47 protein-coding genes (1 of these 47 running past the window's edge) are annotated in these 57671 nt (G+C 61.4%); 17 read left to right on the top strand and 30 right to left on the bottom strand.

Going from position 1 to position 57671, the window contains the following annotated elements; all coding sequences use genetic code 11:
• Nucleotides 1-389: 389 nt before the first annotated feature.
• From ACO6VD_RS08695 to ACO6VD_RS08710, 4 genes are all read right to left on the bottom strand, one after another.
• Complete coding sequence (locus ACO6VD_RS08695) at nt 390-1136, bottom strand: DNA-binding domain-containing protein (protein ID WP_422418317.1); 747 nt, start codon at nt 1134-1136, stop codon at nt 390-392.
• Nucleotides 1129-1977 (bottom strand): DUF692 domain-containing protein, encoded by an 849-nt coding sequence (locus ACO6VD_RS08700; protein WP_422418319.1) that lies wholly within the window; start codon nt 1975-1977, stop codon nt 1129-1131. The genes ACO6VD_RS08695 and ACO6VD_RS08700 overlap by 8 nt, the downstream gene beginning before the upstream one ends.
• Nucleotides 1978-2042: 65 nt before the next feature.
• The gene (locus ACO6VD_RS08705; RefSeq protein WP_422418321.1) at nt 2043-2507 is read right to left on the bottom strand and encodes a hypothetical protein; all 465 of its coding nucleotides are present in this window, start codon (nt 2505-2507) and stop codon (nt 2043-2045) included.
• A gap of 274 nt (nt 2508-2781) precedes the next feature.
• The gene (locus ACO6VD_RS08710) at nt 2782-3213 is read right to left on the bottom strand and encodes an arsenate reductase ArsC (RefSeq protein ID WP_422418323.1); all 432 of its coding nucleotides are present in this window, start codon (nt 3211-3213) and stop codon (nt 2782-2784) included.
• 292 nt (nt 3214-3505) lie between these two features.
• Here ACO6VD_RS08710 and ACO6VD_RS08715 point away from each other — a divergent pair, with 292 nt between their 5' ends.
• Nucleotides 3506-5005 (top strand): transglycosylase SLT domain-containing protein, encoded by a 1500-nt coding sequence (locus tag ACO6VD_RS08715; protein WP_422418325.1) that lies wholly within the window; start codon nt 3506-3508, stop codon nt 5003-5005.
• Between the two features lie 9 nt (nt 5006-5014).
• On the opposite strand, the gene ACO6VD_RS08720 is transcribed toward ACO6VD_RS08715, so the two are convergent.
• The 3 genes from ACO6VD_RS08720 to ACO6VD_RS08730 are packed head-to-tail and all read right to left on the bottom strand — an operon-like array spanning nt 5015 to nt 7780.
• Nucleotides 5015-6103: an alpha/beta fold hydrolase gene (locus ACO6VD_RS08720; protein ID WP_422418327.1), complete on the bottom strand. Its 1089-nt coding sequence runs from the start codon at nt 6101-6103 to the stop codon at nt 5015-5017.
• A gap of 3 nt (nt 6104-6106) precedes the next feature.
• On the bottom strand, nt 6107-6517 hold the full coding sequence (locus ACO6VD_RS08725; RefSeq protein ID WP_422418329.1) for a hypothetical protein: 411 nt from the start codon (nt 6515-6517) through the stop codon (nt 6107-6109).
• A 21-nt stretch (nt 6518-6538) separates the two neighbouring features.
• Nucleotides 6539-7780, bottom strand: a complete 1242-nt coding sequence (locus ACO6VD_RS08730; protein WP_422418330.1) for an alpha/beta hydrolase — start codon at nt 7778-7780, stop codon at nt 6539-6541.
• Between the two features lie 295 nt (nt 7781-8075).
• Here ACO6VD_RS08730 and ACO6VD_RS08735 point away from each other — a divergent pair, with 295 nt between their 5' ends.
• From ACO6VD_RS08735 to ACO6VD_RS08750, 4 genes are all read left to right on the top strand, one after another.
• On the top strand, nt 8076-10943 hold the full coding sequence (locus ACO6VD_RS08735) for an HD domain-containing phosphohydrolase (protein ID WP_422418332.1): 2868 nt from the start codon (nt 8076-8078) through the stop codon (nt 10941-10943).
• 210 nt (nt 10944-11153) lie between these two features.
• Nucleotides 11154-12632, top strand: a complete 1479-nt coding sequence (locus ACO6VD_RS08740) for a benzaldehyde dehydrogenase (protein WP_422418334.1) — start codon at nt 11154-11156, stop codon at nt 12630-12632.
• 18 nt (nt 12633-12650) lie between these two features.
• Complete coding sequence (locus ACO6VD_RS08745; protein WP_422418335.1) at nt 12651-13775, top strand: NAD(P)-dependent alcohol dehydrogenase; 1125 nt, start codon at nt 12651-12653, stop codon at nt 13773-13775.
• A gap of 212 nt (nt 13776-13987) precedes the next feature.
• Nucleotides 13988-15817, top strand: coding sequence for a sigma-54-dependent Fis family transcriptional regulator (locus ACO6VD_RS08750; protein WP_422418337.1), 1830 nt, complete (start codon nt 13988-13990; stop codon nt 15815-15817).
• A 13-nt stretch (nt 15818-15830) separates the two neighbouring features.
• Here the strand turns inward: ACO6VD_RS08750 and lipA are convergent, their stop codons facing one another.
• The 11 genes from lipA to speB all read right to left on the bottom strand — a co-directional run bounded on the left by lipA (nt 15831) and on the right by speB (nt 31096).
• A complete protein-coding gene (lipA, locus tag ACO6VD_RS08755; protein ID WP_422418338.1) occupies nt 15831-16829 on the bottom strand; it encodes a lipoyl synthase in 999 nt (332 codons plus the stop codon).
• Between the two features lie 88 nt (nt 16830-16917).
• Nucleotides 16918-18171 carry a serine hydroxymethyltransferase gene (gene glyA, locus ACO6VD_RS08760; RefSeq protein WP_422418340.1) on the bottom strand — a complete coding sequence of 418 codons (1254 nt, stop codon included), beginning with the start codon at nt 18169-18171 and terminating at the stop codon, nt 16918-16920.
• Nucleotides 18172-18229: 58 nt separating this feature from the next.
• A complete protein-coding gene (gcvP, locus tag ACO6VD_RS08765; protein WP_422418341.1) occupies nt 18230-21100 on the bottom strand; it encodes an aminomethyl-transferring glycine dehydrogenase in 2871 nt (956 codons plus the stop codon).
• A gap of 14 nt (nt 21101-21114) precedes the next feature.
• Nucleotides 21115-21492, bottom strand: a complete 378-nt coding sequence (gene gcvH, locus ACO6VD_RS08770; protein WP_422418343.1) for a glycine cleavage system protein GcvH — start codon at nt 21490-21492, stop codon at nt 21115-21117.
• Between the two features lie 254 nt (nt 21493-21746).
• Nucleotides 21747-23279 (bottom strand): sigma 54-interacting transcriptional regulator, encoded by a 1533-nt coding sequence (locus ACO6VD_RS08775; protein ID WP_422418345.1) that lies wholly within the window; start codon nt 23277-23279, stop codon nt 21747-21749.
• 85 nt (nt 23280-23364) lie between these two features.
• Complete coding sequence (gene cycA, locus ACO6VD_RS08780; RefSeq protein WP_422418346.1) at nt 23365-24783, bottom strand: D-serine/D-alanine/glycine transporter; 1419 nt, start codon at nt 24781-24783, stop codon at nt 23365-23367.
• A gap of 385 nt (nt 24784-25168) precedes the next feature.
• Nucleotides 25169-26854 carry a choline dehydrogenase gene (betA, locus tag ACO6VD_RS08785; protein ID WP_422418347.1) on the bottom strand — a complete coding sequence of 562 codons (1686 nt, stop codon included), beginning with the start codon at nt 26852-26854 and terminating at the stop codon, nt 25169-25171.
• A gap of 4 nt (nt 26855-26858) precedes the next feature.
• A complete protein-coding gene (locus tag ACO6VD_RS08790; RefSeq protein ID WP_422418348.1) occupies nt 26859-28328 on the bottom strand; it encodes a cytosine permease in 1470 nt (489 codons plus the stop codon).
• Nucleotides 28325-28504 (bottom strand): hypothetical protein, encoded by a 180-nt coding sequence (locus ACO6VD_RS08795; protein WP_422418349.1) that lies wholly within the window; start codon nt 28502-28504, stop codon nt 28325-28327. Before ACO6VD_RS08795 ends, ACO6VD_RS08790 begins: the two co-directional genes overlap by 4 nt.
• Nucleotides 28505-28600: 96 nt before the next feature.
• On the bottom strand, nt 28601-30109 hold the full coding sequence (locus ACO6VD_RS08800) for an aldehyde dehydrogenase family protein (protein ID WP_422418350.1): 1509 nt from the start codon (nt 30107-30109) through the stop codon (nt 28601-28603).
• A 15-nt stretch (nt 30110-30124) separates the two neighbouring features.
• Entirely contained in the window at nt 30125-31096 is a 972-nt protein-coding gene (gene speB, locus ACO6VD_RS08805) for an agmatinase (RefSeq protein WP_422418351.1), read from the bottom strand.
• Nucleotides 31097-31396: 300 nt separating this feature from the next.
• On the opposite strand from speB, the gene ACO6VD_RS08810 reads away from it, so the two are divergent.
• Nucleotides 31397-32308, top strand: a complete 912-nt coding sequence (locus tag ACO6VD_RS08810; RefSeq protein ID WP_422418352.1) for a LysR family transcriptional regulator — start codon at nt 31397-31399, stop codon at nt 32306-32308.
• 36 nt (nt 32309-32344) lie between these two features.
• Here the strand turns inward: ACO6VD_RS08810 and ACO6VD_RS08815 are convergent, their stop codons facing one another.
• The 5 genes from ACO6VD_RS08815 to ACO6VD_RS08835 form a co-directional block, all read right to left on the bottom strand.
• The gene (locus ACO6VD_RS08815; RefSeq protein WP_422418353.1) at nt 32345-32995 is read right to left on the bottom strand and encodes a response regulator; all 651 of its coding nucleotides are present in this window, start codon (nt 32993-32995) and stop codon (nt 32345-32347) included.
• A complete protein-coding gene (locus tag ACO6VD_RS08820; RefSeq protein ID WP_422418355.1) occupies nt 32992-36153 on the bottom strand; it encodes a response regulator in 3162 nt (1053 codons plus the stop codon). The genes ACO6VD_RS08815 and ACO6VD_RS08820 overlap by 4 nt, the downstream gene beginning before the upstream one ends.
• Before the next feature lie 74 nt (nt 36154-36227).
• Nucleotides 36228-37463: an EAL domain-containing response regulator gene (locus ACO6VD_RS08825; protein ID WP_422418357.1), complete on the bottom strand. Its 1236-nt coding sequence runs from the start codon at nt 37461-37463 to the stop codon at nt 36228-36230.
• A 235-nt stretch (nt 37464-37698) separates the two neighbouring features.
• Nucleotides 37699-38139, bottom strand: a complete 441-nt coding sequence (locus ACO6VD_RS08830; RefSeq protein WP_422418359.1) for a hypothetical protein — start codon at nt 38137-38139, stop codon at nt 37699-37701.
• A gap of 148 nt (nt 38140-38287) precedes the next feature.
• A complete protein-coding gene (locus ACO6VD_RS08835; RefSeq protein WP_422418361.1) occupies nt 38288-39859 on the bottom strand; it encodes a class I adenylate-forming enzyme family protein in 1572 nt (523 codons plus the stop codon).
• Nucleotides 39860-40039: 180 nt separating this feature from the next.
• Here ACO6VD_RS08835 and ACO6VD_RS08840 point away from each other — a divergent pair, with 180 nt between their 5' ends.
• The 5 genes from ACO6VD_RS08840 (at nt 40040) to ACO6VD_RS08860 (ending at nt 44722) form a co-directional block, all read left to right on the top strand.
• Nucleotides 40040-40684 (top strand): helix-turn-helix transcriptional regulator, encoded by a 645-nt coding sequence (locus ACO6VD_RS08840; RefSeq protein ID WP_422418363.1) that lies wholly within the window; start codon nt 40040-40042, stop codon nt 40682-40684.
• 160 nt (nt 40685-40844) lie between these two features.
• Nucleotides 40845-41972 carry a succinylglutamate desuccinylase/aspartoacylase family protein gene (locus ACO6VD_RS08845; protein WP_422418365.1) on the top strand — a complete coding sequence of 376 codons (1128 nt, stop codon included), beginning with the start codon at nt 40845-40847 and terminating at the stop codon, nt 41970-41972.
• Between the two features lie 15 nt (nt 41973-41987).
• Nucleotides 41988-42965 carry a threonine/serine dehydratase gene (locus tag ACO6VD_RS08850; protein WP_422418366.1) on the top strand — a complete coding sequence of 326 codons (978 nt, stop codon included), beginning with the start codon at nt 41988-41990 and terminating at the stop codon, nt 42963-42965.
• Complete coding sequence (locus ACO6VD_RS08855; protein WP_422418368.1) at nt 42962-43909, top strand: ornithine cyclodeaminase family protein; 948 nt, start codon at nt 42962-42964, stop codon at nt 43907-43909. The genes ACO6VD_RS08850 and ACO6VD_RS08855 overlap by 4 nt, the downstream gene beginning before the upstream one ends.
• 36 nt (nt 43910-43945) lie before the next feature.
• Complete coding sequence (locus ACO6VD_RS08860; protein WP_422418370.1) at nt 43946-44722, top strand: ABC transporter substrate-binding protein; 777 nt, start codon at nt 43946-43948, stop codon at nt 44720-44722.
• A 45-nt stretch (nt 44723-44767) separates the two neighbouring features.
• Here ACO6VD_RS08860 and ACO6VD_RS08865 read toward each other — a convergent pair whose 3' ends face one another.
• From ACO6VD_RS08865 to ACO6VD_RS08885, 5 genes are read right to left on the bottom strand one after another with little or no spacing between them, the layout of a single operon-like run.
• Nucleotides 44768-45352 (bottom strand): DUF2889 domain-containing protein, encoded by a 585-nt coding sequence (locus ACO6VD_RS08865; protein WP_422418372.1) that lies wholly within the window; start codon nt 45350-45352, stop codon nt 44768-44770.
• A gap of 49 nt (nt 45353-45401) precedes the next feature.
• The gene (locus ACO6VD_RS08870) at nt 45402-46229 is read right to left on the bottom strand and encodes an SDR family NAD(P)-dependent oxidoreductase (RefSeq protein ID WP_422418373.1); all 828 of its coding nucleotides are present in this window, start codon (nt 46227-46229) and stop codon (nt 45402-45404) included.
• Between the two features lie 26 nt (nt 46230-46255).
• The gene (locus ACO6VD_RS08875; RefSeq protein WP_422418374.1) at nt 46256-46675 is read right to left on the bottom strand and encodes a MaoC family dehydratase; all 420 of its coding nucleotides are present in this window, start codon (nt 46673-46675) and stop codon (nt 46256-46258) included.
• Between the two features lie 10 nt (nt 46676-46685).
• Nucleotides 46686-47126 (bottom strand): MaoC family dehydratase N-terminal domain-containing protein, encoded by a 441-nt coding sequence (locus ACO6VD_RS08880; RefSeq protein ID WP_422418376.1) that lies wholly within the window; start codon nt 47124-47126, stop codon nt 46686-46688.
• A 56-nt stretch (nt 47127-47182) separates the two neighbouring features.
• Nucleotides 47183-48370, bottom strand: a complete 1188-nt coding sequence (locus ACO6VD_RS08885) for a lipid-transfer protein (RefSeq protein ID WP_422418377.1) — start codon at nt 48368-48370, stop codon at nt 47183-47185.
• A 279-nt stretch (nt 48371-48649) separates the two neighbouring features.
• Between ACO6VD_RS08885 and ACO6VD_RS08890 the strand changes: the two genes are divergently transcribed.
• The 3 genes from ACO6VD_RS08890 (at nt 48650) to ACO6VD_RS08900 (ending at nt 52590) form a co-directional block, all read left to right on the top strand.
• Entirely contained in the window at nt 48650-50557 is a 1908-nt protein-coding gene (locus tag ACO6VD_RS08890) for a DUF1302 domain-containing protein (RefSeq protein ID WP_422418379.1), read from the top strand.
• Between the two features lie 25 nt (nt 50558-50582).
• Nucleotides 50583-51953: a DUF1329 domain-containing protein gene (locus tag ACO6VD_RS08895; protein ID WP_422418381.1), complete on the top strand. Its 1371-nt coding sequence runs from the start codon at nt 50583-50585 to the stop codon at nt 51951-51953.
• A gap of 181 nt (nt 51954-52134) precedes the next feature.
• Complete coding sequence (locus tag ACO6VD_RS08900; protein WP_422418382.1) at nt 52135-52590, top strand: methyltransferase family protein; 456 nt, start codon at nt 52135-52137, stop codon at nt 52588-52590.
• A 148-nt stretch (nt 52591-52738) separates the two neighbouring features.
• Here the strand turns inward: ACO6VD_RS08900 and ACO6VD_RS08905 are convergent, their stop codons facing one another.
• Nucleotides 52739-53755, bottom strand: coding sequence for an AraC family transcriptional regulator ligand-binding domain-containing protein (locus ACO6VD_RS08905; RefSeq protein ID WP_422418384.1), 1017 nt, complete (start codon nt 53753-53755; stop codon nt 52739-52741).
• A 185-nt stretch (nt 53756-53940) separates the two neighbouring features.
• Here ACO6VD_RS08905 and ACO6VD_RS08910 point away from each other — a divergent pair, with 185 nt between their 5' ends.
• Both ACO6VD_RS08910 and ACO6VD_RS08915 read left to right on the top strand, forming a co-directional pair.
• Nucleotides 53941-54957, top strand: a complete 1017-nt coding sequence (locus tag ACO6VD_RS08910) for a hypothetical protein (RefSeq protein ID WP_422418386.1) — start codon at nt 53941-53943, stop codon at nt 54955-54957.
• Nucleotides 54958-55405: 448 nt separating this feature from the next.
• Nucleotides 55406-55747: a DUF6124 family protein gene (locus ACO6VD_RS08915; protein ID WP_422418388.1), complete on the top strand. Its 342-nt coding sequence runs from the start codon at nt 55406-55408 to the stop codon at nt 55745-55747.
• Between the two features lie 238 nt (nt 55748-55985).
• On the opposite strand, the gene ACO6VD_RS08920 is transcribed toward ACO6VD_RS08915, so the two are convergent.
• Entirely contained in the window at nt 55986-56678 is a 693-nt protein-coding gene (locus tag ACO6VD_RS08920) for a winged helix-turn-helix transcriptional regulator (protein ID WP_422418390.1), read from the bottom strand.
• A gap of 103 nt (nt 56679-56781) precedes the next feature.
• Here ACO6VD_RS08920 and ACO6VD_RS08925 point away from each other — a divergent pair, with 103 nt between their 5' ends.
• Nucleotides 56782-57671: the 5' portion of a carbon-nitrogen hydrolase family protein gene (locus tag ACO6VD_RS08925; protein WP_422418392.1), read on the top strand. 52 nt of this gene lie beyond the right edge of the window; only the first 890 of its 942 coding nucleotides appear in the window; the start codon lies at nt 56782-56784; its stop codon lies beyond the right edge, outside the window.

Genomic DNA, 57671 nt, shown 5'->3' on the forward strand with positions numbered 1-57671 from the left:
AAGCCCGCTCCCACCGGGTTAGCTGGTCTCCCGGTGGGAGCGGGCTTGCCCCGCGATATCGACCTGCCAGTTACATCGCATCGCGGGAAGATCCCGCTTCAACGTGTTGATCTTCATCCACGCCAGTACAGGCGCCGCGAACTGCGACTTCAGGAGGCTGAGCGGAGGTGCCTGTAGGGGCCGGTGCGCAGCACCTGCGGCGTAGCCGAAGAACGCGAGCCGTAGACTTGGCGCAGCAAGTCGTAGGCCGCGTGGCCCTGGAGGGTGCCGGAGCGAAGGGACAGTTCCATGCCTACTTTTTCCAAGAAAAAAGTAGGCCGCCGTAAGGGCGGAAGGGGCCAGCAGCATCGCCACCGCAAATGGATAAGCTCACCGCCACAACCCAAAGCTCAGTTACGCGTACCCCGCACCACCCCCTGCTCGCGCAGGTTCTCCAGCAGGGCCAGGCCTTGCGCCAGGATCGCTGCACTATCGACGCCAATCGCTTCTGCCAAGGCGTGCAGGTGCTCGCGGCCCGTGCAGTCACGCGCTTGCAACGACGCGAGCAGCGCGTGGGCCAGCGGCGCCAGACGCGAGAAATGCACCTGCAGGTCGTTACCGCGTCGTGCCAGCAATAAGGTCGGCTGTTCTGGAGCCTGCTGCGGCAGGTAGTCCGGGCCGATCTCGCTGACCGGCCACTGGTAGGCTAATGGCCAGGCCTGTGGCGACAGCACGGGTACGCCATCGAGCAAATCGCCCCCCGCGTTGTGCACGGGCTCGCCGCTGTCGCTCAGCAGCAGCGCGGCTTCCACCCATTCATAATGCGCCAGCTCCAGCACCCAGGGCGGCAGGTCCAGAGCTTCGCCCGCGCCTTCTTCGAGAAAGCTCAGGAACTCCCCGCTTACCTCTGTGAACAGGGGCGTCTGGCAGCGGTAGTCGGCGTAGAAGGATTCGATCAGGGCCTGCCATTGCTTCGCCCCGAGGCTGGCGCGAATCACCGGAAAGCTGCCCGACAGCAGCGACTCGACATTGCCGAAGAACAACTGCCGGTACACAGCCAGGCGCCGCGCCTCGATTCCGGGTGGCGGCGCGTTGTGCTGCGGGTCGCGCACATAGCGCGCCATGCTCATCAATTGCTCATGCAGTCGCTCATGCACGGCGCACCTCCGGCCAGGCCGTGGCACGCTGTTGGCGCTGGCGAATCTGCCCGACCTCAGCCAGCAATTCAGCCAGCGGCGGGAAATTGAAGTCGCGCTCGAGCAAGGTCGGCAGCGCACCAAAGCGCTGGTAGGCCTGCTCCAGCAGGTTCCAGACGGCGGTCTTGACCGTCGCCCCGTGGGTATCGATCTTCAGGTCCGGCGCCTCATCGTAATGGCCGGCCACGTGCATATAGACCACCCGCTCGACCGGCAGCGCCGCCAGGTACGCGCTGGCGTCGTAACGGTGGTTGATCGCGTTGACGAACAGGTTGTTGACGTCCAGCAGCAGGTCGCAGTCGGCCTCCTCCAATACCGCGCGGAGGAAATCGATCTCTTCCAGTGCCTGATACGGCGCGGCGTAGTAGGAAATGTTCTCCACCGCGATACGCCGCTCCAGTGCGTCCTGGGTCTGGCGAATGCGCGCAGCGACATGGCGTACGGCTTCGTCGGTAAAGGGCAGCGGCAGCAGGTCGTACAGCTGGCCATCATCCGAGCAATAGCTCAGGTGCTCGCTGAAAAACGCCACATTGTGCTGATCGAGAAAGGCGCGGGTGCGCCGCAGCAGCTCATGATCCAGCGGCGCCGGACCGCCAAGCGACAGCGACAGGCCATGGCACGCCAGCGGGAAGCGCTCGGCGAGGCGCGCCAGGTCATTGCCATGGCGGCCACCGACATTGATCCAGTTGTCCGGTGTACATTCGAGGAAATCCACGGCTGTGGTCTCCATCGCCAGCAGTTCAGGCAGCAACGCACGACGCAGGCCGAGGCCTGCGCCCTGGGGGAAATAGGCGGTGGTCATGGGTATTCTCCAGAAGGGTCACCCTCCTGCGGCGAGCGCCAGGAGGGTGCGACACGGGGTGCGAATCAGTTCTTGGCCTGGCTCAGCTTGGTGAACAGCTCGGTAGGCACTGGCTTGCCGTTGGCGAGGAACTGGTTGCTGCGGAATTTGTAGACCTCGCCTTCAGACAGAAAACCGTCTTTGTTGGTGTCCATCGCGGCGAATTCCGCGCCGCCCTGCGGGGCCACCGTCAGCAGTTCCTTGAGCGAGACCCGACCGTCGTCGTCGCTGTCAGTGCGGGCAAAGGAAGCATCACCACACTTGCCCTCACCGCACTTGCCTTCGGCGGCCTTGGTGTTGCTGGCTTGTTCGGCACCACACTTGCCTTCACCACACTTGCCTTCAGCGGCCTTGTCGGCAGCGGCCAACTGGTAGCCCTGAGGCAGCGCCTCCACGGCGAAAGCGGCGGACGAGACCAGGTTCAGGCCGCCCACCAGGGCGACAGCGATCAGGCCAATACGGGTTTTGCTAGAGATCTGGCTACGGGACATGGTGTTTCTCCGGATACTGAGTGCGGCCTAGCCGCGAAGGTCATGCCACAAGGGCGTTGTAACCCTGGTTCGAGGCGCCGGGGCTATCCTCGTTTGGGTGTGGCCATTTCGCCACGGCCATGTATCCGTGACGTATCCGGGGAGCGGTGCATTTGTAAGCGAATCGCTGCAGGTGGTGCGCAGATACAATGGGATACATCAAACCGTCAGCGCCGTTTGACTCGTTACGGCGCGGCTTGCTGTCCAGCTTGGTCGACAATGCGCAGAGATGTACTCACTGAGCATCAGGCCCATGGGGACGATTTTTAACCATCAGGAACAACTTGATGCGATCACTGACCTCCTGCAACAGGTGCCTGAAACCTTCCTCGCCCTCCTGCTTGACCGGGTCCGTGAAGCTCCAGGCAATGGTCTTGCTGGAATGGGGCAACTGCGCCAGCTCATCCGAGCCCTTGTCACACAGGTCGATGAGGTAGTCGAAGGGCATGCCGGCGAATTCCTCGAGGGGTTTGCTTCTGAGGCCCTCGGTAGAAATACCGGCATGTTCGAGCACCGCCAGTGTTCGCGGGTCGATAGCGGCTGGCCGCACCCCGGCGCTGAAGGCTTCGAAGTGCTCGGGGTCGGTATGGCGCAGCAACGCTTCGGCAATCTGAGAGCGGGCATCGTTGCCAATGCAAACGAATAGAACACGCAGACGATCAGTCATGGGCTTTTACCTCAGGCTGGCAGGAGTCGTCAGGGAATCCCCTCCAGCTTAGACGTCGCTCCTCCCGCGGAATTTCCGTAAGAAAAATTTAATCCTGTTGATGAATCTGCATCACTTACCTCCAGGGCATCTATCGGTATCCGGATGAGGAGCGCATAAACCTTGAAACCAGTGCTGCCAGGCAACGGGCACTGCAGGAGCAGAACAGTGCAATCAACTAGACTGTCTGCTTGAGCGGTACTCCAAACGATGTGAAGCACACCTTGCTCTCCCTGACCTGCCGGTGAGTGACATGAACACGCTGCGCTCGACACTTGCCCGTTTCTTGCTGTTTCTTTTCATTTATCAGATTACCCCCGCGATTGCCGCCACGATGCCGGACCTGCCTGCGGTCGAGCTCACCCCGGCAGAAGAGGCCGAAGTCCAGCGCCTGGTGCTGCCGGTGCCGGAAAACTGGATCGGTGATTTTGAAGGGATGCGCGAACGTCGCCTGGTTCGTATCCTGGTGCCTTACAGCAAGACGTTCTTCGAACTGGATCGCGGTCGCCAGCGCGGGCTGAGCTATGAACTGGGCAAAGGCCTCGAAGCCTGGTTGAACAAGACCCAGCCCTATGCGAAAAAATCGATGCAGTGGCGGGTGATGTTCATCCCGACCGCCCGTGACCAGTTGATGCCAAATTTGATCAAAGGCGTGGGCGACATTGCCGTCGGCGGTCTGACGGTCACTGAGGCACGCCTGAGAAGCGTCGACTTCTCAGATCCTTTTGCAGTGAACATTCCGGAAATCCTGGTGACAGGTCCCGGCAGCAAGGTTTTTACCCAGCTTGAAGAGCTTTCGGGTCTGGAGATCACCGTGCGCACCTCCAGCAGCTATTACGAACACTTGCAGGCGTTGAATGCCTCATTCAAGGAAAAAGGCCTGGCCCCTATCGACCTGAAAGCGGCCGATGAAAACCTGGAGTCCGAAGACCTGCTGCAAATGGTCAATGCCGGGTTGCTCCAGGCCACCGTGGTGGATCGCTACATTGCCCGGATCTGGGCGCCGCTGTACACCGACATGAAGATTCACGACCAGGTTTTCCTGCATGAAAACTCAGAGTTTGCCTGGGCAATCCGCCAGGGAAGCCCGGAACTGAAACAGCAACTGGCCGCCTTCGTGAAAACCCACAAGGTCGGCACCGCATTTGGCAACAGCCTGCGCACCAAGTACGTCACCAACAGCAGCAAGCGTGTGCTCAATGCCACCTCCGAAGCCGAAATGAAAAAGTTTCAGGAGTTGCTCACCCTCTTCTCGCGCCACGCCAACACCTACGGCTTTGATCACCTGATGCTCATGGCCCAGGGTTTTCAGGAGTCGCAGCTCGACCAGCAGGCCCGCAGCCCCAGAGGCGCCGTGGGGGTGATGCAACTACTGCCCACCACCGCCAAGGATCCTAACGTCGGCATTCTCAACATCGACAAGAGCGCCGATCGCAACATCGAGGCCGGGAGCAAGTACATGCGTTTGCTCGCGGACAAGTACCTGAATGATCCGCAGTTGACGCAGATGAACCGTACCCTGATGACCTTTGCCGCTTACAACGCCGGCCCCGGCAACCTGCGCAAGTTTCGTGCATTGGCGCAAAAGTCCGGGCTGGACCAGAACATCTGGTTCGGCAATGTCGAACAGGCGGCCGCGCAGGTGGTGGGCCGGGAAACCGTGGATTATGTCGGCAACATCTACAAGTACTACGTGGCGTACAAACTGGTTGAAGAAAAGTCCGGCAAAGGTGCCCCCAAGCCGGCTCAATAACCACGCGCTTTACAGCGAACGCTGCCCCAGCCACTCATCCAGCGCCGGCCACATGCGCTTCTTCGCGGCCGGCCCGGCCACCAGGCTGACATGGCCACCGGGCAGGACGATCTCCTGCTTGTCCAGCGAGCCGACGGACGCCACCAGCGGCTGGGCGCAGCCTGGCGGCACCAGGGTGTCGTGCTCGGCGATGATATGCAGCAAGGGCACCTTGATCTTCGCCAGCTCCACCGCTTGGCCGGCTATGCGCAAGCTGCCCTGATGCAGGCCGTTGTTCCACATCAGTTGCTTGATGATCTGCCGGTAGTATTCGCCGGCCAGCGGCAAGGTATCGCGGCCCCAGCGCATCATCATCCGGTGCTGGCGCACGTAGGCGTCGTTCCACAGGTTGTCCCACAGCCGCAGTTGCCCGGCGATGCGGCCTGCCGGACGCTGCAGGTCTATCGCGTTCATGATCAACTCGCCGGGGATGATGCCCAGGCTGTCCACCAGCCAATCAACCTCGAAAAAGCGTTGGTTGGCGATTCCGCGCGACCAGCTCATCTGCGACCAGTCCACCGGGGTGGTAAAGCACACCAGGTTCTTCAGCGGCCCCTCGGCATGCAGTGCGGCATAAATAGTGGAGAGCACGCCGCCCATGCAGTAACCGGCCAGGGTGACTTCTTCGACGCCGGTGTCGGCCTGCACCCGGGCAATGCAGTCGGGAATGAAGTCGAGCACGTAGTCCTCGATCCGCAACTGCCGCTCGGCCCGGGTCGGCGCATTCCAGTCCATGACGTAGATGTCGTAACCACGGCCGAGGAGAAACTCGATCAGGCTCTGGCGCTCGGCAAGGTCAAAGATATAGGCCTTGTTGGTGGTCGCCATGACCAACAGCAACGGCACCCGGTACACGTCTTTACAGGTCGCCTGATAACGATACAGGCTCAGCGTGCCGCGTCGGTGCAGCAAGGTCCTGGGTGTCGTGCCAACCGCAGGTCCCGGCGAACCGAGGTACTCCAGCCCCTTGAGGCGGCGCTTGATCATCCGTTGGACTTCAGTGCATAGCCGATCGGTGAGGCCGTGGGTCTGCCCCCGGCCTGGGTGAGTTGAAGCCATCATTCACTCCTCTCTGGACGCAGGCTTGGTGGCCGGTTTAAGGGTTCCTTTCGCGGATTTCGACACAACTTTTGCACTGCTGGGCGGTGGCGACGGGCGACGGGTACGTGTCGGTCGAGGTATCAGAGCAGGCTTGACGGGGGTGGGAAGCAATTGATCCAGCTTGTCTTCGATGCGCTGCACGGCGCTGGCCAGGGCATCGACTTCAGCTCGGCTGGGTAGCTCAAGGCGGCGCAAGACACCTGCCAAAGAACGCTCGAACACATGCTGCATGCCCAGGGAAACTTTGGAAAACTGGTTGGCCGCCTGAGCGAACTCGGGTGCCTCCATCTTGCGCGACGCCAGCGCGTTGACTTCGCCTTCTATCAACGAGATGGTGTCACGCCACATCTGGAACGGATCAAGTATTCCCACGGCAGTACTCCTTGGTCAGCGTCAGGTTTTTGGGTAGGTCTGGTAGGCGACTCGTTGGTCAAGCCGAGCGACAAGGCGGCGGCGCATCAGGGTCACGGGCAGGCACAAGGGTTGGAGCAACACGCGGGTGGTGCCAGCGGCCAGCGGCGACAGCTGGCGCAATAGCGTGCCGGTCCAGCGCTCGGTTGCGACCCAGGTCATCAGCCCCGCGGTTGTCAGCTCGCCCGTCATTGCGCAAAGGTTCGATGACCGATCGGGCTCGGCGTCGCTGATCTCCACCGTGCGGTTGCGGATGGATTCGCCGCCAAAAGCTGCAACCAGAGCATCGCCGATACGCTGCAGGGCATCGCGGCCAGCACCGATAACGGCGTCGAAATTGAGAAAGCCGTGGAACTGCCCGGCATAGTGCAGCAGCTCTACCGGCACCTCGGCTGCACGCAAGCGTTCGGCGTAGTCCAGGCCGTCGTCACGGATAGGGTCGAAACCTGCGCTGATGACCACCGCAGGAGGCAGGCCACGCAAATCCTCGCGGCGGCGCGGCGACAGCCACGGGTCCTCAGGGTCGAGGGTGGCAAACGAGCCAGCGACGGTGTGTTTGATCTGTGCCAGCAGCGTGTCGGTGATCATGAAGCCTTCGGCGTTTTCGACGAAGGAAGGAAACTCCTGCACCAGATCGGTCGCAGGATAGGCCAGTACCTGTAAGCACAGCGCCGTTCCACCCTGGCGCTGTGCGGCCTGGGCTACCGCCGCACACAGGTTGCCTCCGGCCGAATCGCCGCCAATGGCCAGGCGCGTGGTGTCGACCCCCAGCGTTGCCCCCTGCTCGGCCACCCAGCGCAGCGCGGCCAGGCAATCTTCGCGCCCGGCCGCCAGGTCATGCTCCGGCGCCAGTCGGTAGCGCACTGCAATGCTGATGCAGTCGGCGTGAAAGGTCGCGCTGCGGCAGATCGATTCAGCGGTATCCAGGCCACCGACGACAAATCCGCCACCATGGAACCAGAGGAAGGCTGGCAGCGCTTGATCGGCATGCTCCGGGGTAAAAATGCGCAGTTCGATTGGCCCGCCCGGGCCGTTGATGACCACCTCGGTTACCGTCGCCACCGGCGGCTGTTGGCTCAGGGCCAGGGCCGTCAGACGCCAGACTTCACGCAGCTCGCGCAGCGAGTACTGTTCGACCGGGCGCAGGCGGGTGGCCAGGTTCAGTATGCGTAGAAACGCGCGGGCATCGCGGTCAGGGCGCCCCGCTCGGCGTAGTAACGGCATGCCGGTCAGGTGAGTTCGGCCTTGTTTGGCGCTTTTACCACGTTTCGTTGGGGGTGGTCCTTTTGCCGCGGTCATTCTCTGTCCCTCGAATGTGTGCTGCCAACAGCCTACCGACAACCACCGGCTCACTCCCCCACTCACGTAGATGGGGTGGCCCCCACCCCACCCCAGCGCTTCACGACCGTGCGCCCGGACAGGAGCTGGACTAGCATTAGCGAACGCACGCCCCGCAGTGCTGGCGAGTGCGTAAACGAGCAGCCGTTATCATCACGCGTGCCACGCAAGGACCTCCGCCATGAACTGCCCCGGTCGCGGGTTTTCCCTGCAGCTGCTCATCGCCTTGGCGATCATGCTCAGTACCCTGGTACTGGGTGGAGTGCTGGCATACCAGGGTTATCGCGGTATCGAGCAGTCGCTGGTGGCCGCCACTGCGGACTCCGCGCATCAGCTCAGCCGTACCATCAACGAACGCGCCCAGCGCCTGATCGATCCGGTACTCAGTTCAATCCGCCTGCTGGCCTATGACCCCATCTCCCAGGCCGCTACCCTGGCACAGCGCCTCGATCGTTTACCCTTGCTGGTCGCCACCCTGAACGCCAACCCGATGCTCAGTGCGGTGTATGTCGGGTATCGGAATGGTGAGTTTTTGCTGGTGCGGGTCCTGCGCAATGACAGGGTAAAGCAGCAACTGCAAGCGCCGCCGGGCTCGGCGTACCTGGTGCAGAGCATCAGTCTCACCGCCAGCGGTCAGCCTTTCGGCGAGTGGCGCTTTTATGACCCGCAGTTAGTCCTGCTCAAAAACCTGGAAAAAGCCGATTACCGCTTCGATCCGCGCACCCGGCCGTGGTTCGCAGCCGGCATGGGCTCGGCGAAAACGGAACTGACCAACCCCTATGTGTTCTTCACCACCCACGAGATCGGCTTGACCGCCTCACAGCGCAGCATCGACAACGCCGCCGTGCTGGGCATGGACGCATCGGTCAATGATCTGGGCGGCGAAGTGGAAGACCTGCGCATGACACCCGGCACCGAGATGGCAGTGGTCGATAGTTCAGGCAGCGTGATCATCTATCAGGACCTGCAGCGGGTTGTGGTCACAGAGGGTGAAGCACTGCGATTGTCGCGCCTGGATGAGCTGGGCGTGGACAGCCTCAACTGGCTGTCCGCCAGCAACCACCAGGGCCAGGAGCCGGTGCGCTATCAGGCAGGCGGCCAGGACTGGTATGGCATGCGTGTGCCCCTGTCGACCTTTGCCGAACACGACCTGCACGTGCTGATCGCCGTCCCTGCCAGCGAGCTACTAATGGGCGCGCGGCGGGTGCTGGTGGAACAGGCCGTGTGGGCCAGCGTGTTGATTACCCTGTTTTTGCTGGTGGGCTGGCCTCTGGCCCGGCGCATCGGTCGTCCCTTGCAGGCGCTGACCCATCAGGTACGCGCACTGGCCAACTTCGACTTCAGCCAGACGGTGGGGGTCGAATCGCGGATCACCGAGGTGCGCGAGCTCAGCAAAGTGCTGGGCGGCATGTCACGCACCATCAACAATTTCCAGGCCATCACCCTCACCCTCAACCGTGAAACCCACCTGGACAACCTGCTCGATGGCGTGCTCAGGCAGATGGTCGACGCCACTGCGGTCAGCAGCGCAGCTGTCTATCTGCAGGCGGATGAGAGCGATGCCTTGCGCCTGGCGGCGCACTGTCGCAATGACCAGTATCCCGCCGAGCTGAACCTCGCGGCTGACCGTGGTGCCGACCTGGATGCCGCCGTGGCGCAGGCGCTAGAGAGCCCGGCGCAGTACCTGGCAGTTGCCTTGAATGACCGTAGCGAGCAACGCCTGGGCATTCTGGTGTTGCAGCTGGGGCCTGAACAGCAGCAGGCGGGTGGAGTCCAGCAACCGTTCCGCCGCTTTGTCCAGGAATTGTCGGGGGCAGCGGCCGTGGCTATCGAGACACGCCAGCTGATCGAATCCCAGCAACGCCTGCTGGACGCCATCATCAAGCTCCTGGCCGACGCCACGGATGCCAAGAGTCCGTACACCGGCGGCCACTGTCAGCGGGTTCCGCAACTGGCCGAAATGCTCATCGACAAGGTCATCGCCGCGCAAAGCGGTCCTTATGCGCAGTACAGCATGAGCGAGATGGAACGCTATGAGTTCAGGATCGCTGCCTGGCTGCACGACTGCGGCAAGGTCACCAGCCCCGAACACGTGGTCGACAAGGCGACCAAGCTGGAGACCCTGTACAACCGCATCCATGAGGTCCGCACCCGCTTCGAGGTACTCTGGCGCGATGCCGAGCTGGACTACTGGCAAGGCGTGGCCGCAGGCGACGACCCGCAGGCGCTGCAACTCATCCTCAAGCACCGTCTGGCGCAGTATGAGGATGAATTCGCCTTCGTCGCTAATGCCAACATCGGTGGCGAGTTCATGCGCGATGAGGATGTCGAACGCCTCAAGCAGATCGGTGAGCGCCGCTGGCTACGGCATTTCGACAACCGCCTGGGCCTGTCCCGCGACGAGGCCGAGCGCCTGGCACAGGTGCCGGTGCCGACCTTGCCGGCCGAAGAGCGGCTGCTCGCCGACCGTGTCGATCACCTGGTGCCCTGGGGCGAGCGCAAGCCGCCGGTGGACAAGCACGATCCGCGTAACCGCTGGGGTTTCGACATGCGCTTGCCGGCCCAGGCCTACAACTTCGGCGAGCTGTACAACCTCGGCATCCGCCGCGGCACCCTGACCGAGGAAGAGCGCTTCAAGATCAACGAGCACATCGTGCAGACCATCATCATGCTCAACACCTTGCCGCTACCGCGCAACCTCAAACGGGTGCCGAGCATTGCCGGCAACCACCACGAGAAAATGGACGGCACCGGTTACCCGCGCCGGTTGAGTAAAGACGACATGAGCATTGCCGACCGGGTGATCGCCATCGCCGATATCTTTGAGGCTCTGAGCGCAGCGGATCGCCCTTACAAACCGGCGAAAACGCTGTCCGAATCGCTGCAGATCCTCAGTTTCATGGCCCGTGACCAGCATATCGATGCCGAGCTGTTCCGCGTGTTTCTCGTGAGTGGCGTGTATCGCGAGTACGGCGAGCAGTTCCTCCAGCGCGAACAACTTGATGAGGTGGATATCCAGTCCTATCTGGCGGTACTGGAAAAAGCTTAACGCGCTGCCTCGATGTCACCCTTGTCCAGATACTGATCACTGCCCTCCCAGCTGCTGTCCAGAAACTGGACAGCGCCTCCCTTTATAACACCGCAAATTCCGCTGTCCCCGCCTCGCCAGAAGCTGGCACGACCTCTGCAATAGCCTTCACATTGCAGCCGATGAAGGCTAGCCCCGATTCAGAAGATCAAAAAACGAGGGATATACCCGATGAATAGCACATCCTTGCCTGCCGATTTTTTACCCGCACACCTGTGGACCAACCTGCTGTTCACCGGCACCTGGGAGGCAGGCGCGGTCGCCGTCAGCCCGGTAGTGGAACCGGCCACCGACAACCTGCTGGGCCACATCGGCAACGCCGATGCCGCACAAGTGGCGGCATCGGCCAATGCCGCCAGCGCTGCGCAGAGCGCCTGGTACCAGCAGCCCTACGACGAACGCTCAGCCGTGTTGCGTAACGCCGCGCAGGTTGCCGAACAACACTTCGACGCCATCGTCGACTGGCTGGTGCGCGAAAGCGGCTCGACCCGCGCCAAAGCCGCCTTCGAAACCACCCTCAGTATCAAGGTCCTGCACGAAAGCGCCGGCCTGCCCTCGCGCAGCCAGGGCGAGGTGTTGCCTTCGACTTCAGGCCGCCTGAGCCTTGCACGCCGCCGTCCACTGGGTGTGGTGGGCGTGATCTCGCCCTTCAACTTCCCGCTGTACCTGGCCATCCGCGCGGTCGCGCCGGCGCTGGCCACCGGTAACGCCGTGGTACTCAAGCCCGACCCGCGCACGGCAGTGTGTGGCGGCTTCGTGATCGCCCGCCTGTTCGAACTGGCCGGCCTTCCTGCCGGTCTGCTGCATGTTCTACCGGGGGGCGCCGAGGCCGGTGCGGCGCTGACCAGTGATCCTCACGTGGCGATGATCCAGTTCACCGGTTCAACCGGCGCCGGACGCAAGGTCGGCGAAGCGGCGGGACGTCACCTGAAAAAGGTCTCACTGGAACTGGGCGGCAAGAATTCGCTGATTGTCCTCGATGATGCTGATCTCGACCTGGCGCTGGCCAATGCCACCTGGGGGGTGTATCTGCACCAGGGCCAGATCTGCATGTCCACCGGCCGCCTGCTGGTGCAACGCGGCATCTACGAGCGCTTTCTAGAGAGGCTGGTAGCGAAGGCCAAGAGCCTGACTGTCGGCGACCCGGCCACAACCAATGTAGACCTGGGCCCGCTGATCAACGCTCAGCAGCGAGACCATGCCCACCGCGTGGTGCAAGCGGCGCAGCAAGCCGGCGCCAGGCTGGACGCTGGCGGCGGCTATGACGGCTTGTTCTTCGCGCCGACGGTGCTCAGTGGCGTTACCCGCGACAACCCGGCCTTCAACGAAGAAATCTTTGCCCCGGTGGCTGTGGTCGTGCCGTTCGACACCGACGAAGAGGCTATCGCACTGGCCAACGACACCGAGTACGGCTTGTCTGCGGCCGTGCTCTCTCGGGATGTCGGCCGTGCCCTCAAGCTCGGCGAGCGCCTGCGTGTCGGCCTGCTGCACATCAATGACCAGACCGTTAACGACGAGGTCATCAACCCGTTCGGTGGCGTCGGTGCCTCCGGTAATGGCGCCAGCATCGGCGGCCCGGCCAACTGGGAAGAGTTCACGCAATGGCAGTGGCTGACCGTCAAAAGCGATGCGCCGGCCTACCCGCTGTAAACTCTGGAGAAAATAGTAATGACTACAACTGCCTACCGTCCGATTACAGCTGCCGTTACCCGAGGCAAAGGTGCTCCCTTTGTCCTCGAAGCCGCACAGATCCGCAGCCCCCGAGGCGATGAAGTGCTGGTGCGAATTGTCGCCACCGGCATGTGCCACACCGACATGATCGTGCGCGATCAGTTTTACCCCGTGCCGTTGCCGGCGGTACTGGGGCATGAAGGCGCAGGCGTGGTCGAAGCCGTCGGCCCGCTGGTCAAAGGCCTGGTAGTCGGTGACCACGTGGTGATGAGCTACGGCCATTGCGGTCATTGCCTGTCCTGTGGAAGTGGCCACACGGCCTACTGCCAGGACTTTTTCGGGCGTAACTTCAGCGGAGCCGACCCACAAGGTGAAAGTGCCCTGCAGGACCAGGACGGCGCGCGCCTGCACGATCACTTCTTTGCCCAGTCGTCCTTTGCCACACTGGCCATAAGCCGCGAGAACAACGCGGTGAAAGTCAGCCGTGATGCTCCGCTGGAGCTGCTGGGGCCGCTAGGCTGCGGCATCCAGACGGGTGCCGGTGCGGTGATCAATTCACTCAAGGTTACCCCGGGCAGCAGCTTTGCCGCCTTCGGTGGCGGCGCGGTAGGCCTGAGTGCTGTGCTCGCCGCGCGCGTGGCGGGGGCTACAACGATCATTGCCGTCGATGTCGTGCCTTCGCGCCTGGCCCTGGCGCTGGAGCTAGGCGCCACCCATGTGGTCAACAGTCTGGAAGCCGATCCCGTGGCCGTCATCCGCGACATCACTGGCGGTGGCGTCAACTTCGCCCTGGAGTCCACCGGTCGCCCGGCGGTATTGCGTCAGGCCGTCGACGCCCTGGGCAGCCGCGGCAGCCTGGGGGTGGTCGGGGCACCGGCGCTGGGTACCAGCGCCGAGTTCGACGTCAACGACCTGCTCCTGGGCGGCAAGACCATCCGCGGTATCGTTGAAGGTGACAGCGTGCCGCAGAAGTTCATTCCCGAGCTGGTGTCGCACTACCTGCAAGGGCGCTTCCCCTTCGACAAGCTGGTGAAGTTCTACAGCTTCGAGGACATCAACCAGGCCGCCGAGGACAGCGAAAAAGGCATCACCCTCAAACCGGTCATTCGCATCGGCAACTGAGTGACAGCCCCGGAGCGCACTGCGCTCCGGCGTTCCGCCCAATAGCAACCAGCAGGAATCCCTTCGTGCCTACTATCTTCCCGACACCTCTTGGGCGTGCTGGCGTGTTGTTTTGACCTTGACCTCGCTTGGACGAAGGTATAAATCAAAGCGTGCCGTGGTCAGCCTTCAACTGCCGACGGCGCGACTCCGGCCCATGCAAAGGTGCCTCGATGGATGCCCATACACTGCACAACCAGCAATACCTGAGCATTGCCCGCCAGCAATTTGCCGAAGGGGTTGCCCTGCCCTCCAACCTCCTGCCAAGCAGCATCGCCCTCTCCTGGGCGCGCTCACGCGAGGCCGGCCTGTTGCCTTGGCAACCCTGGCGGGCAGACGCGGATGATGGCCTGCTGCCGCTGGATGAAGCGGACCAGCAGCTAGCGCACTGCGTGCAACCGGAAATCGACCGGCTCTGGCAGCAGATCGGTGGCGCGTCATGGGCGGTGTTCTGCATCAACCCGCAGGGCGTCATTGTCCACGCCCGCCAGGCGCGCACGCTGGCCGGCCCGTTGCTGCCGTTGCAAGTCGGCCGGCGTATCCAGGAAGCCGACATCGGTACCACCGCGCCCAGTTGCACCCTGGCTGAAGAGGTGCCGATGGTACTGATCGGCAACCAGCACTACCTCAGTGACTTCGAGCATTTCTTTTGCGTAAGCGTGCCTATCCGCGGCCTGCAAGGCGAAGTGATTGGCGCCCTGGACATCACCGGCATCGGCGACCGTCAGGCCGGAGCGGTACTGGAACAGTTGAGCCATGCAGCGATGGCCGTGGAAAATCGCCTGTTCGCCACGCTCGGCAATTGCCAGATCCTGTCGCTGCAGCACGACCCACGGCTGTTGGGCACCCCTTTGCAAGGTCTGCTGGCCGTTGACGCGGCGGGACGCATCCAGAACGCCAATCGTGCCGCCCAGCGGTTGTTGGGACTGGAACAGTTCCGCCCGGTCGGCAAGCGCCTGGACCATCTGTTTGAAGCAAATGGCGCTGTCGACCTGCATCGAGTGCCGCAACAGTTGACCCTCAACGACGGTTCGCGCTTGTACGCGCAGGTGATCGAGCAAGGTCGAGAGTCAACCGCGCAGCACCTCTTCTCCCCGCCCCTGCAAGTGTCGCCACTGGGCGCAGACGTTCAGCTCAATCGTCAGCTGGACAGCGCCCACAAAGCATTCGCTGCAGGCATCCCGATTCTGCTGCAGGGTGAAACCGGAACGGGCAAAGAAGTTTTCGCCCGTGCCTTGCATGACCACTGGAACGCCCAGGCCCCGTTCGTTGCGATCAACTGTTCAGCCATTCCGGAAAGCCTGATCGAAGCCGAGCTGTTCGGCTATGTGGAGGGCACCTTCACCGGCGCGCGCAAAGGCGGCGCCAGCGGCCAGCTGGAAGCGGCCCATGGCGGCACGCTGCTGCTCGATGAAATCGGCGATATGCCGGCGGCCCTGCAAACCCGGCTGCTACGGGTGCTGCAGGAACGTGAAATCACCCGGCTGGGCAGCACCACAAGGCGCAAGCTGGATGTACGGGTGATCAGTGCGACCCACTGCGACCTGCAGCAACGCATGCTGGAAAAAGTCTTTCGCGAAGACCTCTATTACCGCCTCAATGGTCTGCAAGTCCGCTTACCGACACTGCGTGAGCGTCAGGACCTGACAACCTTGATCGACCGCCTGCGTCAGCGCTACAACGCGCCGCCCCTGGAACACAAGGCATTACAGGCGCTGCACCGGCAAGCCTGGCCGGGCAATATCCGCCAACTGGAGCAGACCCTGCGCCTGGCCGCAGCGCTGGCCAGTGGCGAGCCGATTATTCTCCTTGAGCATCTGCCCGCGGATATCCAGGCTGAAGGTGAGCTGGAAAGCGGCAGCGCATTACAGGACAGCGTGCTGCGAACCGTCGAACTGACGTTGCAAGCCAACGCCGGCAACATCTCCGCCACCGCCAGCCAGTTGGGTATTTCCAGGACCACGCTGTACAAAAAGCTGCGGCAGCTTGGCAAGCCGGTGTAAACCAGCCCTGTGCTCAGCCGTTGAGTGAAGGGCCGGCTCCGCGCACCGCGTCCACCTGTTTGTCGGCATGGTAAGAAGAACGCACCAGAGGCCCGGAAGCTACATTCTTGAAGCCCATCTGCAACGCTTGTTCGGCAAACCAGGCAAAGCTGTCCGGGTGCACGAAACGTTGCACCGGCAGATGGCTGCGCGAAGGTTGCAGGTACTGCCCCAAGGTCAACATATCGACCTGATGCGCGCGCATCTGCTGCATCACCTCGATCACTTCCGCATCGGTTTCGCCCAGCCCGAGCATCAATCCGGACTTGGTTGGCACCCCCGGCACGCGCTGTTTGAAGCGTTCCAGCAGATCCAGCGACCAGTCGAAATCCGACCCCGGGCGCGCAGCCTTGTACAAACGCGGCACGGTTTCCAGGTTGTGGTTGAACACATCCGGCGGTTCCTGCTCGGTAATCGCCAGCGCTACCTCCATACGCCCACGATAGTCCGGCACCAGGGTTTCGAGCTGAACCCCCGGCGACAACCGGCGGATCTCACGCAGGCAATCGACAAAATGCTGGGCACCGCCATCGCGCAGGTCGTCACGATCGACCGAGGTGATCACCACGTACTTCAACCGCAGGTCAGCAATCGCAATCGCCAGGTTCTTCGGTTCATCGGCATCCAGCGGGCGTGGCCGACCGTGACCGACATCGCAGAACGGACAACGCCGGGTGCAGATATCGCCCATGATCATGAAAGTCGCCGTACCCCCGGAGAAACACTCGCCCAGGTTCGGGCACGAGGCTTCCTCGCAGACACTGTGCAGGTTGTGCTTGCGCAGCAGTGCCTTGACCTGCGCCACTTCCGGCGAGGTGGGGATGTCGACGCGGATCCAGTCTGGCTTGCGTGGCACCTCTTCGGTGGGCAGGATTTTCACCGGGATACGCGCGACCTTCTCGGCGCCGCGCAGCTTCACGCCGGTTTGCAGCGGTTCGCGCAATGGCGTTTTTTGCAGCAGTTCGGTGGACATGAATGGCTCCTGAAATTCGATGATGCTCGCGTCAGTGCGCCGCTGGCGTTGACCTCGGTCAGCGCCAGGGCCTAAGCGAATCCAGGGATCAGGCCGGATACACCGGGAACAGGGCACACAACTCCGCTACCTGTCTGGCCACCTGGGCTTCAACATCGGCATCGCCGATATGGTCGAGGATGTCGCAGATCCAGGTCGCCAGCGCGCGGCACTCCGGCACCTGAAAACCGCGGGTGGTGACCGCAGGGGTACCGATGCGCAAGCCGGAAGTCACGAATGGCGACTGCGGATCGTTGGGCACGGCATTTTTGTTCACCGTGATATGCGCACGGCCCAATGCCGCATCGGCGTCCTTGCCGGTGATGCCCTGGCGAATCAGGCTGACCAGGAACAGGTGGTTGTCGGTGCCACCGGAGACCACGTCGTAACCACGCTGCTTGAAGACTTCCGCCATGGCCTGGGCGTTCTTGATGACCTGGAACTGGTACTCCTTGAAGCCAGGTTCCAGGGCTTCCTTGAAACACACGGCCTTGGCGGCGATCACGTGCATCAACGGCCCGCCCTGCCCACCCGGGAACACTGCCGAATTGAGTTTTTTCTCCAGCTCCGGATCGGCCTTGGCCAGAATCAGACCACCGCGTGGGCCGCGCAGAGTCTTGTGGGTCGTGGTGGTAACGACATCGGCGTAGGGCAACGGGTCGGGGTACAAGCCCGCCGCGACCAGGCCGGCGACATGGGCCATGTCGACAAACAGATACGCCCCGACCTTGTCGGCAATAGCACGAAAGCGCGGGAAATCCAGGGTTTTCGAGTAGGCGGAGAAGCCCGCAACAATCATTTTCGGCTTGTGCTCGACGGCCAGGCGTTCGACTTCGTCGTAGTCGATCAGGCCGTTGGCGTCGATGCCGTACTGCACCGCGTTATACAACTTACCGGACGAACTGACCTTGGCGCCGTGGGTCAAGTGACCGCCGTGGGCCAGGCTCATGCCCAGAATCGTCTCGCCGGCCTGCAGCAAGGCCAGGTAGACTGCGGCATTGGCCTGTGAGCCAGAATGCGGCTGAACGTTGGCATAACCTGCGCCAAACAATTGTTTGGCGCGGTCGATCGCCAACTGTTCTACCACATCCACGTACTCACACCCGCCGTAGTAGCGCTTGCCCGGGTAACCTTCAGCGTACTTGTTGGTCAGTTCGCTGCCCTGGGCCTGCATCACCTGCGGGCTGGTGTAGTTTTCCGAAGCGATCAGCTCGATATGATCTTCCTGGCGTTGCGCCTCGCGGCGGATGGCGGCGGACAGCGCAGGGTCGAAATCGGAGAGGGTCAGGCTTTTATGGAACATGGTGGCTTTCCTTGTTATTAGTGTTCAAGCAAATGAAAACAGCTCCCACTCACAGCAATCAGGCGTCTTGATAAATCGACAGCGGTGGGCAGGCGCAGGCCAGGTTGCGGTCGCCATAGACATTGTCTACACGGCCCACCGGTGGCCAGTACTTGCCCTCGCGCAACGCGTCCAGCGGGTAAACTGCCAGCTCACGGCTATAGCGATGAGGCCATTCGCCGACCAGCTCGCGCGCGGTATGCGGCGCGTTCTTCAGCGGGTTGTCGAGCTTGTCCAGGCTGCCGTTCTCCACCGCTCGGATTTCCTCGCGAATGCAGATCATCGCGTCGCAGAAGCGGTCCAGCTCCTCCTTGGACTCACTCTCGGTCGGCTCGACCATCAAGGTGCCGGCCACCGGGAAGGACATGGTCGGCGCGTGAAAGCCGAAGTCGATCAGGCGCTTGGCCACGTCTTCGACGCTGATGCCGCTGCTGTCCTTGAGCGGGCGCAGATCGAGAATGCACTCGTGGGCGACCAGGCCGTTGTCACCGCTATAGAGCACCGGGTAGTGCTCCTCCAGACGCCGGGCGATGTAGTTGGCACTCAGAATGGCCAGCTGCGAGGCACGCTTGAGCCCTTCCCCGCCCATCATGCGCATGTACATCCAGGTAATCGGCAGGATGCTGGCGCTGCCATACGGTGCGGCACACACCGCGCCTTGCTTGCGCGCCAAGTGCCCGTGACCTGGCAGGAACGGCGCCAGGTGGGCCTTGACGCCGATCGGGCCGACGCCCGGACCGCCTCCACCGTGCGGGATGCAGAAGGTCTTGTGCAGGTTCAGGTGTGACACATCACCACCGAACTTGCCCGGCGCACAGAGGCCGACCATGGCATTCATGTTGGCGCCGTCCAGGTACACCTGGCCGCCATGGGCATGGATGATGTCGCAAATACGCGTAATGCCGTCCTCGAACACACCATGGGTCGAGGGATAGGTGATCATCAGCGCGGCCAGGTTGTCCCGGTGTTGCTCGGCCTTGCTGTTCAGGTCCGCGACATCGACGTTGCCACGCTCGTCACACTTGACCACCACCACGCGCATACCGGCCATCTGTGCCGTGGCCGGGTTGGTGCCATGGGCCGAAGACGGGATCAGGCACACATCACGCTGCGCCTCGCCGCGGCTGGCATGGTAAGCACGAATCGCCAGCAGGCCCGCGTATTCACCCTGGGAGCCGGCATTGGGCTGCAGTGACATGGCGTCATAGCCGGTGGCCGCACAGAGCATGGCTTCCAGCTCGTCGGTCAGTTGCCGGTAGCCCAGCGATTGCTCGGCCGGGGCGAAGGGATGCAAGGCGCCAAACTCCGGCCAGGTGATCGGTATCATTTCACTGGCGGCGTTGAGCTTCATGGTGCACGAGCCCAGCGCGATCATGCAGCGGTCCAGGGCCAGGTCCTTGTCGGCCAGGCGGCGCAGGTAGCGCATCAGCTCGGTTTCACAGTGATAGCGATTGAACACTTCATGCTGCAGGAACGCGGTGCTGCGCAACAACGGCGACGGCAGGCAATCGCCGGTGCTGGCGGCCAGGGTGGCGAAGTCCGGGATTGATTGGTCTGGCGCTGCAAAGACCTGCCACAGGGCCTCGACACTGGCCTGTTCACAGGTCTCATCCAGCGACAGGCCGACACGCACGTCATCAATCACACGCAGGTTGAGGCGTGCGTCATTGGCCTTGGCCAGCACCTCGGCCACTGGCTGTGCGGTCACGACAGTGACGGTATCGAAGAAGTGCTCCTGTTCGACCTGGTGCCCGAGTTGCCGCAGCCCCTGCACCAGAATCGCGGTCAGGCGATGCACACGGCGGGCGATCTGCGCCAGCCCGTCAGGACCGTGGTAGACCGCATACATGCTGGCGATATTGGCCAGCAGCACCTGCGCGGTGCAGATGTTGCTGGTGGCCTTTTCGCGGCGAATGTGTTGCTCACGGGTCTGCATGGCCAGGCGCAGGGCCGGCTTGCCGAAGCGATCGATGGACAACCCGACCAGACGCCCGGGCATGTCACGCTTGAATGCATCGCGGGTCGCAAAAAAGGCGGCATGGGGGCCGCCAAACCCCAGGGGTACGCCAAAGCGTTGGGCGCTCCCCAGTACTACGTCCGCCCCCCATTCACCCGGCGGTATCAACAGGGTCAAGGCCAGAAGGTCAGTCGCAACCGCTACCAAGCCACCGGCATCGTGGACGCGCTGCACCAGGGCGCGATGGTCGGCGATGTCGCCGGTGCTGGCCGGATATTGCAGAAGCAGGCCGAAATAGCCGTCTACGCCCTCCTCCATCAGCCGGGACTCGTCGCCAATAACCACCTCGATTCCCAAGGGTTCGGCACGGGTACGCAGGACATCGAGGGTTTGCGGATGGCACTGGCGGGAGACGAAGAACGCCGCTGCCTTGTTGCTTGCCAGACGCTTGCAGAAGGTCATGGCCTCGGCGCCAGCAGTGGCTTCATCGAGCAACGAGGCGTTGGCGATCTGCATACCGGTCAAGTCGCTGATCAGGGTCTGGAAATTCAACAGCGCTTCCAGGCGCCCCTGGGAAATCTCCGGCTGGTACGGCGTGTATGCCGTGTACCAGGCCGGGTTTTCCAGGAGATTACGCAGGATCGGCGTGGGTGTATGACAAGGGAAATAGCCTTGGCCGATATGGTTGCAAAACAGCTGATTCTTCGCCGCAATGGCTCTGATTGCGGCCAGCGCCTCGGCCTCGCCCTGCCCCTTGGACAGTTCGAGCACGCTGGTACCTTTGATGCTGTCGGGGATGACGCTGTCGATCAGGGCCTCGAGGGAGTCGTGGCCGGTCAGCGCCAGCATGCGCTCGATATCGTCCGCGCGCGGGCCAATGTGACGGGCGATGAACTCATTGTCGGTGTCCAACGGGATCTGTGCTCTGCTCATGTCGGCACCTGCGCTCAGGCGTGGTCGGCCAGGAAGCGGTCGTAACCGTCCTGGTCCATCAGGGTGTCGAGATCCACCGCGTTGCTCGCCTGAATACGGAAGAACCAACCGTCCTGCATGGGCGATGCATTGACCAGCTCGGGGTCATCCGCCAAGGCCTGGTTGACCGCCACCACTTCCCCCGTCAGCGGCATGCTGATGTTGCTGGCCGCTTTCACCGACTCCAACACCGCGACTTCATCACCTTCCCCGTAGCGGCCCAGCTCGGGCAATTGCACGAACACCACATCACCAAGGGCTTGCTGGGCGAAGGTGCTGATGCCGACGGTCAGTTCGCCATTCGCTTCCAGACGCAGCCATTCATGTTCAGGCGTAAAACGCAAAATGCTCATGGATCTTCCTCTTGTTATCAGGGTCCCGGTGCAGGACTGACAAGTACTAGAGCAAGGCCAATGCCAACTACTTAATATTTTTATTAATTAAATACTTACGCGATCATTCAAAAACATTAGTGAACTCTGCAGCGGAACGAAATCGCTCCGAACTGCGCGCCAGGGAACGCCCCTACAGGGTGCCGACCAATGAAACCTGGCCTTGGCCCGACTGGAGCAAAATCACTCCAGTGGAGCGCAATCGAACCACCAGCCTACGAGGAGCGATTGGCGATGCCGTATTTGCGCAAGCGCTGGCCGATCGCGGTGTGAGAAGTTTGCAGGCGCGCCGCCAGTTGCCGGGTGGAGGGATAGGTGGCGTAGAATTTCTCCAGCAGGGATTTTTCGAAGCCCTGCACTGCCGCTTCCAGGCTGATGACTTCCGCTGCCCCGGCCTGCTGGCTGCCCAGCGCCGTGCCGGCCAGCTCAAGGTCATCGCAATCGATTACTTCCCCTTCGCTGATGGCCGCCGCGCGGAAAATCACGTTCTGCAATTGGCGCACGTTGCCGGCCCAACGATTGCCCAGCAGCAACGGCTGGGTCGCCAGCGCCAGCCGGCACGGCGAGCGCTGGATCTGCGCGCAGGCCTGGCGCAGGAAATGCTCGGCAAGCAGGAGAATGTCCTGCCCGCGCTCGCGCAGCGGCGGCACCATCAGGTTGAGCACGTTGAGGCGGTAATAGAGGTCCTCGCGAAAGCTGCCTTCGAGCACCATGTTTTCCAGGTTGCGGTGCGTGGCACAGACCACCCGCACATTCACCCGTACCTCAGCACCACCGCCGACGCGACGAAAACTGCCGTCACTGAGAAAGCGCAGGAGCTTGGCCTGCAGGTACGGCGACATCTCGCCCACTTCATCGAGAAACACCGTGCCACCATCCGCCAGCTCCAGCAGGCCCGGCTTGCCGCCGCGCTGGGCGCCGGTGAAAGCACCGGCGGCGTATCCGAACAGCTCGCTCTCGGCCAGGCTCTCTGGCAGTGCGGCGCAGTTCAGCGCCAGGAAAGACGCATCGCGGCGTACGCTCAGGGCATGGCAGGCACGGGCCACCAACTCTTTGCCGGTGCCGGTTTCGCCCTGAATCAGAATCGGCGCATCGAGACTGGCGACTTTGTGCAGGCGCACCTTGAGATCCTTGAGCGCCGCCGACTCGCCCAACAACGTCTGCAAGCCTTCGGCATGGTCATGCAGCAGAGACGCCAGGCGCTCGCCAATGCGGCTCGGCGGATAGAGCGTGAGCAGGCCGCCCACCAGGGCGTCGGCCCCGCCGCTGATGGGCGTGGCTTCCAGCAACAAGGCCTGGCCCTGGAAACTCACCTCGCACATGGGCAGGCGAAAGCCCTTGTCGATCAGGGTCTGCGCCAGGTCCGGCTGGGCGAACAGTCGGGACAGCGGTTCACCTGCCGGTTCGCGACCAACCAGACTGACCAGCGTAGGGTTGGCCAGCAGCACATGGCCGCCAGGGTCCACCGCCAGTACCGGATCACTCATTGCTGCGAGCAGCGCCTCCAACTGCAGGTGCCGACGCTGGCCGGGCAGAAAATCCACAAGCTCCACCGCCTGCACACCGATCACCCGCAACAGTGCATCGTGAAGCTCTTCGAGCACGGCTTGTGACAGCGCCGGTGCGTCGATGTAGACATTGGGCGGGATCATTTCCACCGCGTCCAGGTTGAGGTTGCGCGCGCCGAGCAACGCCAGGATCTCCTGGGTAATGCCAACGCGGTCGATGAAGGTGACATGAATGCGCATCGCGGTTTCCTCCCTGGCAAAAAGACTACGGGGGGACAGCACAGCCTGTGCGGTCCCCCCCTGAACAAACGCGTGAACCTGACGATCAGTCCGCGTCGTATGACAACTGCACGCCCTGCAGCCTTTTCTGGCGCAGCGAGCGATAAGACAGACCGAGCACTACAAACCAGGCCGGTACCAGGTACAACGCCTTACGGGTGTCTTCTTCCAGGGCCAGGAGGGCAATGATGAACGCGAAGAACGCCAGGCAGGCCCAGGCCATGGTGATGCCACCTGGCATCTTGTATTTCGAGGCGCGATGCAAGGTGTCGCGGTGTTTGCGATACGCCAGGTACGACAGCAGGATCATCGACCAGACAAACATGAACAGGATTGCCGACACCGTGGTGATCAAGGTGAAGGCATCGAGCATGTTCGGCACCAGGTAAATGACCACCGCCCCGGCCAGCAAGCAGATACACGAGAAGATCAAGCCATTGGAGGGCACCGCCCGCTTGGACAACGCCGCAAACTTGCCGGGCGCATCGCCATCCAGCGCCAGGCCATACAGCATGCGGCTGGTTGAAAACACACCACTGTTGGCCGAAGACGCGGCAGAAGTGAGCACCACGAAATTGATGATCCCTGCGGCTGCCGGCAGGCCGGCGAGGACAAACAGTTCGACAAACGGGCTCTTGTTGGCAACCACCTCACGCCACGGCGTCACCGCCATGATGGCGATCAGCGCGAACACGTAGAAGATGATAATGCGCAGCGGAATTGAATTGATTGCCCGCGGCAGATTGCGTTCCGGGTTCTTGGTTTCTGCCGCGGTGGTGCCCACCAGTTCGATGCCGACGAAGGCAAAAACAGCGATCTGAAAACCGGCGAAGAAGCCCATGGCACCATGGGGGAACATCCCTGCGTCATTCCACAGGTTGGCCAGCGACGCGGTGTTGCCAGTGGGCGACTGATACGCCGCGACCACCATATACAGCCCGGTGCAGACCAACGCACAGATGGCCACGATTTTGATCATGGCGAACCAGAACTCCAGTTCACCGAACATCTTCACCGTCACCAGGTTGAGCGACAGCAGCAGGCCAACACAACTGAGTGCGGGCAACCATAGTGGAATATCCGGGAACCAGAACTGTAAATAAGCGGAGATCGCAATAACGTCGGCAATGCCAGTGACAATCCAGCAGAACCAATAGGTCCACCCGGTGAAGTACCCTGCCCAGGGTCCCAGCAGGTCGGCGGAAAAGTCGATAAAAGATTTGTATTTGAGATTGGACAGCAACAACTCGCCCATCGCCCGCATGACAAAGAACAACATAAAACCAATGATCATGTAGACGAATATGATTGACGGGCCAGCGAGGCTGATGGTCTTGCCAGAGCCCATGAACAGGCCGGTGCCAATAGCACCGCCGATGGCAATCAACTGGATGTGGCGGTTGGAGAGATTACGTTGGAGTTCGTGCGCTTCGCTGTCAGGCGGACCCAGCGTCGAATTTTTCATTAGGCTTTACCTTGCTAGTTTAATTGTTTTTATAACGTCACAAGTTCAAACGCCTCAGCCAGTGCTGGCGGAGTTCCAATGAAAGAGCAAGGTCTATGCCAAGGAAAAAGTCGTTGTTTTATGCAGGGTTGCATTTATTGGGTGTAATGAAGTCACTCCATAAAAAGCCGTTAATCAAGCTGCTCATCAGCGCTGAAGCGTCGTAAACCCTACGCTCGCAGCTACCGTAACGTTTTCGCTCCAATGGAACGCATTCACTCCGAAACCGCTTGGGTACCCCCGGTGGGAGCAGCGGTGGGAGCGGGCTTGCCCCGCGAAGCGATGTGTCTGACGAATCGCATCGCGGGGCAAGTCGAGTCGTCGCACCGCCGCTCCCACCGGATCGTCAGGCGCCTACCTTGCGCAGCGGTGCGCGGCTGCGCTGTTCTTCTTGCCAACCATCGACCAGGCCGACCTGGACATCGGCCGGCGTCAGCGGCTCGCGCCCACGCACCAGGTCCGCCGCGCGTTCGGCGAGCATGATGGTCGGCGCATTGAGGTTGCCGTTGGGCTCGCTGGGGAACACTGAAGAGTCGATCACCCGCAGCCCCTGCAAACCCCGCACGCGCAACGCCGAGTCGACCACGGCCATGTCGTCTTCGCCCATGCGGCAGGAGCCACAGGGGTGCATGGTGCTTTCCATGTTGGCCCGGACGAAGGCATCGATCTCTTCATCGGTCTGCACCTGTGGCCCTGGCGCCAGCTCTTCGCCGCGATAGCGGTCCATGGCCGGCTGGGCGATGATCTCCCGCGTCAGGCGCACACAGCGCCGGAAGCCCTCGCGGTCCTCCTCGCTTTCCAGGTAGTTGAAGCGGATTTGCGGATGCTGGTAGGGATCCGCCGACAGCGCCCGCACATGCCCACGGCTCTTGGGCTTGTTCGGCCCGGTGAGCACCATGAAACCATGGCCCTTGAACGGTTTGTCGCCGTCGTAGCGCATCGCCGCCGGCAGGAAGTGAAACTGGATGTCCGGCCAGCGCAGGCCCTTGGCCGAGCGGATGAACCCACCCGCCTCGAAGTGGTTGCTGGCGCCCAGGCCATCCTTGAACAGCAGCCAGCGCAGACCGATCAGCGCCTTGCCCAACAGGTTCATCTTGCCGTTCAGCGTCACCGGCTCCTTGCAGGCGTACTGGATGTAGATTTCCGAATGGTCCTGGAGGTTTTCACCAACCCCTGGCAGGTGGTGACGGACTTCAATGCCGGCCGCTTTCAACACCGGCTCGGGACCGATACCCGAGCGCTGGAGCAAGTGTGGAGAGCCGATCGGGCCGGAAGACACCAGCACCTCGCGGTTGCAGTAGACCTTGTGGGTCTGGCCGCCCTCATCGTATTCCACGCCCACCGCGCGCTTGCCATCGAGCAGGATGCGCCGGGTCATGGCATGAGTGACGACGGTGAGGTTCGGCCGGGTCATCGCCGGGCGCAGGTAGGCGTTGGCGGTGGACCAACGCACGCCGTCCTTCACCGTCATGTGCATGGCGCCGAAGCCTTCCTGCATATAGCCATTGCAGTCATCGGTCTTGATGTAGCCAGCCTGCGCACCCGCTTCCACCCAGGCGCCGTACAGCGGGTTCTGCATGTTGTTGCCGTTGTTGGTGGCCAGCGGTCCAGCGCCGCCGCGGTAATCATCACCGCCGAACTTGAAGGTCTCGGCGCGTTTGAAGTACGGCAGACAGTGACGATAGTCCCAGTTCTTTGCACCCAGGCTTTGCCATTCGTCAAAGTCGCAAGCATGACCACGGATATAGACCAGGCCATTGATCGAGGATGAACCGCCGAGCACCTTGCCGCGTGGGCAATGCAGGCGCCGACCGTCCAGATGCGGTTCGGCGACGGTTTCGTAGCGCCAGTTGTACTTCTTGGTGTTCATCGGCAAAGAGAACGCGCTGGGCATCTGGATCAACACGCTGCGGTCACTGCCACCGAACTCCAGGACCAGTACCGAAGTACCGGCGTCTTCACTCAGGCGGTTGGCCAGAACGCAGCCAGCAGAGCCTGCACCGATGATGATGTAGTCGTATCGCTTGTTCATGGTTTTAGTCCTTTGCGCTGAGGCCCGCAGCCTCGATGTTGCGTTCATTGCCTGTTGGGTAGCTGCCCCAGCCCAGACGCGTGGCCAGCAAGCGGGTCAGCACGTAGTGGACCAGCCCCGCCAGCAGGCAGGACGGCAGTGAGGCAGTGGCGAAAGTGAAGAAGGTGGTATTGGCCAGCGTCTGCGGGTTGAACACCACCACGTAGATGGCGAATCCCGCCACCAGCGCCAGCAGTGCAACGGGGTTGAAGCCTTTGCAGAAGCGCAGTGGCGAGTTCGCTTGCGCGGCATACAGATGGCGCAGATTCAGGCGCTGCTGGCGCAGGAAGAAGTAATCGGCGATGCCGATGCCTGCCAGAGCGCTGTTGAGCGCCGAGGTCCACACCAGGAAGATGAAGAAACCATCGTAGATACCCGGGAAGCACAGCACGATACCGATCGGAATCACGCAGAACAGCGCGATCAACACACCCCAGCGCACACTGCGCAAGCGCTCTCCGGCCAGTTGCCGCAGACCGATCACCGCGGTGTAGAGGATGTTGACCATGCCGGTCAGGTTGGCCAGCGCCAGGAAGCTCAACGCCACCACACCAAATCCCACCCCACCGGCCAGGCGCATCCAGGCGGTAGGGTCACTGCTGCCCAGGGTGGAGGCGGCAAACAGGCTGACGATCTCGCCCAGCGAGGCGGCGCCGAACACGCCCACCAGGTTGGGCCAGAACGCCGTGCGTTGATTGCTGCACAGGCGTGACAGGTTGCCGATGTAGGGCCACCAGGAAAAACCGGCAGCGATGTTGATTTCCACGGCAATCATGTAGTTGATGCGTTGATCGGCGAACGGCGGCTGCAGGGGCGGCATTGCCAGCAGTTCGCTCAGGCTGAAGCGCTGGGAGATGAAGTACATCAGCGCCAGCATGATCAGGATCAGGCTGGGTGCGATCACTGCGCTCAGGCGGCGGATCATGTCCGGTCCGCGCATCGCCACCAGCGCCGCGAGGACGATGGCCAGCAATGCCCCGGCCGGCACCAGCCAGTCGTCGGCCGCAGGCTGTTGCTGGTGCACCAGGGTTTCCAGGTTGTCCAGCGCCCGCCCGCACATCAGCCCCAGCACCGCCAGCCAGCCCATGGTCAGCACCACCACGGAAAGGATGTAGACCAGGCGGCTGCCATTGATACCGAACATGCTGCGCAGAAACGTGAACTGCTCGACGCCGTACTTGCCGCACGGCAGACAGGTGGATGACGCCGCCAGGATCACGCCAATGATATTGCCGATGATGATCGCGCTGATACCTTGCAACGGCCCGACAAACAGCGCAGTGGCGCCGCCAATCAGAAACACCCAGGTCGCCACGGCCAGCGCCGAGTTGGCATAGGCAAAGCCCCAGAAACCCCAGACCCGTTCGCTGGGCAGCAAGGGAGTATCACCACGTTCCGCGCTCAGGCGAAACTCCTGCTCTCTGGAAGCGCTCATGGTTGGCCTCCCAGCAAATAAGCACCGGCGACCATCACCAGCGTCAGCAGCGATAACGCAACGACATCACGCGCGCTCAACGCACCGGGCCAGTGCGCCCTCCTCTCGAGTTCTTCGTAGGCGCGTATGCGCCGTTCCAGATCCTGTGCACGCGCTTCATCCACTTGGCTGTTCATGGGCATCACCTCGATAGGTTCTTGTTATTGAAATTCGATGCATCCGCTAAACCTGCGCCGCTCGCCAACCGTCAGCGGCGCAGGTTGCCCTGTACCTCAGGGCAAGGTGATCCAGACCGCTTTGGTTTCCAGCAAGAACTCCAGCTGTTCAGCACCCATGTCCTTGCCGTAGCCCGACTGCTTGTAGCCACCGAACGGCATGGACGGGTCGAGCGTACTGTGGGCATTGACGTAGACGGTGCCGGCGCGCAGGCGTGGAATCAGGCCATGGACCCGACCCAGGTCATTGGAGTAGATCGCCGCAGCCAGTCCGAACGCCGAATCGTTGGCCAGGTCCACAACCTGCTCCTGGCTATCGAAGGGCATGGTCACCAGCACCGGACCGAAAATCTCTTCACGGACAATGCGCATGCTGTTATCGCAGTCGGCGAAGATCGTCGGTTGCACGAAGAAACCCGGGCCTTCAAGCAGTTCGCCACCGTAATACAGCCGGGCTCCTTCGGCCTTGCCCAGCGCGATGTAATCCAGCACCCGCTGCTGTTGCTGACGCGAGACCATAGGGCTGATGAAACAGTCCGGATCCAGGCCGGGAGCGATTTTCAGGGTTGCCGTGTACTTGGCCAGCGCCTGCAGGAACTGGGGATAGACACTGCGTTCAATGTAGGCGCGGGTCCCGGCATCGCAGACCTGCCCGGAGTTGAAAAACACACCGTTGGCGACGGCGATGGCCGCGGCCTCGATGTCGGCATCGGCGAACACCATCACCGGCGACTTGCCACCCAGTTCGAGGGTCAGGCGCTTCATCTGGTCCATCGCCGACTTGCCCACCGAGCAGCCCACAGGCGTCGAGCCGGTGAAGCTCAGCTTGTCGATGCCCGGATGGCTGGACATTGCCGTGCCGACCACGCTGCCGCGCCCGGTGACGATGTTCAACACACCGTCGGGAATACCCGCCTCCTGAACCAGCTCGGCGAAGCGCAGGGCTGACAGCGAGGTCAGCTCTGCCGGCTTGACCACCACCGTGCAGCCGGTCGCCAGGGCGGCGCCGAGTTTCCAGGCCATGGTTTGCAGCGGAAAGTTCCACGGCACGATTGCCCCCACCACACCGACCGGCTCCTTGCGGGTGTAGGCCAGGTAGTTGCCAGGCAGCGAGGGTTCGACGGTGCGCCCGTGAATCTTGCTGGCCCAGCCGGCAAAGTAGCGCAAGGTATCAACGGTGCCCTGGATATCCACGGCACGCGCCTGGACCACCGACTTGCCCATGTCGATGGACTCGATCTGCGCCAGCTCGTCGCCATTGGCCTCGATCAGGTCCGCCAGACGATGCAGCAGGCGTTCGCGCTCCAGGGGTTTGAGCTGGCTCCAGGGGCCACCGTCGAACTGTGCGCGGGCAGCTTGCACCGCGCGGTCCAGATCATCGGCGGTGCCCATCGGAATGCTGCTAAGCACGCCCTCGGTGTACGGCTCGATCACTTCGGCACTGGCGCCATCGCTGGCTTGCAGCCAGGCCCCGCCGATGAACATGCGCTGCGGTTTGGAGAGAAAACGCTGGGTGGCTTCGGAAACGCCGAAGGCCTGCAGGTAGGCTTTTACCTTGTTGTCCACGGTCAATTCTCCGGATCAGCGAGCACGGGCGCGTGCATGGAAGATGAAACCGATGCTGTTCATCAGCAGTTGCGCGGCGAGGATCGAGGTGACGCCGGCGTGGTCGTAGGCCGGGGCCACTTCCACCAGGTCCATGCCGACGATCCGGCCCTGGCTGCGCTTGGCCAGCGCCTGGATGATTTCCAGTACTTCGTAGTAGACAAAACCGCCATGGCTCGGCGTTCCGGTGCCTGGCGCGATGGAGGGGTCAAAGCCGTCGATGTCGATGGTGATGTAGTAGTCGCGGCCTTCGGGAATTTTCGCCAGCACGCCCTCGCAACCCAGGCGACGCACATCGCGCACAGACAGGATCTGCGAACCGGCATCGCGCGCGGCATCGTAATCGTCGCGATTGGAGGATGACACATTGCGGATGCCCATCTGGGTCATGCCGACGATGTGCTCCAGCTCCGATGCACGGCGCAACGGGCTGCCATGGCCGTAACGCACGCCATGGCGTTCGTCGACAAAGTCCAGGTGAGCGTCGAAATGCACGATATGAATCGGTCCGCGACCCTCGAACGCCTTGATCACCGGCGCGTGGATCGAGTGATCGCCGCCCAGTACGACCGGCATGGCGCCTGAAGCGAGGATCTGGCGCACTGCCATCTCGATGTTGGCGTTACTGGTGGCCATGTCGGTGTGGACGATATCGGCATCACCGACATCGACCATGCGCACCTGGTCTTCGGTCAGGTAAGTGGCGTCATCCTCGAAATCGTAGGCACCGGCGTGGCCAAAGGAGAACAGTGTCGATGCCTCGCGGATACCGCGTGGTCCGAAACGCGCACCTGAACGCCATTGGGTGCCCATGTCATTGGGCGCGCCGAGGATCGCGACATCGGCATCAATGGCATTCCAGTCGGTACAGATGGGCGACTTGGCGAAGGTGCAATGCCCCACGAAGGGCAGGTTCAGACGGCCGGATTCGTAACCATGCTTTGCCATGTTCGGGTTTCTCCAATTCTTGTTATGTTCAGGAGACGGGGCGACTGCGCGACCACCGTTGCAGCCACTATGGAGGCAGGCCAGCAGGGGAAAAATGCGCAAGTGCAGATGCATACATCGCCGGATCCGAAGTATCTGCACCAGCATCTGTCGACCAGGAGGAACCTTCGGAGCCCCTTGAGGCAATTCGCAACACCAGGCATTGCGGACAACCCACGCTCAGGGTTAGCTTTAGAAAAAAAACGTAGCCCGGACGTTCATATCAGCATCCGCGATGTGACGCCCGGACGGGAGGCCACGGTGATCCAGCTCCACGATGTCGATCTGAAGCTTCTCAGGGTGTTCACCACCATCGTCAGGTGTGGCGGCTTTTCCGCAGCGCAAGCCGCGCTGAACGCCGGCCAATCGACCATCAGCGAGCAGATGACCCACCTGGAGACCCGCCTGGGGGTCAAGCTTTGCCAGCGTGGCCGCAGCGGCTTTCGCCTCACCGAGCAAGGCGTGGCCATCCATGAAGCGACGCTGCGGCTGCTGGGTGCGGTGGAAAGTTTCTGCATGGACGCCGATGTGCTCAAGCAGCACATCAGCGGCAAGCTCAACCTCGGCATCATCGACTCGACCCTGACCGATCCCGACTCACCGCTACCGCGCACCACCCAGCGCTTTGTCTCGCGGGGCCACGACGCCCACCTGCACATCTACATCGGCGCCCCGGCGGAACTGGAAGAGCGCGTGCTCGACGGCCGGCTGCACCTGGCCATCGGTCACTTCCCTCTGCGGGTTCCGGGGCTGTCCTACCTGCCGCTCTACAACGAAGCGCTTGGATTGTATTGCGGTCGCCGTCATCCGCTGTATGCCAGCAAGGCGTCGAACGGTCGTCTGCTGGAGGAGGTGCGTAGCTGTCGTATCGTCGTACGCGGCTACATGCATGAGTACGACCTGGAGCAATTGGGCATGACCAAGGCCGCCGCCACGGTGGAGAACATCGAGGCGGCAGCGATCCTGATCATTTCCGGGGCCTACATCGGTTTCCTTCCGGTGCATTTTGCCGAGCAATGGGTGAAGACCGGCGACATGCGGCGCCTGGGCGCCACAGCGCTGGACCTGACCTCACCGTTCGATCTCATCACCCGCCGCGGCGTGTCGCCACCGCCGATCCTGCATGCGTTCCTCGAGGACCTGGCCGCCTGCATGCACGCGCCTGCGTTGTAGCTGATTCGGCGCTGCACGTGCTGTTCTGTGCAGGCTTCACAGCAGCCCGTTGCGCAACGCGTATTCGTACAGACCTTTATCGTTGGCGATGCCCAGCTTTTGCTGCGCCGATATTTTCTGATGACTGATGGTCTTTACGCTGCGGTTGAGAATATTGGCGATCTCGGACACCGTGTGTCCGCCCACGAACAGGCGCAGGACCTCGGACTCTTTACTCGACAGTGCCCGTTGTTCCGGATTGCCGCGCGCGTTCAGATTCTCGACCTTGGCCTCATTGATCAGTTTCATCACTGCCGCAGCGATGTACTTTTTACCCTGGACAACCGCTCGGATCGCTTCAACCAGGTTGCCCTGCCCTGCACTCTTGAGCAGCACGCCATCGGCACCGGCATTAACGATGTTTTTCAATATTGAAGGGTTGGTCATCATGGTCAGGATGATCAGCTTGAGCTGCGGATAACGGCGTTTGACAAACGAAACCAGGGTCAAGCCGTCCCCATGTTTGCCGCCCGGCATGTAAAAGTCACTGATGAGCACATCGGGTTGTACTTCATCGATCAACTCGGCAAGTGCCGTGGAATCGTGCGCCTGCCCACAGACTTCAATGCCTGGCTCGCGCTCAAGGGTCATACGCACCCCAAATAAAACAATCGGATGATCGTCAGCCAGCACCACCTTAAGGGTCATGTTGACGCCTCCAGTATAGGGTTCAAGTATTCCTTCAATCGTCCCAGGCAGTCGTCAATCCGTGACAGATCATCAGAGGTAGCGATTTCTTCAAGGTGCACAAATTCAGCTGTGTCCATTGCACCGATGGTTGCCAGGGCACCTTTGATACGATGCGCGTACTGGGAGACTGCCGGAACATTACCTTGTGTTACCGCGTTCATCATTGCCAACCAATCATGCTGGGTGGTCGCAATGAACAACGCTCGCATTTGTGGCTTGATCTCGTCGAGTTTGGCAATGACATTGGGCGTTGCCACTGCGGCAACAGCACCCACGGCCTGCAACGCCTCGCGTAGCCCCGACAGCGAAAACGGCTTGACCAGATAGCCATCCATCCCCGCCTGCAAGCAGCGCTCGCCTTCATCGCTCTGGGCATTGGCGGTCACGCCGACAATCGGTACCTTGAGCCCCTCGGCACGCAGCCTTCGGGTCAACTGATAACCATCGAGCTCCGGCATGTTCACATCGGTCAGGACCACATCGAAGGACTCACCCCGCTGCCAGCGTTGCAAGGCTTCACGTCCATCCGAGGTCATCGTCACCTGGCAGCCCAATTGCTGCAGCTGGTCAGTCAGCACCAACTGGTTAATGGGATGATCTTCAACCGCTAGCACGTGGAGGGTCTTGAGCACCGGGGGCAAAAACACAGACGACGATCCGAACCCCAGGGGGGTGTTTCCGCCTGCCCGTTGCAGTGCGTGCAGAATGCCGCGTTGGCACAGACTGCTGACATGCCAACCATCATTGCGCCACTCAGGTATCGACGCTTCTTGCGGCTCAAGCCAGACAACCGCTGCAAACCTGCTGACAAACGCTGGTTCTGGACGATGCGGCCAACTGACCAGCAGTAAATCGTTGTGTGCCGATGCGGGCAGCAATTGCCCCAAGGGCTGCGCTTGCCCTCCTGCATGCTCAATTAACGCGAGCAAGGTTTCACCTTGTTCATTGGCGCCAGCAAAGACCTGAATGGTAGGCAGCCCGGCCAGGCTGATCGGTTGTGGCCTTCCGGGGCTTTGCAGTTCAATCGACACAGTGAAGCTGCTACCCAGCCCCACCTCACTGACCAGTTCGATTCTACCGCCCATCAACGCCACCAGCCTGCGGCAGATCGACAGGCCCAACCCGGTGCCGCCGTAGCGCCGTGCGGTCGAATCATCAGCTTGAATAAAGGGTTCAAACAGCTTGTCCTGCGACGCCTTGCCGATGCCGATACCCGAATCCGAGACCTGTATCCACACGGCGATGCCACCTGCAGCATTTTCGCTGCCACCGGCTCGAATGACGATTTTGCCGCTGTCGGTAAACTTCACCGCATTGCTAAGCAAATTACCCAGCACTTGCTGCAGGCGGTTGCGATCCCCGACCAGCAGCGGCAGGTCCGGTTGCAGGCAGCAATACAGGTCCACGCCTTTTTTTCGCGCCAGAGAGATGAAACTTTTCGCCACCTCTTCAACCAGTTCAATCAGGTTGAACTCGCAGGGCTCCAGGATGAGCTGACCGGCTTCTATTTTGGAAAAATCCAGAATGTCATCAATGATGTGCAACAGGTTACTGGAGGAATGCTCAATGGTACTCAGGTAGCCCCGCTGCTGCGCTTGCAAGGTAGTGCCGGCGAGCAGCTCCAGGGTGCCCAGTACACCGTACAACGGCGTGCGAATCTCGTGACTCATCATCGCCAGGAACGTTGATTTGGCCGCATTTGCCTCATCGGCGGTTTCCTTGGCCGCGGCCAGCAGCAGCTCCGCGCGCCTGCGCTCGCTGTCATCGACAAACGAAAAGAACAGAACGGGCTGGTCGTTGTAGTGCAGCTCTGCCACCGAAACATGAATGTAGCGTGGCGTATGATCAGGGGTGGTGAAGGTGGTGACGCCGGTGCGCAGGGTTGTCTCACCCTCTGCAAGGGGGATGCTCATGAAGAACTCGCGCAAGCTTGCACGACAGCCATCCACTTCGACGTACGAGGCGAGCATGGCCCGCGCCCTTTCACTCTGCAGCAATAGCGCCCCACTTTCGCGGCTGAACACACAGATGCCCACCGGCGCCAGATCGAGCATGGTCCGGTTGAATGCCTCGCGCTCCAGAAGTTGCAGCGCCTGCGCTTGTGCAGGAACAAATACAGTGCGCCGTACATAGCGAATGAGAATACAGGCGGAAAGAATAGACGCTATAAAAAACAAAATACCGAACACGACAGAATAACGCATCTGCCATAACAAATTGCTGTAACTTGCATAATAAACAATCCAGCGCTGGCCACCGCCAAGCTCTTTTTTCAACGCTACTTTAAAGACCGGGGCAGCGTAACTTTCGAAGCCATCACCGTCATCCCTCAATTCATCGAGAAAAATACGCATACTACGCGCATTGAGGTTCGGTTCTGGAACACCGCTCACCACCTGGCGTTTTTTATCCAGAATGAGGTAACTGATCTTCAATTCCGGTGCCGCGTTAATCTCGGTCGTCAACGATTGCTGAACGCGAGCATGCGGCAACTCGATACCGAGCCAGGCATTCGGCATCAGTCGGGGCGAAACAGGTTCGAACAGATAGAATTTACTATCGCTACCGCTGCCCAACTCGAATACCTGTAGCCCATGACCGGTTTCTTTTTTCCAGTCAACATTCTTGAGCTTTTCGAACACGTCATTTAGCGCGTTACTTTGACCTGTATCTGCCCTGAATACATAGCGTGCAGCCCCGCTTGCGCGGTCCATGTAAATAATACTGACATTCGACTTGCGAAGCTCCCAGCGCAGCTGAGCAGACAGGACCAAACTACCTTTTCGCCCGTCAAGTACCGGAGGGAAATCGAAACGAAAATGCTTTCTGTCCGGGGTTTTAACCGCCACCGCCGATGCGGGTAAAAACTCGATCCCTTTGATCATGCCGGCAAGCAATAACTCGTTTTTCTCAAAGAAATCCCGACTTTGCGTGTAGCCATTATTAAAATTCTTACGATACACAGAGGTTTCAGACATCACCAATGCATAAAAAAACATCGTTACCGCGCCTAATACGACAAACACAAACGCAAACGACAGACAAACAATCAGCTTATAAGCGAATTCCGGCTTTAAAATCAGATTATCCTGGAGACGTGAGGCGTGCGTGTTCATCAGGCAATACTATCCGCCTGGCCCAGCGCCTTAAATAGGAGGATTCTTATATTCTCGGCAAACACCGCATACGCTCAGCGCCCGCTTCCTCTCTCCCGTAACAGCCGCTCCATCGCCGAGGCGGCCATCGGCTTGCTGAACAGATAGCCTTGCACGGTGCTGCAGCCCAGCGCTTTAAGTAACGCCAGGTCTTGAGGGTCATCCACCCCCTCCGCCACCACTTTCATCTTTAGCCGCCTGGCCAGGGAAATACTGCTTTCAAGCGCCGCCTGGGCGACCGGACTTTTATGTGCACCCTGAACAAAGACCTGATCGATCTTGATTTCATCAAAGGGAATCGACATCAAATTCAATAGCGATGAATAACCAGTGCCGTAATCATCAATGGATAGTTTGAAGCCTTTGAGCTTGAGCCGCGCAGCCCCTGCGAGGTAGTCACTGTAGTCGTCGGTTTCGGTGGTCTCGGTCAACTCCAGCATCAGTGTTGCCGGGTCGCCTCCACACTGCTCGACAATGCTCAGCAAACGCTCGGGAAGCGACTCTTCGCACAGCAGTGACACAGGAATGTTGAACGACAAGGTCAGCGGCCAGCCCATCGCGCGCCAAGCGGCCTGGGCGCGTAGCGCTTTTTCCAGGAGCATCGAGTTCAGTTGGTTGATCCAGCCCGCGGCGATGATCGTATTCAAGAATTGCCCAGGTAATAGAAGGCCTCTGGAAGGATGATTCCAGCGCGCAAGTACCTCGACCCCGACGATCCGGGAGGTGTTGATATCATGCTGCGGTTGATACCACGCGGTGAATTGATTACCGATCAGCCCTTCCAGTATTTCGATAGAGCCAGAAGGTATAGGCGATGCATCACGGTCATCCTTGGCCATTGCCATCTGACTACGTGCGCTATCGAAACGACGCAGGGTTGCACTTAGTTCGCCAGAGCTGAGCGGCTTGGCCAAGGCACTCAGTTGCTTGAATCCCAGTGAAATCGCCAATCGCTCCACCAACTGAATGAGAGAGGCCGGTTGCGAGGACAGCACGACGAGATTGGGTTTTTCGTTCAGCTGTGCCAGGCGTTTGATAAACACGATGCCGTCCATGTCGGGCATGGCCAGGTCACAGATAACCAGGTCGTAGCGCTTGTCCTTCAACAAGGTCAACGCCTGAATACCGTTTGAGGCACACTCTACTTCAGCAGCGATGTCTGCGCGCAGTTGTTGCGCTACGTATTCGCGCTGGAACACATGATCTTCGACCAACAGCACGGTGGGCGACTTTGCTCTGGGTAACGTTTTCGATGCATCGTCCTCGCTCATGGATCTACCTCGTGGCTACCGGGTTCGGGTTAAGCGCTCCCCCATGCGTCTGTTCACTGTCCATTCGCATTCATGAAAAACGGTCCTCCAGCCTATAGCTGTGCGCCAGCAGGTAAAATGAGACAGTTCGTAAATTTGAATGGCGGGCAACTGGCCACTGGGTCTGCAACGAAGTCTGAGTCGCAGGCATGGTGATGCTGAGACGGGCTGGGCATTGCACCCAGCCCTGCGGGGTTTAACGAATATCTTTGATGCTGCCCTTGTTACCGGTCACTTTTACGTCGACGGTCTTGAACACGAAGTAGTCCTGAACCGACACTTCATAGCGCGGCGCGACAATCAGGTCGGCATCGCTACTTTTCACTGCTTTGAACGCTGCGGCAGCCTTGGCCGAGGAAACCGGGTCGAAGGCTGCCAGGCCCAGACCCGAGCCGCCCTCACCACCATAGGCCACACCGTCTGCGAACTGGCTGTCACCACCGAATTTGAGGAAACCAAACAGGATGTTGACTTTCGATTGGCCGCTGATCTTTTCGCCTACCGCCACGTCAGCCTTGAGGTCGGTGGTTACCGCGCCGGCTACCGGCGCGACGGGCTGGCTGATGTTGTAGCTGGTGCAACCGCCGACCAGGGCGGCAGCAGAGACCAATACGGCAGCGCTCAGAAACTGTTTCATGACGACTCCATTTATGTGTTTTTTGAGCCTCTAAAGGGCGGCCGAACTATAGGTCTCGGCCAAACCGGAGAACCATCAGACGTTTCTCAAAGTACTACAGACATTTCTCAAAGGTCCTACAGCCAGTCCGGGCGCAGTCGGCGGTTACTCAGGAAATACTCCGTCGTTGGTCCTTCCAGTATTTTTCCCGTACCTGCCGGCGCAGTACCTTGCCGACCGGACTGACCGGCAGTTCGCTCACCAACACCAGCGACTTGGGCACCTTGAATCGCCCCAAGCGCTCTTTGACGTAGTCGATCAACGCCTCCACCGACGGCTGCGTACCCGCCCTCGCCACCACCTCGGCATGCACCGCCTCACCCCACTGCGCATGGGGAATGCCGACCACCGCCGAGATCGCCACATCCGCATGGGCATTGAGCGCGGCCTCCACCTCGACCGCATAGACGTTGAAGCCGCCGGTGATGATCATGTCCTTCTTGCGGTCGACAATGAACAAGTACCCTTGCGCATCGACATACCCCAGGTCGCCCGACTTCCAGAAGCCGTTGCTGAACTCGCTGACGCTCGCCTCGGGATCGCCATGGTAACCGCCGATGGTCGCCCGGCTGCGCAGCCACACCTCGCCCGTGGCCCCGGCCGCGACCTCCTCGCCTGCCGCGTCGACAATCATCAGCTCAACACCCGGTGCCACCCGTCCCGCCGAAGCGAGGCGACCATCTTCACCCGCGTGCAGGTGATCGGCCTTGCCCAGCGTAGCGACCGCCTGCAGGCACTCGGTGGCACCGTAGATCTGCAGGAAAATGTTGCCGAAGCGCTGCTGAAGCTGCCAGAGCTTGCTCGGGCTCATCGGCGCGGCGCCGTAGTAGACCGTCTGTAGGCTGGACAGGTCGTGGTCGCTGGCCGCCTCGAGGTCGAGCAGGCGGTACAGCAGGGTCGGCACCAGCGAACCAACAGTGACCCGTTCGGCGGCAATGTTGCGGCACCATTGGCTCAGGTCCGGCAGGTTCTGGGTGAGCGTGCAACCGCCACGAAACAGTGTCGCCAGCACACTTAGCCCCGAACCATGGCTGATCGGCGCCATGTGCAACAGCCGCGTTGCCGCATCGAACGCCTGCTCGCTCTCGGCATAAAAGGCATCGCGACAGGCCAGCCAGTTGTCCATGGTGTATTGCGCACACTTGCTCTTGCCGGTCGTACCCCCGGTGAAGCGATAGACAAGGATGTCCACGCGCGGATCGCTCTCTACACCCGGGTCGTGGTCGCCGACGCCCTCCAGCAGTTGATCAAATCCATGCAGGCCTTCGCGCGTGATGGTCGGCGGATCCATGCAAACCACGGTGACACCGCGGGCCAGCAGCAGACCGAGGTAGCGCTCAAGCAGCGCATTCTCGAGAAACACCACTTTCGGACGTAGCTGGTCTACCTGGGCAATGTGCTCATCCCGCGAGTCGCGGTAATTGGCGTAAGCCGCAGCGGCTTCGCCCTTGAGTGCGGTCCAGGTGTGCAGCAGTGACAGGTTGTCGTTTTCCAGGATGCACAGGTAGGCGTCGCCGCGCCCAAGCTGCAGCCTCTCGCGCATCATGTTGACGATCTGGTTGGTGAGCCGGTGCAGCGCCGAAAAACTGTAGCGCCGCTGGCGCTCGATGTTGACCAATGCCTCCTGGTCGCCATAGCGCACGGCTAGTTGGGCAAAGGTACGGGCGAAATTCATTTTCATCGCAACACTCGTCGTGGTTGTTGGTCTTCGAGTTATGCGCTGGACAGCCGGGTATTACCCCCCTGCGATGGAGGGGGCCGGGGCAGAATGGAACGCAGGCAGTCGTCGCAACCGCAACGAGGGTTTTACCTGAAGTTGATGTCGCGTAGCATCGATGTTTTCTCGTTACCGGTAGCCCGAATGACCTCCAGAGCCAAAGCGGATCACCCTCGGTTCAGCAACTACAAGACCATGGCCGACTGCATGGCGACCCTGCTGTTCCCGCATGCCGAGGTGGTGGTCCATGACCTGCGCTCGCAGACGGTCATTCACATCGCCAACAACATTTCCAAACGCACGATCGGCGATGATTCCGCCCTCGAGGAGCTCCCCGCAGACCTTGGCAACTCGCTCAGCCTTGGACCCTACGAGAAGCTCAACTGGACCGGTCAGAAGATCCGCTCGATCAGCAGCGTGATGCTCGACGACAGTGGTACGCCCGAGGCGCTGATCTGCATCAACCTGAACTTCTCCATTTTGGAACAGGCCAAAGAAGCCCTCGACCTGTTCTTCCAGGCCAGCCGCTTGCTGCCGCAGCCCGAAGCGCTGTTTCGTGACGATTGGCAGGAGCGCATCAATACCTTTCTGCATGCCTGGCTGCGCGAGCACAACCTGAGCCTGAACAGCCTCGATCGTGAGCACAAGCGCGCGCTTATCGAGGCCCTGCATGCCGAAGGCGCGTTCCTCGGCAAAAGCGCTTACGATTATGTCGCCAATGTCCTGAACATGGGCCGGGCGACGGTTTACAAGTACGTAAAGCTTGCCCGCGACGCTTCAGGCGCCTAGATCCCTTCGTAATTTCCCTCCTCCCGAGTCCCGCTTTGCTGCGGGATTTCGCCGTCTGCGTTGCAACAGTTCGTACCGATTCGCTGCAATAAAGTGATTGCCATGCGTGGAATATGTGTCTACGGTGTATAAATATTCTACGCCATCTGGACACTTGCACATGCCCATCCAGACTCACGAAACAGCGCTTCCCGCCTTGGGGCCAGGAACTGCCCTACGCCTTGTCAGCCATGAATTCAGCGGTGCAGGCAGCACCCGCAGCGCTTACATCCAGGCGGGCCTGCACGCCGACGAACACCCTGGGTTACTGGTGATCCAGCACCTGCTTGAGCTGCTTGGCGATCTGCACGAACAAGGCCGGATCCGCGGGCGTATCGTCATCCGGCCTTTCGCCAACCCGGTCGGCTTGACGCAGAATCTGTTCGGTTGCTGGGCCGGCCGCTTCAACCTGGCCAACGGCGAAAACTTCAACCGCAACTTCCCCGATCTGATTCCAGCGCTCGATGCTCAACTGGCAAATGCATCCACCTCGGCACAAAGTCCGCAGCAGTTGCTGAGCAATGCGCTGGAGGCCCTGCCCGTTCATGATGCGGTCAGCGCCACCCGCCAGGCGTTACTGCGCGATGCCCTGCAACACGACCTGGTGCTCGACCTGCACTGCGACACCGCCGGGGTCCTGCACCTCTACTCCACTTACGCCCAGCGTGAACGGGCGGTGAACCTGGCCGCGTGCCTGGGTATGCGCGTGGTATTCCTCGAAGAGAGCGCCGGTGGACGCCCCTTCGACGAGTCCTGCAACCGCCCGTGGAACTGGCTGGTGGAAAACGGTTTTGTCGATGCCACGGCAAGGCCTTTCGCCGCCAGTATCGAGTTGCGCGGCCAGGCCGATGTCGATGACCAGCTTGCCCGCGAAGACGCGTTGGGGCTGTTGCGCTTTCTGGCCAGCGAGGGCCTGGTGCGGCTCGACGATAACGAGGCCATGCCCGTTGATGCCGTGCAGGTCTACCCGCTGGAAGGCGCCAGTCACCTGCCCGCGCCAGGCAATGGACTGCTGGTGTGGAAAAAGCGTCCGGGCGACAGCGTGGCCTGTGGCGAGCTGATCGCCGAGTTGGTTCCCATCGACGCGCCGCTGGGCAGTGAGCGCATCCCCATCTGCAGCGATGTAGAAGGCGTCATCGTCGTCCAACCGTTGTTCAAGCTGGTTCGCAGCGGCCAGCGTGTGGCCCTGCTGGCCGGTACTTCTCCCTTGGCTCACCGCATGGGTGGCCAGTTACTCCAACACTTTTAACCCTAGGATCGCCTCATGAGCATTGATGACAACTACCTCAACGGACTGTTCCAGGCCATCAGTCAGGCCCACATTGCCCTGCGCCCGCAAGTGGCCGTAACGCCGCTTACCCATAGCTCCCGGCTGTCGGCACAGGCCGGTTGCGAGGTTTACCTCAAATGCGAACACCTGCAGCACACCGGCTCGTTCAAGTTCCGCGGCGCCAGTAACAAACTGCGGCTGCTGAGTGAAGAACAACGCAAGCGGGGTGTAATTGCAGCGTCGTCCGGCAATCACGGCCAAGGGGTTGGCCTGGCCGGACGCATGCTCGGGGTACCGGTTACGGTGTATGCCGCAAGCAGCGCCTCCGCGTACAAACTCGACGCGATGCGTGCGCTCGGTGCCACGGTGGAGACACTGGACACCGACCCCCTTAGCGTGGAACTGGAGGCTTCACGTCAGGCGCATCTGCAAGGCGTGCCGTTCATCTCTCCCTACAACGACCCCGAGATCATCGCCGGCCAGGGCACTATCGGTATGGAGTTGTTTGAACAGCTCCCCGACCTGGATGCGGTATTCGTTGCCGTCGGCGGCGGTGGCATGATCTCCGGCATCGGCACCGCACTGCGCCACCTCAAGCCTTCCATCGAGATCATCGGCTGCTGGCCGGCCAACGCCCCCACCCTGCAGCGCTCGCTGGAAGTGGGCGAGATCATCGAAATGCAAGAGCAAGACACACTCTCCGATGGCACCGCTGGCGGCGTAGAGCCCGATAGCATCACCTTCCCCCTGTGCCAGCGTCTGTTGGACCGCACCGTATTGGTCAGCGAAGCCGAAATCCGCCAGGCCATGCGTGATACCGCCACCTACGAACGCTGGATCATTGAAGGCGCCGCAGGTGTTGCCCTGGCGGGCATGCAGAAACTCGCTGCAGAATTCCGTGGCAAGCGCGTCGCCGTGGTGCTCTGCGGTCGCAACATTGTCCTGGAGAAGTTTCTTGGAGCGGTGCAATGAAGATTCTCGACAAACAGCAGATCATCGCGCTGCTCGACCTGGAGCTGGCGACGCTACGCATCGAGGAAGGCTTCATCGCCTTCTCCAATGGCAAGGTGCAGGTCCCGCCCGTGCAAGCCCTGGCCTTTAACGCCGCGAACGGTGACTGTTGCATCAAGACCGCGTTCGTCGAGGGCAGCGATACCTTCACCGTCAAGGTGTCCACCGGCTTTTACGACAACCCGGCCAAGGGCCTGGACAGCAACGACGGACTGATGCTGGTGTGCTCCGCGCACACCGGCCAACCCCTGGCCCTGCTCCAGGACCAGGGCTGGCTGACCTGCATGCGCACCGCGCTGGCCGGGCGCATCGCCGCGCGCCTGCTGGCCCCGCGCAAGGTCAAGGCCATCGGCATCCTCGGCACCGGTGTTCAGGCACGCATGCAGCTGGAGCAACTGATGCCGGTCAGCGACTGCCGCCGTGTAATCGTGTGGGGACGCAGTGACAAGGAACTGCAGTCCTATCAACGCTTCGCCAGTGAGCTTGGGTTTGAAGTGCACACCTGCAAGCAAGCCGAGCACGTCGCACGAGAGGCAAACCTGATCGTCTGCGCTACACCCTCGCGCACGCCGCTGCTCAAGGCCGAGTGGCTGCAACCCGGCACCCATATCACCGCAGTTGGCGCGGATACGCCCGGCAAGCAGGAACTTGATCCGGCACTGGTGGCCACGGCCGACCGGATCATTGTCGACTCCCTTTCCCAGTGCAGCCAGTACGGTGAGGTCTCCCACGCGCTCAAGGCGGGCCTGATCAATGCGCAGCAGCTCGGTGAGCTCGGCGCCCTGCTGGCAGGCCGAATCCCCGGCCGTACCGACGAAGATCAGGTGACGCTTGTCGACCTCACCGGCCTTGCCGTGCAGGACGCGCAGATTTCCCGCTGCGTACTGGAGTTCGTCCGCACCTGAGTCCGCTCATCCCTGCACACTACCCGGAGCGATGCCATGAACTGCAAATTGTCCGTCCTGCTCTGCACCAGCCTGATCGCCCTCTCCAGCGCTGTCGGCGCCGCCGAAACCTTGCGTATCGGTATCGAAACGGCCTACCCGCCCTTCGCCTCGAAATCCGCCAGTGGAGAGATCCAGGGATTCGACTACGACATTGGCAATGCCCTCTGTGCGCAGATGCAGATGAAGTGCCAGTGGGTCGTACAGGAGTTCGACGGTTTGATCCCCGCGCTGAAGGTCAAGAAAGTGGATGCCGTGCTGTCCTCGCTGTCCATCACCGATGAGCGCAGGAAGTCAGTGGATTTCACCGACCGTTACTACCAAAGCGCGAGCCGCCTGGTGATGCGCCTCGGCGCTACGCCGGGCAATGACTATTCGCAGCTTTCAGGTAAACGCCTGGGTGTTCAGCGCGCCAGTACCCACGACAGGTTCGCCAGCGACAGGCTTGCCCCTGTCGGGGTCGACATTGTTCGCTACGCCTCACTCAACGAAGCCTACCTCGACCTGATTGCCGGCCGTCTGGACGCGGTTCAAGGTGATGACGTCGCTGTGCAACTGGGCTTCCTCGACACCGAGAGCGGCAAAGGCTTCGCCTTTGCTGGCGAACCACTGCGCGATCCCGCCTATTTCGGTGAAGGTGTCGGTATTGCCGTACGCAAAGGCAATCAACCGTTGGCAGCCCAGTTCAACAAGGCGATAGCGGCGATCCGGGCGAGCGGTGAATACACGACCATCCAGAACCGCTACTTCTCGTTTGATGTCTACGGCCATTGAAACCCGTGCCAGGGACCTTGGGCGCCTGCCAGGAACTCCTTGTCGTCAGCTGACTTGAACAGGGTCAGCAATGGGTTGCCACTCACTGGCACGGCGGGCGGCATCGCCATCGGGGTGGTAGGCGTGACAGGTGCCGATCACCCAATGCTTTGGCAACTCATAGTCGGGATCTTGCGCGGCACGCTGACGCTGCTTTAGCCGCATCAGCGGTGCCATGGTCTGGATCGCGGTGGTTGCCATCGGCCCAAGCAGCTCGGTGAGGTGCGTACAACCCTTCACACCCCCTACCCGTTCGGCGACCCGCTTTTTGAAACCGGGGCCGATGCTGATACCCACCAATGCCGCATAGGCGCGGTTGATCTGGCCGCACACCGGCGTCGGCGCGTGTTCAGAGACCGCCTGGATCTGCTGGATCACCAGGTTGCGGTCGAGCGTCATGATCACCCGCATGTAATGCAGCACGCCATTGGCCGGGATGGTGCCATAGGGAAAGGCGGTGTCCACACCCTTGGTATCGAGCAGACGGCCCTCGATATCGAACAGGCCGTCATCACGCTCAAAACCGCTGCAGACCACCTGGCGGGTATGCAGCAGCCGGCGTTTGGGCTGGCCGGAAAATGCCTGAGTCATCGCTATGCACTCCAGTGTGGCGGAGCGTCAGCGCGCCCCGCCGCAGTCTTCATACGTTGCCCAGACCGCCACCGCAGACCAGCACCTGGCCACTGACGTAGTCCGACTCAGGGATACAGAACAGGTACACGGCGCCCGCAGCCTCCTCGGTAGTACCCGGACGGCCGAGCGGGATCATGCTCTTGGACTGCTCGACAATGGCCGGACTGATACCGACCTTGATCTCGCGGCCTTCGATGTTGATAAAGTTCGGATCGCCTTCCACCGGCTGGGTCTGGCGGGTTTCGATATGGCCGAAGGCAACGGCGTTGACGTTGACCTTCATCCGTCCCCACTCCTTGGCCAGGCATTTGGTCATGCCCAGCACACCGGCCTTGGCGGTCGAATAGTTGACCTGGCCGGGGTTGCCGCTGGCGGATACCGACGACACATTGACCACTTTACGGTTGACCACCCGCCCCTCAGCGGCCTCTTGCTTGGCCATGGCGCTGATGATGGGCTGCGCGGCGCGCAAAATCCGGAACGGCGCAGTGATGTGGCAATCGAGAATGGCGTACCACTGCTCGTCGCTCATCTTCTGGATCACGTTGTCCCAGGTGTAGCCGGCGTTATTGACAATGATGTCAATGCCCCCGTAGTTGTCGACCGCGGTCTTGACGAAGCGGTCGGCGAAATCGACCGCCGTGACGCTGCCGACGCAAGCAACGGCGTCGCCGCCCGCAGCGCGGATCTCGGCAACCACCTCCTCGGCGGGACCGGCGTCCAGATCGTTGACCACGACACGCGCGCCATCGGCGGCGAGTTTCAGTGCCACGCTGCGGCCGATGCCACGGCCGGAGCCGGTAACCAGGGCAACTTTGCCTGTGAGTTTGCTCATGGGGATATTCCTTGTTTTTATAGGGTTCAGGTCAGCGCCACAACGGCTTCGCCAACCAGTTTGTCGTCGCCGTATTGATTGGCGCAGCGGATTGCCAGGCGTACTCGGCGTTCGCCGTCGACCTCGAAGCACTCGGTGACCCTGGCGCTACAGGTAGGGATGTGGCCGAGCTGGGTGATGCCGGTAAAACGCACGGACAGGCTGCGGATCTGCTGCTGCGCCACCCACCCGGTGAGCAGACGCCCCAGGTAGGCCACCGACAGCATGCCGTGGGCGAACACGTCGGGTTGCCGCGCCTTACGGGCGAAATCCAGGTCGATGTGCACCTGGTTGTGGTCGCCCGATGCACCGGCATACAGCGCCAGGGTGGTGCGGTTGACCGCGGGCAAGGTCAGCGGCGGCAGTTCGAAGCCGACCTGTACGTCGCGCCATTGGCTAGGGTTCATGGCGGGCTCCTTAGCGCTGCACCAGGGATGAACGAATGTCGGCGATGTGCAGGCCGTCCTGATTGCTGACGCGGGTTTGCTGCACCACGAAGGTCAATGCCCCGCCTTTCTTCTGGTAAACGTCGAGCACCTCGGTGGCGAAGGTCAGCACGTCGCCGGCATAGGCCATGGCGTGATAGTCAAAGCCCTGCTCGGCATGGAGGATGCGTCCCAGGTCGAAGCCAAAAATGTCCTCGACGATATGGTCGGTGTCGCGCCCTTCCGCTTCCAGGCACATCAGAAAGCTCGGCGGTACCGGCAGCGACCGATGTCCAGCGGCCCGGGCTGCGGCTTCGTCGATGTAGACCGGGTCGGTCTCGCCAATGGCCTTAGCGAAAAAGCGCAGGCGGCCCTTTTCAACTTCACAGGTGGTCACACCCAGTGAACGGCCGATCAGACTCTTGTCTGCCATGTCAGGTAATCCTGTCAGTCAGTGAAAACGCGCGCCCTGATGGGCGCGCACTCTCTTCAGGCGCGGCCGAAGAGGGTCACGATGCCGGCGCCGCCCAGGCCCAGGTTGTGCTGCAGGGCGTGCTTGAGGTCCGCCACCTGGCGTTTGTCGGCGGTGCCGCGCAGTTGATGGGTCAGCTCGTAGCATTGCGCGAGGCCGGTAGCGCCCAGCGGATGGCCTTTGGAAAGCAGGCCGCCCGACGGGTTGATCACCACCTTGCCGCCGTAGGTGTTGTCACCGTCCATGACGAACTTCTCGGCGCCACCTTCCGGGCAGAAGCCCAGGCCTTCGTAGGTCAGTAGTTCGTTATGGGCGAAGCAGTCGTGCAGTTCGCAGACGCGGATTTCGTCTGGACCTACACCAGCTTTTTCGTAGACCTCAGCGGCGGCCTGGCGAGTCATACCGACGCCGACGATGCTGATCAGCGACGGCGGTTCGAAGGCTTCCGGCTGATCGGTCACCAGCGCCTGGGCCAGGATGCACACGTCGGTACGCAGGCCATGCTGCTTGGCGAAGCGCTCGGAGACGACGATGGCCGCAGCACCACCGCAGGTTGGCGGGCAGGCCATCAAACGGGTCATCACGCCCGGGAAAATCACCTGGTCGGCCATCACTTCTTCGGTGGTAATCACCTTCTTGAACACCGACAACGGGTTGTTGGCGCCATGGCGGCTGGCCTTGGCGCGGATGGCCGCGAAGGTTTCCATCTTGGTGCCGTACTTTTCCATGTGCTCGCGACCGGCGCCGCCGAAGAACTTCAGCGCGTCAGGCATCTCGCGGCCTTCAGGGAAGATCGCATCGGCCACTTCATGGCCCTTGCCGTAGGTGATCGGGCGATCCAGCCAGTGGGATTTCAACGCGCCGGGTTGCATCTGCTCGAAGCCAAAAGCCAGGGCACAATCCACCGCGCCGCTTTCCACTGCCTGGCGGGCCAGGAACAGCGCGGTAGAGCCGCTGCCGCAGTTGTTGTTGACGTTGATCACCGGAATACCGCTGAGGCCCACTTCATAGAGCGCCGACTGGCCGCTGGTAGAGTCGCCGTAGACATAACCGGCGTAGGCCTGCTGCACCTTGCGGTAGTCCAGCCCGGCGTCCTGCAGCGCCTGACGAATGGCTTGCGCACCCATTTCGATGTAGGTCCCGCTCTGCCCAGGCTTGGCAAACGGAATCATGCCAACACCGGCGACAAATACTTTCTGCGACATCACTTTCTCCCAGGTCAGTTAAAAGGCCCACGGCATTCACCACCCTCGGGCGGCAACCGCAGCAAACCGTTCATCGATGGTCACGTACTCGCTCAGCGCCACGCCCCCCCCGGTGGAGGGGGCGCTGCGGCCGGGTAGGCGCACCCGGGGCAGCGACAAGAGGGGTCCCCCCCCACTGGAGGGGGAAGCAGTTTTGGCAGTGGCGTTAGCGTTTCCTCGCAGTTCACCCAAACAACAACAAGATCCAGGGGTAACCAACACGTGACTTTCGCAAGACACATGAGCCCAAAACGCCTGCCGCACTCAGCCGCGCTGCAGATCGAATTCCGCCCTCACCTGCTGGCCCTGGCCGTCGGTCTTGGGAGCTGTGCCAGCGCCAACGCCATCGACTTCCAGATCGGCGAAATCGAAGGCCAGTTCGACTCGTCACTGTCCATCGGTTCCAGCTGGGCCGTGCGCGGGCCGGACCCGAAGTTCATCAACGCCGCCAACACCATGGGCCTGCGCGGTGAATCGGCGACCCGTACCGCGGACGACAACCGCCAGAACTTCAAGAAAGGCGAAACCTTTTCGAAGATATTCAAGGGCGTCCATGACCTTGAATTGAAATACGGCGACAGCGGCGTCTTCGTGCGCGGCAAGTACTGGTACGACTTCGAACTCAAGGACGAACACCGCCCGTTCTACGACATCGACGACCGTGGCCGCGACGACCTGGCCAAGTCCTCCGGCGCCGAGTTCCTCGACGCCTTCCTCTACCACAACTACAACCTGGGTGAGCTGCCCGGCAACGTGCGCCTGGGCAAACAGGTGGTGAGCTGGGGCGAAAGCACCTTCATCGGCAACTCGATCAACAGCATCAACCCGATTGACGTCGCTGCCCTGCGCCGTCCGGGTGCCGAGGTCAAGGAAGGCCTGGTGCCGGTGAACATGTTCTACATCTCCCAGGGCCTGAGCGAGAACCTCAACGCCGAAGCCTTCTACCAGCTGGAATGGGACAACTCGGTCGTCGACAACTGCGGTACCTTCTTCGGCTCCGACCCGCTGCCCCAGGGCTGCAACGACCGCCTGGTGTTCGCCGGCCCCGACCTCGCACCCGGAGTGGCCAGCAACACCGCAACCGCTGCGCAAATCCTGCGCGGCACGGTGGTAGACAACGTCTACATGACGCGCCTTGAAGACAACGACCCACGCGACAGCGGTCAGTTCGGCGTGGCCTTGCGCTGGTTCGTACCGGAACTGCACGACACCGAGTTCGGCTTCTACGCCATGAACTACCACAGCCGCTCGCCGTTCCTGAGCTTCAAGCAGACCACCACCGCGCCGATCACCGCAGCCCAGCTGGCCGCCCTGCCCGCCGCAGCCAGGCAAATTGCTGCCGTGCAGAACCAGTTCGACCGAGTGCGCTCGGCGCGTTACATGGTCGACTATCCGGAAGACATCCGCCTGTACGGGGTGAGCTTCCAGACCACCCTGGGGGCCACGTCGGTCGGCGGTGAAGTCAGCTTCCGGCCGAACATGCCGCTGCAGATCAACACCGCCGACCTCAACCTGGCGGCGCTGCAGTCCACCGACACCGACCTGCGCACCCAGACCTCACCGGTATTCACCAGCGGTGAAACCGCGCAGGCGCTGGGCGGCGACTTGCCTGGCTACAAACGCATGCCGGTGATGCAGGCCCAGGTCACGGCCACGCACTTTGTCGACCAAGTCTGGGGGGCCAGCCGCCTGACCCTGATCGGTGAGGTCGGCTACAACCGCATCAACGGTTTGGGCAGCGCCGATGGCACCGACGTGCGTTTCGGTCGCAGTCCGGTGTTTGGTCCTGGCGAATTCCCCGGCAACCAGAACGCGTCGGTCTGCGCCACTGCCACCAACCCGCAAAAGGAGTGCAACAGCCACGGCTTCTACACCACCGATTCGTGGGGCTACCGGATGCGCGCCAAGCTCGATTACCCCAACGTCATTGCCGGTATCAACCTGTCGCCGAACCTTGCCTGGTCCCATGACGTGGATGGCTGGGGCCCGAACTTCGAGGAAGGCAACAAGGCAATCAGCGTCGGCCTGGATGCCGACTACATGAACAACTACACCGCAAGCCTGAGTTACACGGACTTCTTTGGCGGCCACTTCAACACCAACACTGACCGTGACTACGTCTCGCTCAGCTTCGGCGTCAACTTCTGAGCCGCAATCGACAGAGGGTACATCCATGAAAGCAAGCATGATCAACACCTTCGGCGCCCTGGCGCTCTCGTTGCTGGCCAGCAACGTCATGGCCGCCGTCAGCGAACAGGAAGCGGCGCAGCTGGGCACCACCCTGACCCCGCTCGGCGCGCAAAAGGAAGGCAACGCCGACGGCAGCATCCCGGCCTGGAACGGCGGTCTCAAGGCCGGTGCCGCAGCCGTGGACAGCCGAGGGTTTCTCGCCGACCCATTCGCCAGTGAGAAGCCGCTGTTCACCATCACCGCCGCCAACGCCGAGCAGTACAAAGACAAACTCACACCGGGTCAGCTGGCGATGTTCAAGCGCTACCCGACCACCTACAAGATCCCGGTCTACCCGACCCACCGCACCGCCCAGGCGGCGCAGCACATCTATGACGCGGCGAAAAAGAGTGCCACCAGTGTGCAGCTGGCCAACGACGGCACCGGCCTGAGCAACTTCGCCGGCTCGCGCTACTACGCCTTTCCGATCCCCAAGAGCGGTGTCGAGGTCTACTGGAACTTTGTCACCCGTTACCGTGGCGATAACGTCGAGCGCTGGTCGGTACAGGCCTCGCCGCAGGTCGATGGCGCCTACTCGATCGTCGAGACCCATGACCAGAACAGCTTCCCGCAGTACATGGATGGCGTGAACCCGGACGAAGCGAAAAACATCCTTTACTACTACATCTTCGCGGTCAACGCCCCGGCGCGCCTGGCCGGCACCGTATCGATGGCGCATGAAACCATCGACCAGGTCACCGAGCCACGCAAAGCCTGGACCTACAACGCCGGTCAACGCCGGGTCCGCCGTGCGCCACAGCTGGCCTATGACGCCCCGGGCCTGGTTTCTGACGGCCTGCGCACCTCCGACAACGCCGACATGATGAACGGCTCGCCGGACCGCTACGACTGGAAGCTGGTGGGCAAGAAGGAGATGTACATTCCTTACAACAACTACAAGCTGCAATCGCCGAGCCTGAAGTACGCCGACATCATCAAACCCGGGCACATCAACCAGGACCTGACCCGCTACGAGCTGCACCGGGTGTGGCACGTGCAGGCAACATTGAAATCCGGGCAGCGGCATATCTATGCCAAACGCGACATGTACTTTGACGAGGACACCTGGGTGTTGGCCGAGGTCGATCACTATGACGGCCGTGGACAGCTGTGGCGGGTGGGTGAGAACTACACCTACAACAACTATGACAAGGGGCTGAATGCACCGGCGGCTCAGGGGTTCTATGACATTCTGGCTGGGCGGTATGTTGTCGCTACGATGAGCAACGAGTCGAAGCTGGCGCCGCAGTATGGTGGGAGGACCAAGCTTGCGGACTTTACGCCGGCGGCGTTGCGCAATGCGGGGATTCGCTGAGGATTGAAGGTTGCTTTGTGAAAGACGCCCTGCGATTGCGGGGCGTTTTTTATTGTGGCAATTATCACCGCTTTGATCTTGGTGATACGGGCTACCTGCCCCACAGTCTGCAGGGTGCTTGACCCTGTAGTGGCTATAGGCTTCATTCTGGTCGCAAGTTCGTATCTATCAGGAATTCATTATGGACAACCGTATCCCTCCGCCGCTGGTTGCTATCCTGTTCGGCCTGTTGATGTGGTGCGCTGCTCGACAGCTTCCGGGAGCCCTGGATCTGACTATCGGGTGGCGCATTGGCCTGGCGCTGATTGTGTTGATAGCCGGCGTAGCTATTTGTCTTGCCGGCCTGCTTTCCTTCCGCCAAGCCCGCACCACGGTCAACCCGCTGAAGCCAGAAACGGCTTCGGCTCTGGTCAGCTCGGGTGTGTATAGATATACGCGTAACCCCATGTACTTAGGCTTTGCCACTGCCCTGATAGCCTGGTCAATCTTCCTCGCTTGGCCGCCGGCACTCTTAGGCGTGCTGGGCTTCGTGATGTACATGAACCTCTTCCAGATCGGGCCGGAGGAGCGGGCCCTTGCGAGCCTCTTCGGGGGAGAGTTTACGCAGTACCGCAGCCAAGTCAGGCGTTGGCTCTAAAAAGGGGAACGTCCGTTTTCGGCCAGAAGCTGACTGATTCGCAGCAGGCCAGTCTCCTGCATTGAGGTTCGCAGGTACCTACCTTTTCAGGGGCAATTCAATCGCCTCGCCTAACGCGCCATTGACGCCGAAAGCGGCAAGCCCATTGCTAGTCTCGAAAGGCTCCCGGAGGGCGGTCGAACCAGCGCTTGAAGGCACGGTGGAAAGTGCTGGTATCCCTGAACCCCAGCCGCTCGCTGACCGTCGCCACGGGCAGCCCCTGGCGAATCAGCTCCGCGGACAACTCGCGACGTACCTCCGCCACCAGCGCGCTGAAACTGGTGCCCTCTTCCTTCAAGCGTCGGTAGAGCGTGGTGCGACTGACGTGCAACGCCTGGCAGGTTGGCTCGATGCTCACGCCTTCGGGCAGGCTTGCGAGAATCAAGCGACGCACCGTGCCGGCAAGCGTATCTGCGTCTTGCAGCTGCGCGAGTGTCGCCCTTGCACGAGACTCCAGCATCTGTCGCAGGTAGTCGCGGGCGCCGAGAATGGGATGCTGCAGGAAATCGCGCGGCAGGTGGAGGCTGTTTCTCTCGCTGTCGAAGCGCAGCTCGCTGCCGAACAGCTCGACATAGTGCGCATGGTAGGCCGGGGATGGGAAAGCGAACTCGCAGGCCAGAGGCCGCAGCTCTACGCCGGTCATCTCCCGGCTCCAGCGCAGCACTGCACTCATGCTACGTTCGATGGCGGCCTGCGGGTAGGTTTTGCCGGAGGCGAAGGTGATCTCCAGCACCAGAGCATCTGCCGTTTCACTGTACTGCCAGCTCTCCGAAGGGTTCATCAGCGCGATATGCCGCTGGAACACTTCCAGCGCCTCGCTCACCCGACTGCATTGGCACAACCAACTAGCCAGCACGCCATGCGTGGCAGGGTTGAAGGTCTGCCCGATCAGCAGGCCGATATGCGGCAATTGGGTGTTGTTCGCGGCGAACTGCCACAGCGCCAGTAACTGGGTCTCGTCGACACGCTGCTCCTGGATCGGCGATGCCGCAGCCCCCTGGTCGAGAAGTTTGGCACCCTCCACCCCGGCTTCCCGCAACTGGGTTGCAGTGACCACGCCGAGATTCAGCAACTGGTCGTGCAGATCCAGCACTGCGACGGCCGATACGGTGGTACTTCTGACCATCGGGCTTGCTCTTGGTAGTTGCTTAGGTAACGACTCTAACGCACGGTGCAGAGCGGCGGCCAGCCGTCGGCCGTGCAAGTGCAGGTTGCAACCAAAAGCCATGCAGGTTGAACCGCAGAGCCATGGCCAGCCGTCATCGGACTGCCTAGCATCGACGACACGACCATGGCACAGGAAGACCTGCTATGCCCGAGCACAGAATCGAATCGTTAAGCGCCTTGCGCGCACTGATTCCGCCACCACCGGCAATGATGCACAAACGCCTGCAGCGCAGGTTGGATGAGCACTGCCTGCTGATGATCCGCCAAGCGACGGTTTGCGCCGTCGGCTTCGCCGACCCGCGGTTAGATATCGAGTACCTCGATTTGCGCCACCATCCAGTGTTACGGGCCGAGGGCCAGGACATCCTGCTGCCCTGGCCGGCAGACAAAGCGATCTCACAGCAGCCGATAGAGGAAATGGCCTGCAGTCTGTATTTCATCCTGCCCGGCGTGGGTTTCAGCCTGCGCGCCAATGGCCGGGGCTCTCTGCGGGCCGGAAAGCTGTTGGAGTTTCGCGCCGAGGCGCTGTTCCTGCACTGTTCGCGAGCCAAGGTACGCGCCGATTTCTGGCGGGACAGAGAGTACACCACGCCCTTTTTAGCTGACACAGGGCAGGCCTTGTCCGAGCCAGCGCAGGCCTTTATCGCCGCCTCACCCTACCTGCTGATGCTCACGCAGCGCCAGGCCGACGCCACCGAGATGTCGCCACGAGGTGACCCGGCTGGTTTCGTCCAGGTACTGGATCGCCACACTCTGCTGGTACCGGAACGCCCCGGCAACAAGGTTGCCTGCAGCCTGAGCAATATCCTCGTCGATGGCGCCTTGCGCCTGTCCTTCCTTCAGCCCGGCGCCGACACGGTTTTATCCGTGGCCGGGCGTGCCTGGTTGAACAACGACTCGAACTTGCTCGCCCCACTGGCAATCAACGGCAAGCCACCTCGGGTCGCTACCGTCGTGAACGTCGAGCGCTATCGCTTCCAGCACTGCCCAGAACTGCTGGCCGCGGGTTTGTGGGATCGCGCAACACACCTGGACGAAAGGCAGATTCCAGCCTTTTCCAAGATGCTGTCCGAGCACATGAACGGTACGGGCCTGTTGGGTAAGGCCACCAGCCTGGTGGTCGATGCGGTGGTCAAGCATGACCTGCGCCATCTCTACTGAGGTGACGGGGTAGGCGACGGCTTAAGTGCCCTTCTGTACCTTGCCCAGCCGGATGCTTATTGCTGTCCGTCAGCATCCGAATCCGCTGCGCTTTCTAGCGAGGTTCTGCTCTAGCCGGTCATGTAAGCATGCGACTGGCTGGTATTGGCCGAAATTCGCCATTAACCATTGACCCTTGAATCCCCACCCCAATCCCGTTAACCTCCCCCAGTCGCTGCAAATTCAGCGACTCGGGCTTGGCGGTCCGACACGAAGGCGCAAAGCGCCCCAATTTCACCATCGCAGGCGCTTTTTTTGTGTCCGCGATGATGCTTTATGGCGGGCTGCGCATGGACTTCTTCGGAAGTGCCGGGTTCCTTCGTACCGGTCCGCCAACCTTGCGTAGTCCGTCACCCTTCCCTGCTTGGCGGCAGTCGGTGGCGGATCCTTTCTACGAAGGAGCACCACCATGACAAAACCCGTTCCCGATCCACCCTTAACCACCCAAACCAGCACCACCTTCGGCTCCTGCAATGGCAGCCACGATCCACTGTTCGCTGTCCGCCCCGGTGTCTCATCCGAAGATGCCCTGATCCACGCCTCCGTCCTGCTCAAAAGCGCCTACCAGACCAACGCCCACGCGTGTGACATGGTCAACGCAGAAGTGCGCGGTTTACTCTGGGCAACTGAGCAATCGCTGGAGATGAGCCTCGCACTGGTCGAGGCGTTGCTGGATGAAGTCGAAGCGCGCTCGGCAACGGCAGCGGTGTTGCGCCGCACGGTGCAAGCAGGCCAATCGGCGGCGGAGTGAGCGTCTGCGATTGGCCTGGGCCGCCGATGCGGCCCACTCAACTACCGTTGTTTGTGTTTTCAGCTCTTCTTGAGAGACAGAATTCGGCTAGACGCAGCCACTGAGGTGGATGGCACGGGCTTCGCCCGTGATCGCGGATGAATCCGCTCCTACAGATACTGCGCACCGCCTACCTTGTAGGAGCGGATTCATCCGCGATGAGGCCGGACCAGTCAATAGATTACTTAAGCAGATTGGGTTACAAAGGCCGGATGGCAGCGCTCCGGGTACCGGCGAACGCACTCGTGCCAAGCCAGCGCCACAGGTTTTCCGCGTCCTGCACCGCGCCGTCTATACGCAGCTCTCGCGACTGAAGCACCTCCCTCGGTGTGCGGTCGCCCGTCCACACCTCGGTCAATGCACGCACGCTGGAGTCCACGACGAGGGTAAGTTCGCGTCCCGGGTCGTCGCGGCACAGGTCTGCCACACCCTGTTCGACCACAAGCCACCACTCTTGCTCGCCGGACCGCGCATCGCGAAACCTGAAGTGAATGACCACCGTCCGCGGCGGAAACAGCTCGATGCGCGCGAACCGGCGCATGTCCCACATGAGCAGGCCCGCGTCGAGTTCGTTATCGCGAAGGCGACTGCCTATCCAGCGCGCACCCCAATGGCCTAGCGCCATGATGATGGGGCGCAATTCCTCGCCTGCCTCGGTCAGGCTGTACTCCCAGACTTTGCCTGTGGCTGTGCGATGGACCACACCGATATCCTCCAGGTGGCGCAGCCGCTGTGCCAGCAAGCTGGTGGACATCCGGGGTACGCCGCGGTGCAGTTCATTGAAGCGCTTGCTGCCGCAGAGCAGTTCGCGCACGACCAACGGCGTCCAGCGCTCGCACAGGGCTTCAGCGCCGCGCGCGACCGTGCAGAACTGACCGTAGCTTTCATCCATCACCTGTACTCCGCCTCTACAACGCTTCAGTTTCTGAACTAGCCTCGCGTCTGCGCCGCGCGCACGCTGAAACCTCAGAAAGCCATCGCCTCAGGAGAACGTCATGACCACGATAGCCATCATTCAGCGGCCGCCCGTGCTGCTCGATCGCAGCGCGACGATCGCCCGAGCCGTGCAATCGATCGCTGAGGCCGCAGCTGCGGGCGCCGCGCTGATCGTTTTGCCCGAATCGTTCATTCCAGGTTATCCGTCGTGGATCTGGCGCCTGGCGGCGGGAAAAGACGGGGCTTTAATAGGCCAGTTGCACACGCGTTTGCTGGCCAACGCCGTTGATATCGCCAACGGTGACCTGAATGAATTGTGCGAGGCCGCCAGCGCACATGCCGTGACCATCGTATGCGGTATCAATGAATGCGAGCGGCGTAATGGCGGCGGCACGCTCTACAACAGCGTAGTCGTTATCGGTGCGAACGGCGAAGTGCTCAACCGGCATCGCAAGCTGATGCCAACCAACCCCGAGCGCATGGTCCATGGTTTCGGTGATGCGTCCGGGCTGCGTACGGTCGATACCCCCGTCGGGCGCATTGGTACGCTCATCTGCTGGGAAAACTACATGCCCTTGGCGCGCTATTCTTTGTATGCCCAAGGCGTGGAAATCTACGTCGCCCCCACCTACGACGCCGGCGAGGGCTGGATCAGCACGATGCGTCACATTGCACTCGAAGGTCGCTGCTGGGTGCTCGGCAGTGGCACCTCGCTGCGCGGCAGCGACATTCCCGATGACTTTCCGGCGCGTATGCAACTGTTTCCCGATCCGCAAGAGTGGATCAACGACGGCGACTCAGTGGTGGTCAACCCGCAAGGGCGGATCACGGCCGGTCCATTACACCAGGAGGCAGGCATTCTGTATGCAGACATCGACGTGTCTCTCGTGGCGCCGGCGCGACGGGCGCTTGACGTCAGCGGACACTATGCGCGCCCAGACATTTTCGA

It is taken from the genome of Pseudomonas sp. GZD-222 (assembly GCF_049310525.1).
GTDB lineage: Bacteria > Pseudomonadota > Gammaproteobacteria > Pseudomonadales > Pseudomonadaceae > Aquipseudomonas.

What these genes read in the sequence shown, in the direction of transcription:
- ACO6VD_RS08700 (WP_422418319.1), bottom strand. Translation starts at nt 1,977, where the DNA reads ATGACCACCGCCTATTTCCCCCAGGGCGCAGGCCTCGGCCTGCGTCGT.
- ACO6VD_RS08705 (WP_422418321.1), bottom strand. Translation starts at nt 2,507, where the DNA reads ATGTCCCGTAGCCAGATCTCTAGCAAAACCCGTATTGGCCTGATCGCT.
- ACO6VD_RS08710 (WP_422418323.1), bottom strand. Translation starts at nt 3,213, where the DNA reads ATGACTGATCGTCTGCGTGTTCTATTCGTTTGCATTGGCAACGATGCC.
- ACO6VD_RS08715 (WP_422418325.1), top strand. Translation starts at nt 3,506, where the DNA reads ATGAACACGCTGCGCTCGACACTTGCCCGTTTCTTGCTGTTTCTTTTC.
- ACO6VD_RS08720 (WP_422418327.1), bottom strand. Translation starts at nt 6,103, where the DNA reads ATGGCTTCAACTCACCCAGGCCGGGGGCAGACCCACGGCCTCACCGAT.
- ACO6VD_RS08730 (WP_422418330.1), bottom strand. Translation starts at nt 7,780, where the DNA reads ATGCCGTTACTACGCCGAGCGGGGCGCCCTGACCGCGATGCCCGCGCG.
- ACO6VD_RS08735 (WP_422418332.1), top strand. Translation starts at nt 8,076, where the DNA reads ATGAACTGCCCCGGTCGCGGGTTTTCCCTGCAGCTGCTCATCGCCTTG.
- ACO6VD_RS08740 (WP_422418334.1), top strand. Translation starts at nt 11,154, where the DNA reads ATGAATAGCACATCCTTGCCTGCCGATTTTTTACCCGCACACCTGTGG.
- ACO6VD_RS08745 (WP_422418335.1), top strand. Translation starts at nt 12,651, where the DNA reads ATGACTACAACTGCCTACCGTCCGATTACAGCTGCCGTTACCCGAGGC.
- ACO6VD_RS08750 (WP_422418337.1), top strand. Translation starts at nt 13,988, where the DNA reads ATGGATGCCCATACACTGCACAACCAGCAATACCTGAGCATTGCCCGC.
- lipA (WP_422418338.1), bottom strand. Translation starts at nt 16,829, where the DNA reads ATGTCCACCGAACTGCTGCAAAAAACGCCATTGCGCGAACCGCTGCAA.
- glyA (WP_422418340.1), bottom strand. Translation starts at nt 18,171, where the DNA reads ATGTTCCATAAAAGCCTGACCCTCTCCGATTTCGACCCTGCGCTGTCC.
- gcvP (WP_422418341.1), bottom strand. Translation starts at nt 21,100, where the DNA reads ATGAGCAGAGCACAGATCCCGTTGGACACCGACAATGAGTTCATCGCC.
- gcvH (WP_422418343.1), bottom strand. Translation starts at nt 21,492, where the DNA reads ATGAGCATTTTGCGTTTTACGCCTGAACATGAATGGCTGCGTCTGGAA.
- ACO6VD_RS08775 (WP_422418345.1), bottom strand. Translation starts at nt 23,279, where the DNA reads ATGCGCATTCATGTCACCTTCATCGACCGCGTTGGCATTACCCAGGAG.
- cycA (WP_422418346.1), bottom strand. Translation starts at nt 24,783, where the DNA reads ATGAAAAATTCGACGCTGGGTCCGCCTGACAGCGAAGCGCACGAACTC.
- betA (WP_422418347.1), bottom strand. Translation starts at nt 26,854, where the DNA reads ATGAACAAGCGATACGACTACATCATCATCGGTGCAGGCTCTGCTGGC.
- ACO6VD_RS08790 (WP_422418348.1), bottom strand. Translation starts at nt 28,328, where the DNA reads ATGAGCGCTTCCAGAGAGCAGGAGTTTCGCCTGAGCGCGGAACGTGGT.
- ACO6VD_RS08795 (WP_422418349.1), bottom strand. Translation starts at nt 28,504, where the DNA reads ATGAACAGCCAAGTGGATGAAGCGCGTGCACAGGATCTGGAACGGCGC.
- speB (WP_422418351.1), bottom strand. Translation starts at nt 31,096, where the DNA reads ATGGCAAAGCATGGTTACGAATCCGGCCGTCTGAACCTGCCCTTCGTG.
- ACO6VD_RS08815 (WP_422418353.1), bottom strand. Translation starts at nt 32,995, where the DNA reads ATGACCCTTAAGGTGGTGCTGGCTGACGATCATCCGATTGTTTTATTT.
- ACO6VD_RS08820 (WP_422418355.1), bottom strand. Translation starts at nt 36,153, where the DNA reads ATGAACACGCACGCCTCACGTCTCCAGGATAATCTGATTTTAAAGCCG.
- ACO6VD_RS08825 (WP_422418357.1), bottom strand. Translation starts at nt 37,463, where the DNA reads ATGAGCGAGGACGATGCATCGAAAACGTTACCCAGAGCAAAGTCGCCC.
- ACO6VD_RS08830 (WP_422418359.1), bottom strand. Translation starts at nt 38,139, where the DNA reads ATGAAACAGTTTCTGAGCGCTGCCGTATTGGTCTCTGCTGCCGCCCTG.
- ACO6VD_RS08835 (WP_422418361.1), bottom strand. Translation starts at nt 39,859, where the DNA reads ATGAAAATGAATTTCGCCCGTACCTTTGCCCAACTAGCCGTGCGCTAT.
- ACO6VD_RS08840 (WP_422418363.1), top strand. Translation starts at nt 40,040, where the DNA reads ATGACCTCCAGAGCCAAAGCGGATCACCCTCGGTTCAGCAACTACAAG.
- ACO6VD_RS08845 (WP_422418365.1), top strand. Translation starts at nt 40,845, where the DNA reads ATGCCCATCCAGACTCACGAAACAGCGCTTCCCGCCTTGGGGCCAGGA.
- ACO6VD_RS08850 (WP_422418366.1), top strand. Translation starts at nt 41,988, where the DNA reads ATGAGCATTGATGACAACTACCTCAACGGACTGTTCCAGGCCATCAGT.
- ACO6VD_RS08855 (WP_422418368.1), top strand. Translation starts at nt 42,962, where the DNA reads ATGAAGATTCTCGACAAACAGCAGATCATCGCGCTGCTCGACCTGGAG.
- ACO6VD_RS08860 (WP_422418370.1), top strand. Translation starts at nt 43,946, where the DNA reads ATGAACTGCAAATTGTCCGTCCTGCTCTGCACCAGCCTGATCGCCCTC.
- ACO6VD_RS08865 (WP_422418372.1), bottom strand. Translation starts at nt 45,352, where the DNA reads ATGACTCAGGCATTTTCCGGCCAGCCCAAACGCCGGCTGCTGCATACC.
- ACO6VD_RS08870 (WP_422418373.1), bottom strand. Translation starts at nt 46,229, where the DNA reads ATGAGCAAACTCACAGGCAAAGTTGCCCTGGTTACCGGCTCCGGCCGT.
- ACO6VD_RS08875 (WP_422418374.1), bottom strand. Translation starts at nt 46,675, where the DNA reads ATGAACCCTAGCCAATGGCGCGACGTACAGGTCGGCTTCGAACTGCCG.
- ACO6VD_RS08880 (WP_422418376.1), bottom strand. Translation starts at nt 47,126, where the DNA reads ATGGCAGACAAGAGTCTGATCGGCCGTTCACTGGGTGTGACCACCTGT.
- ACO6VD_RS08885 (WP_422418377.1), bottom strand. Translation starts at nt 48,370, where the DNA reads ATGTCGCAGAAAGTATTTGTCGCCGGTGTTGGCATGATTCCGTTTGCC.
- ACO6VD_RS08890 (WP_422418379.1), top strand. Translation starts at nt 48,650, where the DNA reads ATGAGCCCAAAACGCCTGCCGCACTCAGCCGCGCTGCAGATCGAATTC.
- ACO6VD_RS08895 (WP_422418381.1), top strand. Translation starts at nt 50,583, where the DNA reads ATGAAAGCAAGCATGATCAACACCTTCGGCGCCCTGGCGCTCTCGTTG.
- ACO6VD_RS08900 (WP_422418382.1), top strand. Translation starts at nt 52,135, where the DNA reads ATGGACAACCGTATCCCTCCGCCGCTGGTTGCTATCCTGTTCGGCCTG.
- ACO6VD_RS08905 (WP_422418384.1), bottom strand. Translation starts at nt 53,755, where the DNA reads ATGGTCAGAAGTACCACCGTATCGGCCGTCGCAGTGCTGGATCTGCAC.
- ACO6VD_RS08910 (WP_422418386.1), top strand. Translation starts at nt 53,941, where the DNA reads ATGCCCGAGCACAGAATCGAATCGTTAAGCGCCTTGCGCGCACTGATT.
- ACO6VD_RS08915 (WP_422418388.1), top strand. Translation starts at nt 55,406, where the DNA reads ATGACAAAACCCGTTCCCGATCCACCCTTAACCACCCAAACCAGCACC.
- ACO6VD_RS08920 (WP_422418390.1), bottom strand. Translation starts at nt 56,678, where the DNA reads ATGGATGAAAGCTACGGTCAGTTCTGCACGGTCGCGCGCGGCGCTGAA.